The organism is Actinosynnema sp. NPDC049800 (assembly GCF_040656635.1).
Taxonomy (GTDB): domain Bacteria; phylum Actinomycetota; class Actinomycetes; order Mycobacteriales; family Pseudonocardiaceae; genus Actinosynnema.
This window is the reverse complement of sequence record NZ_JBFAMT010000013.1, coordinates 111839-169012: the sequence shown is the minus strand read 5'-3', so window position 1 is coordinate 169012 and position 57174 is coordinate 111839. Positions and strand designations below refer to the sequence as shown.

The 57174-nt window shown below is 71.2% G+C and carries 51 protein-coding genes and 1 tRNA gene (2 of these 52 only partly in view); 19 read left to right on the top strand and 33 right to left on the bottom strand.

Annotation, left to right across the window (positions count from 1 at the left end):
• The 3 genes in view from AB0I91_RS18535 to AB0I91_RS18525 are tightly spaced (each overlapping or abutting the next) and all read left to right on the top strand, a layout consistent with a single transcriptional unit that may run on beyond the window.
• Positions 1 to 882 carry the 3' portion of a FecCD family ABC transporter permease gene (locus AB0I91_RS18535; RefSeq protein ID WP_499637681.1) on the top strand. Its footprint begins 108 nt before the window's first position, so the window shows 882 of its 990 coding nt (coding positions 109–990); its start codon lies beyond the left edge, outside the window; the stop codon is at positions 880 to 882.
• Complete coding sequence (locus tag AB0I91_RS18530) at positions 879 to 1952, top strand: FecCD family ABC transporter permease (RefSeq protein WP_499637678.1); 1074 nt, start codon at positions 879 to 881, stop codon at positions 1950 to 1952. The genes AB0I91_RS18535 and AB0I91_RS18530 overlap by 4 nt, the downstream gene beginning before the upstream one ends.
• A complete protein-coding gene (locus tag AB0I91_RS18525) occupies positions 1949 to 2740 on the top strand; it encodes an ABC transporter ATP-binding protein (RefSeq protein WP_498779338.1) in 792 nt (263 codons plus the stop codon). Before AB0I91_RS18530 ends, AB0I91_RS18525 begins: the two co-directional genes overlap by 4 nt.
• Before the next feature lie 45 nt (positions 2741 to 2785).
• Here AB0I91_RS18525 and AB0I91_RS18520 read toward each other — a convergent pair whose 3' ends face one another.
• Positions 2786 to 3586, bottom strand: coding sequence for a (2Fe-2S)-binding protein (locus AB0I91_RS18520; RefSeq protein ID WP_499637675.1), 801 nt, complete (start codon positions 3584 to 3586; stop codon positions 2786 to 2788).
• Between the two features lie 351 nt (positions 3587 to 3937).
• On the opposite strand from AB0I91_RS18520, the gene AB0I91_RS18515 reads away from it, so the two are divergent.
• On the top strand, positions 3938 to 6496 hold the full coding sequence (locus AB0I91_RS18515; protein ID WP_498779341.1) for an ATP-dependent Clp protease ATP-binding subunit: 2559 nt from the start codon (positions 3938 to 3940) through the stop codon (positions 6494 to 6496).
• A 382-nt stretch (positions 6497 to 6878) separates the two neighbouring features.
• Here the strand turns inward: AB0I91_RS18515 and pcp are convergent, their stop codons facing one another.
• Positions 6879 to 7511: a pyroglutamyl-peptidase I gene (pcp, locus tag AB0I91_RS18510; RefSeq protein ID WP_498779343.1), complete on the bottom strand. Its 633-nt coding sequence runs from the start codon at positions 7509 to 7511 to the stop codon at positions 6879 to 6881.
• Positions 7512 to 7529: 18 nt separating this feature from the next.
• Between pcp and AB0I91_RS18505 the strand changes: the two genes are divergently transcribed.
• Positions 7530 to 8501, top strand: a complete 972-nt coding sequence (locus AB0I91_RS18505; protein WP_499615141.1) for an endonuclease/exonuclease/phosphatase family protein — start codon at positions 7530 to 7532, stop codon at positions 8499 to 8501.
• Here AB0I91_RS18505 and AB0I91_RS18500 read toward each other — a convergent pair.
• Genes AB0I91_RS18500 through AB0I91_RS18485 form a run of 4 tightly spaced genes read right to left on the bottom strand, consistent with a single transcriptional unit; the run spans position 8473 to position 11737 of the window.
• On the bottom strand, positions 8473 to 9270 hold the full coding sequence (locus AB0I91_RS18500) for an SIR2 family NAD-dependent protein deacylase (protein WP_498779346.1): 798 nt from the start codon (positions 9268 to 9270) through the stop codon (positions 8473 to 8475). The two genes, AB0I91_RS18505 and AB0I91_RS18500, sit on opposite strands and share 29 nt — an antisense overlap.
• A gap of 25 nt (positions 9271 to 9295) precedes the next feature.
• On the bottom strand, positions 9296 to 9604 hold the full coding sequence (locus tag AB0I91_RS18495; protein ID WP_123744476.1) for an antibiotic biosynthesis monooxygenase family protein: 309 nt from the start codon (positions 9602 to 9604) through the stop codon (positions 9296 to 9298).
• A gap of 9 nt (positions 9605 to 9613) precedes the next feature.
• The gene (locus tag AB0I91_RS18490) at positions 9614 to 10225 is read right to left on the bottom strand and encodes a CGNR zinc finger domain-containing protein (RefSeq protein ID WP_499637671.1); all 612 of its coding nucleotides are present in this window, start codon (positions 10223 to 10225) and stop codon (positions 9614 to 9616) included.
• Positions 10226 to 10264: 39 nt separating this feature from the next.
• Positions 10265 to 11737, bottom strand: coding sequence for a M1 family metallopeptidase (locus tag AB0I91_RS18485; protein WP_498779349.1), 1473 nt, complete (start codon positions 11735 to 11737; stop codon positions 10265 to 10267).
• A 17-nt stretch (positions 11738 to 11754) separates the two neighbouring features.
• Between AB0I91_RS18485 and AB0I91_RS18480 the strand changes: the two genes are divergently transcribed.
• Entirely contained in the window at positions 11755 to 12501 is a 747-nt protein-coding gene (locus AB0I91_RS18480) for an alpha/beta fold hydrolase (RefSeq protein WP_499637667.1), read from the top strand.
• Here the strand turns inward: AB0I91_RS18480 and AB0I91_RS18475 are convergent.
• Genes AB0I91_RS18475 through AB0I91_RS18465 form a run of 3 tightly spaced genes read right to left on the bottom strand, consistent with a single transcriptional unit; the run spans position 12450 to position 14355 of the window.
• Positions 12450 to 12947, bottom strand: coding sequence for a 2'-5' RNA ligase family protein (locus tag AB0I91_RS18475; protein ID WP_498779352.1), 498 nt, complete (start codon positions 12945 to 12947; stop codon positions 12450 to 12452). The genes AB0I91_RS18480 and AB0I91_RS18475 overlap by 52 nt on opposite strands.
• 2 nt (positions 12948 to 12949) lie before the next feature.
• Positions 12950 to 13825 (bottom strand): HhH-GPD family protein, encoded by an 876-nt coding sequence (locus AB0I91_RS18470; protein ID WP_498779353.1) that lies wholly within the window; start codon positions 13823 to 13825, stop codon positions 12950 to 12952.
• A gap of 38 nt (positions 13826 to 13863) precedes the next feature.
• Positions 13864 to 14355 (bottom strand): beta-class carbonic anhydrase, encoded by a 492-nt coding sequence (locus tag AB0I91_RS18465; protein WP_498779355.1) that lies wholly within the window; start codon positions 14353 to 14355, stop codon positions 13864 to 13866.
• 140 nt (positions 14356 to 14495) lie between these two features.
• Between AB0I91_RS18465 and AB0I91_RS18460 the strand changes: the two genes are divergently transcribed.
• A complete protein-coding gene (locus AB0I91_RS18460; RefSeq protein WP_499637664.1) occupies positions 14496 to 15149 on the top strand; it encodes a hypothetical protein in 654 nt (217 codons plus the stop codon).
• Between the two features lie 33 nt (positions 15150 to 15182).
• On the opposite strand, the gene AB0I91_RS18455 is transcribed toward AB0I91_RS18460, so the two are convergent.
• The 4 genes from AB0I91_RS18455 to AB0I91_RS18440 form a co-directional block, all read right to left on the bottom strand.
• A complete protein-coding gene (locus AB0I91_RS18455) occupies positions 15183 to 15605 on the bottom strand; it encodes a hypothetical protein (RefSeq protein ID WP_498779359.1) in 423 nt (140 codons plus the stop codon).
• Positions 15602 to 17419, bottom strand: a complete 1818-nt coding sequence (locus AB0I91_RS18450; protein ID WP_499637661.1) for a hypothetical protein — start codon at positions 17417 to 17419, stop codon at positions 15602 to 15604. Before AB0I91_RS18450 ends, AB0I91_RS18455 begins: the two co-directional genes overlap by 4 nt.
• A gap of 363 nt (positions 17420 to 17782) precedes the next feature.
• Complete coding sequence (locus AB0I91_RS18445) at positions 17783 to 18886, bottom strand: LacI family DNA-binding transcriptional regulator (protein ID WP_498786914.1); 1104 nt, start codon at positions 18884 to 18886, stop codon at positions 17783 to 17785.
• 107 nt (positions 18887 to 18993) lie between these two features.
• Positions 18994 to 20043, bottom strand: coding sequence for a LacI family DNA-binding transcriptional regulator (locus AB0I91_RS18440; protein ID WP_230569940.1), 1050 nt, complete (start codon positions 20041 to 20043; stop codon positions 18994 to 18996).
• A gap of 226 nt (positions 20044 to 20269) precedes the next feature.
• Between AB0I91_RS18440 and AB0I91_RS18435 the strand changes: the two genes are divergently transcribed.
• The 3 genes from AB0I91_RS18435 to AB0I91_RS18425 all read left to right on the top strand — a co-directional run bounded on the left by AB0I91_RS18435 (position 20270) and on the right by AB0I91_RS18425 (position 23405).
• On the top strand, positions 20270 to 21526 hold the full coding sequence (locus tag AB0I91_RS18435) for an extracellular solute-binding protein (RefSeq protein WP_499637658.1): 1257 nt from the start codon (positions 20270 to 20272) through the stop codon (positions 21524 to 21526).
• 65 nt (positions 21527 to 21591) lie between these two features.
• Entirely contained in the window at positions 21592 to 22512 is a 921-nt protein-coding gene (locus AB0I91_RS18430; protein WP_498777868.1) for a carbohydrate ABC transporter permease, read from the top strand.
• Positions 22512 to 23405 (top strand): sugar ABC transporter permease, encoded by an 894-nt coding sequence (locus tag AB0I91_RS18425; RefSeq protein WP_499615158.1) that lies wholly within the window; start codon positions 22512 to 22514, stop codon positions 23403 to 23405. The genes AB0I91_RS18430 and AB0I91_RS18425 overlap by 1 nt, the downstream gene beginning before the upstream one ends.
• Before the next feature lie 40 nt (positions 23406 to 23445).
• Here the strand turns inward: AB0I91_RS18425 and AB0I91_RS18420 are convergent, their stop codons facing one another.
• The 3 genes from AB0I91_RS18420 to AB0I91_RS18410 are packed head-to-tail and all read right to left on the bottom strand — an operon-like array spanning position 23446 to position 24740.
• Positions 23446 to 23850, bottom strand: a complete 405-nt coding sequence (locus AB0I91_RS18420; protein WP_499637655.1) for a type II toxin-antitoxin system VapC family toxin — start codon at positions 23848 to 23850, stop codon at positions 23446 to 23448.
• The gene (locus tag AB0I91_RS18415) at positions 23843 to 24121 is read right to left on the bottom strand and encodes a type II toxin-antitoxin system Phd/YefM family antitoxin (protein ID WP_230569936.1); all 279 of its coding nucleotides are present in this window, start codon (positions 24119 to 24121) and stop codon (positions 23843 to 23845) included. Before AB0I91_RS18415 ends, AB0I91_RS18420 begins: the two co-directional genes overlap by 8 nt.
• A gap of 52 nt (positions 24122 to 24173) precedes the next feature.
• On the bottom strand, positions 24174 to 24740 hold the full coding sequence (locus tag AB0I91_RS18410; RefSeq protein WP_499637652.1) for a histidine phosphatase family protein: 567 nt from the start codon (positions 24738 to 24740) through the stop codon (positions 24174 to 24176).
• A gap of 115 nt (positions 24741 to 24855) precedes the next feature.
• Here AB0I91_RS18410 and AB0I91_RS18405 point away from each other — a divergent pair, with 115 nt between their 5' ends.
• The 4 genes from AB0I91_RS18405 to AB0I91_RS18390 all read left to right on the top strand — a co-directional run bounded on the left by AB0I91_RS18405 (position 24856) and on the right by AB0I91_RS18390 (position 28708).
• A complete protein-coding gene (locus AB0I91_RS18405; RefSeq protein ID WP_230569934.1) occupies positions 24856 to 25956 on the top strand; it encodes an ABC transporter ATP-binding protein in 1101 nt (366 codons plus the stop codon).
• A gap of 160 nt (positions 25957 to 26116) precedes the next feature.
• Positions 26117 to 27061: a metal ABC transporter solute-binding protein, Zn/Mn family gene (locus AB0I91_RS18400; protein ID WP_499637650.1), complete on the top strand. Its 945-nt coding sequence runs from the start codon at positions 26117 to 26119 to the stop codon at positions 27059 to 27061.
• On the top strand, positions 27058 to 27870 hold the full coding sequence (locus AB0I91_RS18395) for a metal ABC transporter ATP-binding protein (RefSeq protein WP_498777855.1): 813 nt from the start codon (positions 27058 to 27060) through the stop codon (positions 27868 to 27870). Before AB0I91_RS18400 ends, AB0I91_RS18395 begins: the two co-directional genes overlap by 4 nt.
• A 7-nt stretch (positions 27871 to 27877) precedes the next feature.
• Complete coding sequence (locus AB0I91_RS18390) at positions 27878 to 28708, top strand: metal ABC transporter permease (protein ID WP_498777853.1); 831 nt, start codon at positions 27878 to 27880, stop codon at positions 28706 to 28708.
• 230 nt (positions 28709 to 28938) lie between these two features.
• Here the strand turns inward: AB0I91_RS18390 and AB0I91_RS18385 are convergent, their stop codons facing one another.
• From AB0I91_RS18385 to AB0I91_RS18340, 10 genes are all read right to left on the bottom strand, one after another.
• A complete protein-coding gene (locus AB0I91_RS18385) occupies positions 28939 to 30345 on the bottom strand; it encodes a GGDEF domain-containing protein (protein WP_498777851.1) in 1407 nt (468 codons plus the stop codon).
• Between the two features lie 302 nt (positions 30346 to 30647).
• Positions 30648 to 31871: an MFS transporter gene (locus AB0I91_RS18380; protein ID WP_498777849.1), complete on the bottom strand. Its 1224-nt coding sequence runs from the start codon at positions 31869 to 31871 to the stop codon at positions 30648 to 30650.
• A 383-nt stretch (positions 31872 to 32254) separates the two neighbouring features.
• A complete protein-coding gene (locus AB0I91_RS18375; RefSeq protein WP_499615172.1) occupies positions 32255 to 33676 on the bottom strand; it encodes an MBOAT family O-acyltransferase in 1422 nt (473 codons plus the stop codon).
• A gap of 279 nt (positions 33677 to 33955) precedes the next feature.
• Positions 33956 to 34924, bottom strand: a complete 969-nt coding sequence (rlmB, locus tag AB0I91_RS18370) for a 23S rRNA (guanosine(2251)-2'-O)-methyltransferase RlmB (protein ID WP_499615174.1) — start codon at positions 34922 to 34924, stop codon at positions 33956 to 33958.
• A 4-nt stretch (positions 34925 to 34928) separates the two neighbouring features.
• A complete protein-coding gene (cysS, locus tag AB0I91_RS18365) occupies positions 34929 to 36320 on the bottom strand; it encodes a cysteine--tRNA ligase (RefSeq protein ID WP_499637646.1) in 1392 nt (463 codons plus the stop codon).
• Between the two features lie 45 nt (positions 36321 to 36365).
• Positions 36366 to 36977 (bottom strand): HAD family hydrolase, encoded by a 612-nt coding sequence (locus AB0I91_RS18360; RefSeq protein WP_498777840.1) that lies wholly within the window; start codon positions 36975 to 36977, stop codon positions 36366 to 36368.
• Positions 36978 to 37051: 74 nt separating this feature from the next.
• Positions 37052 to 37447, bottom strand: a complete 396-nt coding sequence (locus AB0I91_RS18355) for a PPOX class F420-dependent oxidoreductase (RefSeq protein WP_499637643.1) — start codon at positions 37445 to 37447, stop codon at positions 37052 to 37054.
• 5 nt (positions 37448 to 37452) lie between these two features.
• Positions 37453 to 37926: a 2-C-methyl-D-erythritol 2,4-cyclodiphosphate synthase gene (ispF, locus tag AB0I91_RS18350; RefSeq protein ID WP_498777836.1), complete on the bottom strand. Its 474-nt coding sequence runs from the start codon at positions 37924 to 37926 to the stop codon at positions 37453 to 37455.
• A complete protein-coding gene (gene ispD, locus AB0I91_RS18345; RefSeq protein ID WP_498777834.1) occupies positions 37923 to 38621 on the bottom strand; it encodes a 2-C-methyl-D-erythritol 4-phosphate cytidylyltransferase in 699 nt (232 codons plus the stop codon). Before ispD ends, ispF begins: the two co-directional genes overlap by 4 nt.
• Positions 38622 to 38653: 32 nt before the next feature.
• Complete coding sequence (locus tag AB0I91_RS18340) at positions 38654 to 39142, bottom strand: CarD family transcriptional regulator (RefSeq protein WP_012782996.1); 489 nt, start codon at positions 39140 to 39142, stop codon at positions 38654 to 38656.
• A gap of 303 nt (positions 39143 to 39445) precedes the next feature.
• Between AB0I91_RS18340 and AB0I91_RS18335 the strand changes: the two genes are divergently transcribed.
• The gene (locus tag AB0I91_RS18335; RefSeq protein WP_499615179.1) at positions 39446 to 40237 is read left to right on the top strand and encodes a copper chaperone PCu(A)C domain-containing protein; all 792 of its coding nucleotides are present in this window, start codon (positions 39446 to 39448) and stop codon (positions 40235 to 40237) included.
• A 385-nt stretch (positions 40238 to 40622) separates the two neighbouring features.
• Positions 40623 to 41987, top strand: coding sequence for a DNA repair protein RadA (radA, locus tag AB0I91_RS18330; protein WP_499615182.1), 1365 nt, complete (start codon positions 40623 to 40625; stop codon positions 41985 to 41987).
• Positions 41988 to 42035: 48 nt separating this feature from the next.
• Here the strand turns inward: radA and otsB are convergent, their stop codons facing one another.
• From otsB to AB0I91_RS18315, 3 genes are all read right to left on the bottom strand, one after another.
• Complete coding sequence (gene otsB, locus AB0I91_RS18325; protein ID WP_498777828.1) at positions 42036 to 44570, bottom strand: trehalose-phosphatase; 2535 nt, start codon at positions 44568 to 44570, stop codon at positions 42036 to 42038.
• Between the two features lie 61 nt (positions 44571 to 44631).
• Positions 44632 to 46068 (bottom strand): alpha,alpha-trehalose-phosphate synthase (UDP-forming), encoded by a 1437-nt coding sequence (locus tag AB0I91_RS18320; protein WP_230573188.1) that lies wholly within the window; start codon positions 46066 to 46068, stop codon positions 44632 to 44634.
• A gap of 155 nt (positions 46069 to 46223) precedes the next feature.
• Positions 46224 to 47561, bottom strand: a complete 1338-nt coding sequence (locus AB0I91_RS18315; RefSeq protein WP_498777825.1) for a threonine/serine exporter family protein — start codon at positions 47559 to 47561, stop codon at positions 46224 to 46226.
• 281 nt (positions 47562 to 47842) lie between these two features.
• Here AB0I91_RS18315 and AB0I91_RS18310 point away from each other — a divergent pair.
• Positions 47843 to 47915, top strand: a tRNA-Thr gene (locus AB0I91_RS18310).
• 161 nt (positions 47916 to 48076) lie between these two features.
• On the opposite strand, the gene AB0I91_RS18305 is transcribed toward AB0I91_RS18310, so the two are convergent.
• The gene (locus AB0I91_RS18305) at positions 48077 to 49672 is read right to left on the bottom strand and encodes a vWA domain-containing protein (RefSeq protein WP_499637640.1); all 1596 of its coding nucleotides are present in this window, start codon (positions 49670 to 49672) and stop codon (positions 48077 to 48079) included.
• A gap of 169 nt (positions 49673 to 49841) precedes the next feature.
• Between AB0I91_RS18305 and mgrA the strand changes: the two genes are divergently transcribed.
• A complete protein-coding gene (mgrA, locus tag AB0I91_RS18300) occupies positions 49842 to 50870 on the top strand; it encodes an L-glyceraldehyde 3-phosphate reductase (protein WP_498777821.1) in 1029 nt (342 codons plus the stop codon).
• Here the strand turns inward: mgrA and AB0I91_RS18295 are convergent.
• The 3 genes from AB0I91_RS18295 to AB0I91_RS18285 all read right to left on the bottom strand — a co-directional run bounded on the left by AB0I91_RS18295 (position 50867) and on the right by AB0I91_RS18285 (position 54300).
• On the bottom strand, positions 50867 to 52264 hold the full coding sequence (locus AB0I91_RS18295) for a sensor histidine kinase (protein ID WP_498777819.1): 1398 nt from the start codon (positions 52262 to 52264) through the stop codon (positions 50867 to 50869). The two genes, mgrA and AB0I91_RS18295, sit on opposite strands and share 4 nt — an antisense overlap.
• The gene (locus tag AB0I91_RS18290) at positions 52261 to 52959 is read right to left on the bottom strand and encodes a response regulator transcription factor (RefSeq protein ID WP_498777817.1); all 699 of its coding nucleotides are present in this window, start codon (positions 52957 to 52959) and stop codon (positions 52261 to 52263) included. The genes AB0I91_RS18295 and AB0I91_RS18290 overlap by 4 nt, the downstream gene beginning before the upstream one ends.
• 300 nt (positions 52960 to 53259) lie before the next feature.
• A complete protein-coding gene (locus AB0I91_RS18285; RefSeq protein ID WP_498777815.1) occupies positions 53260 to 54300 on the bottom strand; it encodes an ADP-ribosylglycohydrolase family protein in 1041 nt (346 codons plus the stop codon).
• A gap of 187 nt (positions 54301 to 54487) precedes the next feature.
• Here AB0I91_RS18285 and AB0I91_RS18280 point away from each other — a divergent pair, with 187 nt between their 5' ends.
• A protein-coding gene (locus tag AB0I91_RS18280; RefSeq protein WP_498777813.1) for an AfsR/SARP family transcriptional regulator crosses the window boundary here: on the top strand, positions 54488 to 57174 show its 5' portion. The gene runs 106 nt beyond the window's last position; only the first 2687 of its 2793 coding nucleotides appear in the window; it begins with the start codon at positions 54488 to 54490; the stop codon falls past the right edge of the window.

The window sequence follows — 57174 nt, the reverse complement described above, 5'->3', positions numbered from 1 at the left end:
CACGCGTTGACCGCGCCGACGGGGCTGGAGAACGACCTCGTCGTCCGTGAGCTGAGGGTGCCGCGCACGCTGCTCGGCATCGCGGTCGGGGTCGCGCTGGGCGTCGGCGGCGCGCTGATGCAGGGCCACACCCGCAACCCGCTGGCCGACCCGGGCATCCTCGGCGTCACGCAGGGCGCGGCGTTCGCGGTGGTGCTGTCGATCTTCACGCTGGGGGTGACCAGCCTCCACGGGTACGTGTGGTTCGCGTTCGGCGGCGCGCTCGTGGCCAGCGTCGTGGTGTTCCTGCTGGGGTCGGGGCGCAGCGGGCCGACGCCGGTCACGTTGGCGCTGGCGGGCGCGGCGGTGAGCGCGCTCATGCACGGCCTGGTGTCCGCGATCGTGCTGCTGGACCGGCAGAGCCTGGACGCGTTCCGGTTCTGGCAGGTCGGGGGCATCGCCGGGCGCGACCTCGTCGTGCTGGGTCAGGTGCTGCCGTTCCTGGTGCTCGGGCTCGTGCTGGCGGCGGCCAACGCGCCGGGGCTCAACGCGCTGGCGCTGGGTGACGACGTGGCCCGGTCGCTGGGGCAGCGGGTGGCGGCGACCCGGGTCGTCGGCGTGGTCGCGACGACGTTGCTGGTGGGCGGCGCGGTGGCGGTGTGCGGGCCGATCGGGTTCCTCGGGCTCGTCGTGCCGCACGCGGCGCGGGCGCTGACCGGGCCGGACTACCGGTGGCTGCTGCCGTTCTCGGCGGTGATCGGCGCGATCGTGCTGCTGGTCGCGGACGTCGTGGGACGGGTCGTGACGAGGCCGGGCGAGCTGGAGGTCGGCGTGGTGATGGCGCTGGTCGGCGCGCCGTTCTTCATCGCCCTCGTGCGGCGGCGGAAGCTGGTGAAGCTGTGAGCGGTGTGGTGGCCAAGGCGCCCCCGGGTTTCCGGGTCGGACCCGTGTCGGGGCCGCTGCGGTGGCGGCCGCTCGCCGTGGTGGTCGTCGGGCTGGCGCTGGTGGTGCTCGCGGGTGCGGTGAGCGTTGCCCGCGGCGACTTCCCGATCCCGCTGGGGCAGGTGTTCGACGTGCTGCTGGGCGGCGGGCAGCGGGGGCAGCGGTTCATCGTGCTCGACCTGCGGCTGCCGCGGGCGTTGACCGCGGTGTTCGTCGGCGCGGCCCTGGGGGTGGCGGGCGCGGTGTTCCAGTCGATCGCGCGCAACCCGCTGGCGAGCCCGGACATCCTCGGCGTGACGTGGGGCGCGGGGGCCGGTGCGGTCACCGTGATCACGTTCGCCGGGTCGATGGGCGCGGTCGGCGGGACCACGGCGACGGTCGGCGTGCCGCTGGCGGCGCTGGGCGGCGGTCTGCTGGCCGGGCTGCTGGTCTACGGGCTGGCCTGGCGGCGGGGGATCGAGGGGTTCCGGCTGGTGCTGGTCGGCATCGGCGTGTCGGCCGTGACCGGCAACTTCACCCACTACCTGCTGACCGTCGGCGACGTGACCGACGCGGCGCGGGTGATGGTGTGGATCACCGGGAGCCTGAACGGGCGCGGGTGGGAGCACGTCGTGCCGGTCGGGCTGGCGCTGGCGGTGCTGATCCCGGCGGCCCTGGTCGGCTCCCGGCTGCTGGGCGCGCTGCAGTTCGACGACGACACCGTGCGCGGGCTCGGCGTGCGGCTCAACGGCGCGCGCAGCGTGATGCTGCTGATCGCGGTCGTGCTGGCGGCCGTGGCCACGGCGTCGGCCGGTCCGGTGGCGTTCGTGGCGCTGGCGTCGCCGCAGATCGCGCTGCGGGTGGCCGGGACCGCCACGCCGCCGCTGCTGGGGTCGGCCGTGGTCGGCGGGCTGCTGGTGGTGGTGTCGGACCTGGTCGCGCGGCTCGCGTTCGGCGGGTTCGAGCTGCCGGTCGGCGTGGTGACGGCGGTGCTCGGCGCCCCCTATCTGATGTACCTGCTCGTCCGCAGTCGCCGGGAGGCACGGGTATGACCGCTGTTCGGCTGCAGGCGCAGTCGCTGTCCGTGGGGTACGGGGAGCGGCTGGTGGTGTCCGGGCTGGACCTGGACGTGCTGTCCGGTTCGGTGACGGCGGTGATCGGGCCCAACGGGTGCGGCAAGTCGACGTTGCTGCGCGCCCTGGGGCGGCTGCTGCCCGCGCGTTCGGGCGCGGTGGTGCTGGACGGCAAGCGGATCGACCGGACGCCGACCCGCGAGGTGGCGAAGGTGCTGGCGATGCTGCCGCAGTCGCCGCAGGCGCCCGAGGGGCTGACCGTGGCCGAGCTGGTCGCGCGCGGGCGGCACCCGCACCAGGCGTGGTACCGGCAGTGGTCGCCGGAGGACGAGGCGGCGGTGGCCTCGGCCCTGGAGATGACCGCCATGGCCGCGCTGGCCGACCGGACCGTGGACGAGCTGTCCGGCGGGCAGCGGCAGCGGGCGTGGATCTCGATGGCGCTGGCGCAGGGCACGGACCTGCTGCTGCTCGACGAGCCGACGACCTACCTGGACCTGGCGCACCAGATCGACGTGCTGGACCTCGTGCGCCGGCTGCACCGGGACTTCGGCCGGACCGTGGTGATGGTCCTGCACGACCTGAACCTGGCCGCCCGTTACGCGGACCGCCTGGTCGCGATGAAGGACGGCCGGATCGTGGTGGCCGGCACGCCGTCCGACGTGCTGACCGAGCCGAACCTGCTGGACGTCTTCGGCCTGTCCGCCCGCGTCATCCCCGATCCCGTCTCCCACACCCCACTGGTCATCCCCATCGGCCACCACCACTGACCCGCGTGTCCGCACGCGCGTTCCGGGCGTAGGGCACGCGCGGGGTCAGCAGGTGCGGGGGCAGGTGGCGCAGGCGGTGGCGTCGGGCAGCACGAAGTGGAAGCAGCAGCTCTCGCGGCGGCGGGTCCAGCCCGTGTCCGTGGCCTTCAGGGTGGACGCCGAGGTGAACGGGTCGAGCTTGGCCGGCAGCAGCAGCGCCGAGTCCATCACGCCGGCCGTCTCGTCGCCGCACAGCTGGCCCGCCGTCCACGCCGCGCTGTCCAGGGCGTCCGTGGCCGCCGCCCACAGCATCCGCCGCCCCAGCCGCACGGTCGGCCCGAAGGCGCCCACGAACTGCGCGCTGTGCGCCGCGAACCGGGCCCTCAGCAACGCCGCCAGCGCCGTCTCGTCGGCCACCACGGTCGCCGCCGGGTGGTCGGCCTCCGGGTCGTCCGGCAGGCACGCGAACTCGTCGTTCAGCAACGCCACCCCGACCACGTGCGGCCGACCACCGGCCGCCACCTTGATCGCCACGTCGGCCGGCCGCAGCGACGGCACCCGCCGCGCGGTGTGGAACAGCAGCCCGCCCAGCACGCCGACGACGTTGAGGTACCAGCTCATGACGTACCCGGCGGTAGTGCGCTCGGGCGCCTCGCCGTGCTGCTCCCGCAGCCACTCCGCCAGCGCCTTGCGCCACGCGTCGAACCGCTCCGGCTCGCCGGTGAACTCCGAGCACAGGACCCAGTCGCCACGCTCGGCCGGCAGCCCGAACCGCGCCTCGAAGCCCTCGTACAGCGAGACCTGCGCGAGCGACCGCGCGACGGGGGTCGTCACGTCGCACACCGTGGTCCGCGCCGGTACGGTCATGTCCAGAAGGTCCTCGTCGGTTCGAGACGGTCGCGTGGGTTGAGGCTTGCCTAACCTTACCGAGGTTCGCCTAACTTGCACCGCCTCGGTGACCCCGGTCACCCCGGATGTCGCCGAACGGCTGAATGTTCGCGCTCAGCGGACAACGCCCGTTCCGTGGAATCTCGCTGGCAGATCACGCGTTGATACCGATGTCAGAGATCCCCGAAGACGGCTGCCTGCGATCGGGAACTGAGAGTGTCGGGGCTGACGACTACAGTGGTCCCACGGTGCCGCGCTCTCCAACGGTCAGCCAGACGGTCGGCCAGGGGTGAGCCCGAGGACCGCCGGCGCAGCAGTCAGGGAGTGCGAATGTTCGAAAGGTTCACCGACCGCGCGAGGCGGGTGGTTGTCCTGGCCCAAGAAGAGGCCCGGATGCTCAACCACAACTACATCGGCACCGAGCACATCCTCCTGGGGTTGATCCACGAGGGTGAAGGTGTCGCCGCCAAGGCGCTGGAGTCGTTGGGGATCGCGCTGGAGGGCGTCCGCCAGCAGGTCGAAGAGATCATCGGCCAGGGTCAGCAGGCCCCATCCGGCCACATCCCCTTCACCCCGCGCGCCAAGAAGGTGCTCGAGCTGTCACTGCGCGAAGCGCTGCAGCTCGGACACAACTACATCGGCACGGAGCACATCCTGCTCGGCCTGATCCGCGAGGGCGAGGGCGTCGCCGCGCAGGTGCTGGTCAAGCTCGGCGCGGACCTCAACCGGGTGCGCCAGCAGGTCCTCCAGCTCCTGTCCGGCTACTCCGGCGGCAAGGAGCCGGCCGAGTCCGGCGGCCGCGGTGAGGGCACCCCGTCCTCGTCCCTGGTCCTCGACCAGTTCGGGCGCAACCTGACCGCCAGCGCGCGGGAGGGCAAGCTCGACCCGGTGATCGGGCGCACCAAGGAGATCGAGCGGGTCATGCAGGTGCTGTCCCGCCGCACCAAGAACAACCCGGTCCTGATCGGCGAGCCCGGCGTGGGCAAGACCGCCGTCGTCGAGGGCCTGGCCCAGATGGTGGTCAAGGGCGAGGTGCCCGAGACGCTGAAGGACAAGCAGCTCTACACGCTGGACCTGGGTTCGCTGGTCGCGGGCTCGCGCTACCGCGGTGACTTCGAAGAGCGCCTGAAGAAGGTGCTCAAGGAGATCCGCACGCGCGGCGACATCATCCTGTTCATCGACGAGATCCACACCCTGGTGGGCGCCGGCGCCGCCGAGGGCGCGATCGACGCCGCGTCGATCCTCAAGCCCATGCTGGCCCGCGGCGAGCTCCAGACCATCGGCGCGACCACCCTCGACGAGTACCGCAAGTACGTCGAGAAGGACCCCGCCCTCGAGCGCCGGTTCCAGCCGATCCAGGTCGGCGAGCCGTCGCTGGAGCACACGATCGAGATCCTCAAGGGTCTGCGGGACCGGTACGAGGCGCACCACCGCGTCTCGATCACCGACTCCGCGCTGGTCGCCGCCGCCACGCTGGCCGACCGGTACATCAACGACCGGTTCCTGCCGGACAAGGCGATCGACCTCATCGACGAGGCGGGCGCGCGGATGCGCATCCGCCGGATGACCGCGCCGCCGGACCTGCGCGAGTTCGACGAGAAGATCGCCGACGTGCGCCGGGACAAGGAGTCCGCGATCGACGCGCAGGACTTCGAGCGCGCCGCGAAGCTCCGCGACCAGGAGAAGACGCTGCTGGGCCAGAAGGCCGAGCGGGAGAAGCAGTGGAAGGACGGCGACCTCGACGTCGTCGCCGAGGTGGACGACGAGCAGATCGCCGAGGTGCTGGCGAACTGGACCGGCATCCCCGTGTTCAAGCTCACCGAGGAGGAGACCACGCGTCTGCTCCGCATGGAGGACGAGCTGCACAAGCGGATCATCGGCCAGGTCGACGCCGTCAAGGCGGTCAGCCAGGCGATCCGCCGCACGCGGGCGGGTCTGAAGGACCCGAAGCGCCCGTCGGGCTCGTTCATCTTCGCCGGCCCGTCCGGTGTGGGTAAGACCGAGCTGTCGAAGGCGCTGGCGAACTTCCTGTTCGGCGAGGACGACGCCCTCATCCAGATCGACATGGGCGAGTTCCACGACCGCTACACGGCGTCGCGCCTGTTCGGTGCCCCTCCCGGCTACGTCGGCTACGAAGAGGGCGGCCAGCTCACCGAGAAGGTGCGCCGCAAGCCGTTCTCCGTGGTGCTGTTCGACGAGATCGAGAAGGCTCACCAGGAGGTCTACAACACGCTGCTCCAGGTGTTGGAGGACGGCCGCCTGACCGACGGTCAGGGCCGGACGGTGGACTTCAAGAACACCGTCATCATCTTCACGTCCAACCTGGGCACGTCGGACATCAGCAAGGCCGTCGGCTTGGGCTTCACCTCGGGTCAGGACACCGCGTCCAACTACGAGCGCATGAAGAACAAGGTCAACGACGAGCTGAAGAAGCACTTCCGGCCCGAGTTCCTCAACCGCATCGACGACATCATCGTCTTCCACCAGCTCACGCAGGACGAGATCATCAAGATGGTGGACCTGATGATCGCCCGCGTCGAGCAGCAGTTGAAGAACAAGGACATGGCGATCGAGCTCACGGATCGCGCGAAGAGGCTGCTGGCCAAGCGCGGGTTCGACCCCGTGCTGGGCGCCCGGCCGCTGCGCCGCACGATCCAGCGCGAGATCGAGGACCAGCTGTCGGAGAAGATCCTGTTCGGAGAGATCCAGGCCGGCCAGATCATCATCACCGACGTCGAGGGCTGGGACGGCGAGTCCGAGGCCGACGACAAGGCGCACTTCACCTTCCGCGGCGAGACCAAGCCGCTGCAGGTGCCGGACGCCCCGCCGGTCGACCTGGCCGCCTCCGGTGGCGACTCGGGCGGCGACTCGGACTCCGAGTCCGCCTGATGTGACGATCGACCGAAACGCCCCCCGGGTTCGCCCGGGGGGCGTTTCGCTTTCCGGACGGCCAGCGGACGGCTGGTGGACGGCTGGCGGAAGGGTTCGGTGGGGTCCGTCGGGGGCCGTGGGACGGGGCAGGGATCGGCGCAGAGATCGGTGCCAGGATCCGCGCAGGTCCGCCGGTCGATGCAAACCCCCGGCCGTCAGTGCAGGTCCGCCGGGGCGGGTGCAGATCCACGGCCGTCAATGCAATTTTGCAGTTGTTGGTGCAGGTCAGTGCCAGGTCAATGCGGGTTGGTGCAGGGTTCGGTGCCGGTCTGCGGCCGTTAATGCAGGTTTGCAGATCCAGGTGCAGATCGGTGCGGGGTTGGTGCAGGTCTGCGGCGGGTCAGTGCAGGGTGCCGGCGGTGACGTGCAGGTCGGTGGACGTGGCCAGCGACGTGCGGACGATCAGCTCCAGCGCCCGCGCCGTGGTGGCGACGGGCAGGCTGGGGTGGCCGCCCGCCTCGGCCTGCTCCGGCGAGAACGGCACGTGCACGAACCCGCCGCGCACGTGCGGGTGCTCGGTCGCGATCAGGTGCATGAGGCCGTAGAACACGTGGTTGCACACGAACGTGCCGGCCGAGTGCGACACCGACGCCGGGATGCCCTCGGCCGCCACCGCCGCCACGCACGCCTTCACCGGCAGCCCGGTGAAGTACGCCGCCGGCCCTCCTCGCACCACGGGCTCGTCGATGGGCTGTGCACCCGCGTTGTCCGGGATCCGGGCGTCGTCCAGGTTCACCGCGACGCGCTCCGGCGTGATCCCGACCCGCCCACCCGCCTGGCCGACGCACACGACCAGGTCGGGGCGATGCGCGGCGAGCGCGTCCCGCAGCACGGCGATCGACTCGTCGAACACGCACGGCAGGCGCAACTTCGTCAGACGGTAACCGTCCGGTCGCACGGCGTCGACCGCGTCCCACGACGGGTTGGTGACCTCCCCGCCGAACGGCTCGAACCCCGTCAGCAAAACTTCCACTCAGGCAGACTAGATCGCGTGGTCGACATCGAGGAACGCCGCACCAGGCGCAAGGGGACGACGTTCTTGCTGGTGGTGGCGGCCATCGCCTTCCTGCTCGCGGCGCTCACCCGGCTGCTCGGCATCGACGGCACGCGGTACATGGTCGCGACGACCGCCCTGACGCCCTACTTCACCGCCGCAGGCGTGGTCCTGGGCGCGCTGGCGCTGCTGCTGCGGCGCTGGGCGGTCGGCACGGTGACGTTGCTGGTCGCGGTGGTGCTGGTGGCGGCGGTCGCGCCGCGGGCGTTCCCCGACTCACGGCCGGTCGGCGTCGGCCAGGAGGTCACCGTGATGGCGGCGAACCTGCTGGTCGGCATGGCCGACGCGGAGGCGGTCGTGGCGGCGGTGCGGGCGCACGACGTCGACGTGCTCACGCTGCAGGAGCTGACCCCGGAGATGGTGCGCGACTTCGAGCGCGCGGGCCTGGACGAGGTGCTGCCCTACCGGCACTTCCTCGACGAGCCGGGCGGCTCCGGGTCCGGCATCGCGTCGCGCTACCCGGTGTTCCCCCGCACGCTCACGCCGCCCAGCACGTTGCGCCAGGCGGGCGCGCTGGTCGACGTGCCCGGCGAGGACATCGAGGTGCTGTCCGTGCACCCGCTGCCGCCGGTGGTCGACGCCGGGCCGGAGAGCTGGCAGCGCGACATGGCGGGCCTGCCGGAACGGGAGCTGGACGGGCCGGTGCGCGTGCTCGCGGGCGACTTCAACGCCACCCTGGACCACGTGGGCCTGCGCCGGCTGCTCAACACCGGTTACGCGGACGCCGCCGACCAGGTCGGCGCGGGCATGAACCCGACCTGGCCGGCCGGCGCGCTGTGGCCGCCGCCGGTGGCCATCGACCACGTGCTGGTCGACGAGCGGTGCCCGGTGGAGGAGTTCACCGTGGTCGACATCCCCGGCTCGGACCACCGGGCCGTCCTCACCCGATTCGTCGTGCCAACTCGGTGATCGCCGCCAGCGCGCCCATCGGCAACGACACACCACGCCCGTGCCGCACCTCCGGCTCGCGCGGGTTGATCCTGATCAACGCGCCCGACGCGGCACTGGCCAGCTCCGCCTGACGCCGCACGGTCGGCACCGCGACACCCGCGCCTAGTTCCAGCACGGCGAGGTTCCGGTGCGCGCGCCGCCACTGGGCGAGCCCGTCCAACGCCTTCTGCGACGGCCCGCCGAGCCACGACCAGTCGCCGAACATGAGGATGTTCGGCCTCGCCAGCCCGCCGCAGTTGCGGCACGACGGCAGCGGCCCGGTCGCGCGCATCGACTCGGGGTCCACGTCCACCACGACGTCGTCGGCGGGCCACACGTCGTCCGTGCACGGCTCCACGCACTGCAGGTGGTGGATCGACCCGTGCACCTCGGCCACGTCGGCGAACCCGGCCCGCTGGAACTGGCCGTCCACGTTCGACGTGAACACCCGCGCGCCCCACTCGCGCAGCACGCGGAACCCGTCGTGCGGCATCGTGCGCCGGTACAGGTCGAGCCGGTGCCCGTAGAAGCCCCAGGCGAGCGTCGGGTCCTCCACGAAGTGCACCGGGTCGGCCAGTTCCTCGAACCGCAGCCCCAGCCGCTCGTAGGGCGGGTACGCCTGCCAGAAGCCGGCCGCGCCGCGGAAGTCGGGCAGGCCGGAGTCGACGCCCATCCCCGCGCCCGCGCACACCAGCACCGCGTCGGCGGAGGAGATCAGCTCCGCCGCGCGGTCGAGCGCCTCGTTCACCGCCGGGATGCCACTTCCGGGGGAGTCACTTCTTCGCTTGGGAGCTGAGCACGACCTCGAACTCCAGCAGGTCGGACCCGGTGCCGACCGGCTTGGCGCGCTCGCCCGAGTGCGCCTCCTTGGCCCGGCCGCCCATCCAGTTCTGGAAGTCCTCTTCGGTCTCCCACTGCGTGACCACGAAGTACCGCTCGTCGCCCTTGACCGGCCGCAGGAGCTGGAAGCCGAGGAAACCGGGCTCGGAGTCCACCGCGCCCAGCCGCGCGGCGAACCGCTTCTCCAGCTCCGGGCCCGAGCCGTCGGGCACGTGGATCGCATTGATCTTCACAACAGCCATGCCCCGACGTTACTGCGCCGCGGCCGGTTCCGTCTCGTGGCGGGCGCGGTGCGCGCGGACCTTGTGCCTGTTGCCGCACCGCTCCATCGAGCACCAGCGGCGGTTGCCCGCCCGGGACGCGTCCACGAACAGCAGTCCGCAGTCGGCCGCCGAGCACGCCCGCACGCCGCCGTGCGCGACGAGCTCGACCGCGTCACGGGCCGCCGCGCCGAGCACCTGCGTGCCGGTGATCGGCCGGGCCCAGGTGAGCGCCCGCGTGCGGGGGTCGACGACCGGCCGGGGCGTCTCGGCGGTGGCCGCGTTCAGCACCTCCAGGCCCTCCGCCGGCAGGTCGGCGCCCTCGGCCAACGCCCGCGCCACTCCCCAGAACGCGTCACGCAGCCGCTTCACCGCGACCAGCTCGGCTTCGGTGACGCGCACGTCGGCCGCGGTGAACGGCGCGGTCGCGGCCAGGCGCGAGTCGACCAGCCACGCGGCCAGGTCGTCCGGCCGGTGCAGCGCCTCGAACACGCGCAGTTCGCCTGGACCGCCGCTGACCAGGAGTTCCATCGCGAAGCTGCCGGGGTCGAAGCGGAAGCTCTGCCCGTCCGGGCGGGTCAGCGTCCTCGTCCAGGTGGCCATGTAACCACTGTAGCCAGTTTCACCGGCCGGTCCGGCGAGTCACCGGCGCAGCGGACCCGGGTACAGGAACTCGTCGGCGGGCGCCTCGTCGCCGCGGAACCACGCGGTGAAGAACGCGTCCAGGTCCTGCCCCGACACCTGCTCCGCGTGCGCCTCGAACTCCGGCCACGACGCGTTGCCGCCCCGGTTCGCGGCCGTCCAGTCCTTGACCACGCGGTCGAAGGCGGGGTCGCCGATCTGGCGGCGCAACGCGTGCAGGGCGAGCTGCCCCTTGTCGTAGACGCCGCGGAACTCGTTGCCGCGGCCCATGTCGTAGAGCTTGCGGCCCCAGTACGTCTCGCGGTCGGCGACCCGCTCGACCTCGGCGAGGTAGCGGTCGTCCAGGTCGACGCCCTGCTTGGCCTCCGCCCACAGCCACTGGGCGTAGGAGGCGAAGCACTCGTTCAGGCAGATGTCGGCCCAGTTCTCCAGGCTCACCGAGTCGCCGAACCACTGGTGCGCCTGCTCGTGCACCACGGTGTCGAGGTCGGCCCAGCCCGCGTAGATGGGCCGGGTCTGGGTCTCCAGCGAGAAGCCGATGTCGTCGGCCAGGAAGATCCCGCCCGCCGAGGAGAACGGGTAGGGCCCGAACTTCTCCGACAGGAACGCGAGCACCTCCGGCAGCCGCTCCTGGTGCTGCCTGCCGCCCTCCGCGCCCGGCGCGTAGGCGTCCACCACGGGCGTGCCGTCGGGCAGCGTGGACCGCTCGACGGTCCACCGGTCGATCGCGATCGTGGTCAGGTAGGTGGCCATCGGCTGCTCGGCGACCCAGCGGAACGACGTCCAGCCGTCGGCGGTGGTGGAGCCGCCCTCGACGCCATTGGAGATCACCGACCAGCCCTCCGGCACGCGGGCGGTCAGCGCGAACGACGCCTTGTCGCGCGGGGTGTCGTTGGCGGGGAACCAGGTGGTCGCCGAGTGCGGCTCGCCCGCCGCGAACGCGCCGCCGGACGCGGAGACCTGCCAGCCGCTGCGGCCCAGCGCGCGGTCCTCGAACAGGGTCGGCACGCCGCCGTACCGGACGGTGGTGGTGAACTCCTCGCCGTCGGCCAGGGGCGCTCCGGGAGTGACGACCAGCTCGTGGTCGCCCTCCTGGCGGTAGTCGGCCGCCTGATCGCGCACGTCGACGCCGGAGACCTCCAGCGCGTACAGGTCGAGGTTGAACCGGGACAGGTCGGCGGTCGCCCTGGCGGTGATCCTCGCGACCCCGTCCAGCCGCTTCGTCGCCGGGTCGTAGGTGACCGACACGTCGTACGCGCTGACGTCGTAGCCGGTGTTGCCGTCCTGCGGGTAGTACGCGTCACCCGCGCCGTCGCCGCCCTCGGCGTTCACCACGGAGGGGGTGGTCGCGGGCGGCGGCGTCGGCGTCGCGCCCGGCTGGTCCCTCGGCAGCCTGGCCACCACGATCCCGGCCACCACCAGCACCACGATGACGACGATCAGGTACGGGCGCGCCTTGGGACTGATGGCCATGCCGACATGATGCACGCATGAGCGTTGCGGAGTTCGGGGGATCGGGGCAGGGCATCCTGCTGCTCCACGGCCTGATGAGCCGGGCGAGCACGTGGTGGACGGTCGCGCAGTGGCTCAAGCCGTACGGGCGGGTGGTCGCCCCGGACGCGCGGGGGCACGGCCGCAACCCGGTGCGGGGGCCGTACCGGACGGAGGACTTCGTCGCCGACGCCGCCGAGGTGATCGAGCGGCACGACCTCGCGCCCGCCGTGGTGATCGGGCACTCGATGGGCGGGCTGCACGCGTGGGCGCTCGCCGCGACCCGGCCCGACCTGGTGCGCGCGGTCGTGGCCGAGGACGTGGTGCCGGACAACCGCGGCCGCACGGTCGACGAGTGGAAGTGGTACTTCGACTCGTGGCCGCCCGCGTTCGAGTCCCTGGCGCACGTCCGGACGGTCGTGGACGTGCCGCGGGTGGAGGAGATGTTCGAGGAGCGCGAGGACGGCTGGCACCTCATCGCGCACCTGCCCGACCTGTACGAGATCGCCTCCGAGTGGGGCGAGCGGGCGTACTGGGATCACGTGGACGCGATCCGGTGCCCGACGCTCGTGGTCGAGGCGGGTCGCGGCGGGCTGCGGGCCGGGCAGATGGCCGAGGTGGCGCGGCGGACCGGGGGGACGCACCTGGTGGTGCCGGAGTCCGGGCACGTCGTGCACGACGAGGCGCCGGAGGTCTACCGGGGCGCGGTGGAGGCGTTCCTGAGCGGGTCGATCGACCCCGTCTGAGTGTCCACGATCGCCATCTCGCGGGTCTTGGCGCGGATCGGCGTGATCGGGTGCAGCTCGGCGAACGCGGCCTTCACCTCGGCGTCCTCGCCGTCGACCAGCGTGCAGTGCGGCACCCAGCTGCCCGGCAGGTGCCGGCTGTTCGGGTGCTTCACGCGGCCCGCGAGGACGTCGTGCACGGCCGAGTGCACGGCCAGCAGCTCGGCGTCGACGACCGCGCCGAGCTGCAGCGTGTTCTCCGTGGCGCTGAGGGTGTGCAGCCAGACGTCGGGCAGCCACAGCCGGGACAGGTCCTCGCGCAGCTCGGCGCGCACCTTCGGCCCGATCGTGCCCGCCGCCGCGTACGTCAGGTGCGGCGGCAGCTGCGACCTCGCGCCGATCCGCCGCCACAGGGACCGCACGGCCTGGTCGGCCTCGGCGTCGAAGAACACCACGAGCACGTGCACGGTCAGTGCTCCCCGGGCAGCGCGAACAGGCCCTCGTCGGTCTGCTCGACCAGGCCGTCGACGAGCAGCGAGTGCAGGCACCGGTCCCGCTGGCCCGCGTCCGACCAGACCACGTCGAGCCGGGTCTTCGCCACGGGTTCGCTGGTGCCGCGCAGCACGTCCAGCAGCAGGCCGCGCACCTGCCGGTCGGTGCCCGCGAACTTCTGCACGACCTTCGCCGGGCCGTCGTACGCGGGACGGCCGTTGAGCTGCCACGCGCACGCGGCGAACACGGGGCAGTCGGCGCACTTGGGCGCGCGGGCCGTGCAGACGAGCGCGCCCAGCTCCATCAGGGCGGCGGAGTAGACCGCGGCGCGCGCCTTTTCTTCGGGGAGGAGGGCTTCGACGTCCTTCATGTCCTTGGTGGTGGACGGCGGACCGGCGTCGCCCGCGCCGTGCACGGCCCGTGCCACGACGCGGCGGACGTTCGTGTCGACCACCGGGCACCGCTGCCCGTAGGCGAACGCCGCGACGGCCCGTGCCGTGTACGCGCCGATGCCCGGCAGGGCCAGGAGGGTGTCCACGTCGCTCGGGACGACGTCGTCGTGCAGCTCGGCGATGGCCTGCGCGGCGGCGTGCAGCCGGAGGGCGCGGCGCGGGTAGCCCAGCTTGCCCCAGGCCCGCAGCACCTCGCCCTGGGTCGCCGCGGCCATCGCCGACGGCGTCGGCCAGCGGGCCAGCCACTCGTGCCAGATCGGTTCGACCCGCGCGACGGGGGTCTGCTGCAACATGATCTCGCTGACCAGCACGCCCCACGCCGTGCACTCCGGCCGTCGCCAGGGCAGGTCGCGGGCGGTGTCGGCGAACCAGTCGAGGAGGAGCTCGGCGTCCAGGCTCATAGCGACGCACAGTCTTCCACGACCGGTTCGCCGCCCGGTCACACGACTTCGGTCAGCTCTCCGGTGTGCACGTCGTAGACGAAGCCGCGCACCTGGTCGCGGTGCGGGAGGAAGGCGCTGTGCCGGACCCGGTTCATCGAGCCGCGCACGCTGTCCTTCACCTCGCGGAACGCCTCCACCGACCACGTGGGGCGCAGGCCGGAGTCCTGCTCCAGCTCGTCCTTGAACTCGTCCTCGGTGACCAGTTGCAGGCCGCAGTTCGTGTGGTGCACCAGCAGCACCTCGCGGGTGCCGAGCTTGCGCTGGCTCAGCGCCAGCGAGCGGATCATGTCGTCGGTCACCACACCGCCGGCGTTGCGCAGCACGTGCGCCTCACCCTGCTGGAGGCCGAAGATCTCGAACACCCGGATGCGGGAGTCCATGCAGGTCAGGATGGCCACGTTCATCGAAGGTCGCGGCGAGGAACGGTCGCCGGGAACGATGTTGCCCAATTCGGCGTTGCGGCGCAGCAGCTCGTCGATCGCGGTCATCGCACACCTCCCGTGTTCCCTCGGATTGGAACCCGGCTCCCGCATGGCGGGCAAGTGGATCGGGGCGAACCTCACGTTCACCTCATCGGAGGACCGATGCCTCCCGGGCAATTCCAGGTGACCCGGCTACCTTCGACGGCGTGACCGAGCACACAGGCCCGCACCCGCGGTCGGTGTACTGGCGGCGCCGCGCGCTGGCGGTCGCCGGGTCGGTGGTCGCGCTGGTGCTCGTGGTCTGGCTGGTCGGCGTGCTGGTCGGGCGCGGTGACCCGGCGCCGGTGGCCGCCCAGCCGTCGTCCCGCCCGCCGGAGCCGCCCGCGACGCCCGTGGTCGCCTCGTCGTCCTCGACGACACCCCCTCCGCCGCCCGCGTCCCCTCCTCCCACCCTGCCGCCGGGTCCGCCACCGCCGTGCGACGACGCGCAGGTGGCCGTGGTGGCCGAGGTGGACCAGCCCTCCGCTCCCGCCGGGCAGCCCGTGGGGTTCACGATCGCCATCTCCAACACCGGCCCGCTGCCGTGCGCGAAGGAGATCGGGCGGCAGGTGCGCGAGCTGGTCGTGACGAGCGTGGACGGCGCGACGCGGCTGTGGTCGAGCAACGACTGCTTCGCCACCCGGGGGTCCGAGGTGCGCGTGATGCAGCCGGGGGAGCGGTTCAGCTACGGCCTGCGGTGGACGGGCGGCACGTCGGAGCCGGGGTGCCGCAAGCACTCCAGGCTGGGCGCGGGCGACTACCTGCTCACCGCGGTGGTGGCGGGCAAGGCGAGCAACCCGGTGATCTTCCGCGTGACGTGAGGTCGGGGCCGCGGCTGAATCCGGTGACGACGGTCAGGTGGACGGGCGGTTGGCCCGCTCTTCGTCCTGGATGCGGCGCAACTGCCGTCGGTACTCCTCCAGCAGTGCGGCCTCGCCTGCCTCGCCGGTGGCTTCACGTTTGTTGTTGATCACTACGGTCGCGGCGAACGCCGCTCGGGCGACCGGCCGGCGGAGCAATCTTTCCACGTCGATGTTCTGAATCCACTCGTTGCCCGCGGCGGTGGCCCGTCCTTCACCTGTGTACACCGACCACTTCGATTCCGAATCGGAGTGCGCGGCTCGCGCGGAAAGCCTTTCGAGGAGACGCAGGAGTTTGCCGAGCAGGCCCGTGCCGAGGTCGTATCCCGACCTGTCGCGTAACCCGTCGCCCGGCATGGACGGAGTATGGGGTAAGTCCGGGTCCGGGTCAATGCGCTGGTCGCTGGTCAAACTCATCGGTGACCGTCCCATCCGGTGTTTTCGCCCGTGTCCCGCGAGGCGAGCCAGTAGTAGCTGTACGTCCGTGTCACCCAGACGAATGAAGAAACTGTGAAGTTCAGCAATGCCAAGGATGCGAGCAGTTGCCACCAGGTGCTGTCGATCAGCATCAGTTCGAACGTCGACTTCCTGGTCATCTCGTCCGCCGTCTGCGCCATGTACAGACCGCTCGCCAGCAGCGAGATGATGATCGTGGTCAGCGACGATGCGCGTGAGGCCAAGGTGCCGCCGAGCAGTTGGCCCGCGCCTTTGTCGAAGCCCACGAAGGCCGCGGCCAGCGCGGGGAACGCGAGGACGAGCGCCGGGAAGTCGCTGTCGAACGTCTTGTTGGCCGCCGAGATCACCACGCCCGCGATGTAGATCAACGCGAAGCTCGCGAGTGCCGCCATCATCGTCGGGGCCATGGATCCGGGCGGGGTCTCGTGGAAGCGCATCCGCACCCGCAGGTTGTCGGCGAGGTCGGCCGGGATGGACCGGAGGTACAGGTGCAGGTACCCCTGGCCGAGGCGCTTGCGGAAGCGCTTGTAGGGATCGGAGGGCTTGCGCGCCTCGTTGCGAGAGCTGAACCGGCCGTTGCCGTTGATCAACTCCTGTTCGCCGAGGTGCATGCCGTCCGGGGCGAACACGTTGAGGTGGTAGGAGCGGGCCAGCGCGGCGTTGTTCAGCTGGATCTCGAGGCTGATGGGTCGGGTGCCCAGCAGCATCCGGGCGCGGTCGCGGAGGTATCGGGCGAGCTGCCTGACCGGGGCGCGGACGAGGTGCGGGATGATGTACCGCTGGTAGGTCACGATGGCCCGGCCGCCTTGGAACACGTCGTGCGGCAGCACTACGACAATGGCGTAGTTGCCGGCCATCTTCGTGATCAGGCCGACGGTCAGCCTGAGCAGCTCCACTTCGTCGTCGGCCTGTCCGGGCTGGTCGTCCTTCAGTCTCGTCGCGATCCGCTCGATGTCGGAAACGCACTGCGCGAGATCCTTCGCCTGGGCGGATTCGATCCGGCCACGCCGGGCGATGTGGCCGAACGCCGTGGAGGTGATGGCGTCCAGCCGGTCGCGGTCGGCCGGGCTCACCTTGAGCTTGGGCGCCGCGAGCAGTGCCCGGAGCATGCTGGCCATGAGGACGAGGTACTCGTGATAGGTCAACGTGGCCGCCGTGTCGTCCCCGTTGATCCGCAGCACGAGGTGGTCCTGCAGCGATCCCTTCGGAGGGGTCATCAGTGGGTAGATGACGTCGACGTCCTCGTTGCCCTTGCCCCTATTGCCCTCATCCTCGTCGTCCTTGTCGTCGTCCTTGACGGCGGTGGACTTCACCGTCGTGGAGACGGACTGGTGGAGGACCCGCCGGATCGGCCGGATCTCCTCGATGATGCGGCTCCGGGTCGCTTTCGGGTTGATCAGCGAGTCGACGAACATCGGCAGCTGCGCTTCGGAGAGGGAGCTGCTGAACTCGCTCTTCTCATCCCGGAACCGCTCGTAGTCGGCGTCCACGACCTGGATGTCGGACTTGAACCGCTTGCGAGTGGGCAGGAATTGGAAGATGTAGACGTGGCACGCGGTCGAGGAGATGAGCATGAATAACGAGAAACCGAGGTATGCGTGCCAATGCGACTCCGCGTACTGCCATGACCCGCTGGCCGTCACGACAACCGAGGAAAAGGACAGGACCATGGTGACGACGAACGCGAAGCGGAGGGCACCGCGTTCGTGCAAGCGCTTCTTCTCGCCCGGGTCGAGGACGTCTTCGGCGGCATCCGTGTCGATCGCGGCGCTCATCGCCCGCCCCCGCCGTCCGTGTCACGATGATCGCGACTCATGCTGCCTCCCGGCCCGACACCATTGTCCTTGCGCTCGCTCCGACGACCTAGCTCCGCTCGGTGGAACCTCGCCGGTACTATCGGTGACATACCCGCGGTGTTACTCGTATGCACGGTGGTGACCGGAACGGCCCATTCCGCATTTCTCGGATAGGTGACTAATGCTATTCCGTCGCCATTCGGAATCATGCCGATTCGGTGAGTGGCGCTCACGTCCCACGTCCGGTCCCCGACGGACGTTCCTCGTCGCAAACGGAAGCAGGGGTCCCCGTGCGGGGACCCCTGCGTGGTGTTCGAGGGCGGTGTCAGGCCGGACGTGCGGTCACGGGCCGAACCAGCGTTCCTCCGCCGTCCCGCGCGGTGGGGCGGCGGTGGTGCCGTGGATCAGTTCGGTGGACAGGGTGACGGCTCGGGGGCGCGTGCGCTCGGCCGAGTCGAGCAGCAGCTTGCCCGCCGCGCGGCCCTTTTCCAGGACCGGCTGGCGCACCGTGGTCAGCCCGGCCTGCTCCGCCTCGCGGATGCCGTCGAAACCGGTGACGGTGATGTCGACCGGCACGCGCAGGCCGCGCCGCTGGACCTCCGCCATCGCGCCCAGGGCCAGTATGTCCGACGTGCAGATCAACGCGGTGATCTGCGGGTCGCGCTCCAGCACCTGCGCCGCCGCCGAGGCGCCCGACGCCATGGTGTGGTCGAACCGCTCCGCCACCGGCACGGTCGCCCAGTCCACGCCGACCGACGCGAACGCCTGCGCCAATCCGGCCAACCGGGCCCGCTGCACGTGGAAGTGCGCCGCCTGCTGCCGCTCCGGCACGACGAAGTCGTCGTTGCGGTCACGGGCCAGCCGCATGCACACCACGCCGACCCGCCGATGCCCCAACGAGATCAGGTGCTGCGCCAGCGCGTGCATGGCCGCCTGGTCGTCGATCCCGACGCGGTCGACGTTGCCGAGATCGGGCTGGTCGCACACGACCGTCGGCACGGGCCGCTCGAGCACCGCCGCCAGGTGCGGGTCGTCGTCGGGCACGGAGTACACCACGAAACCGTCCACCCCGGCCCGGTGCACGGCCGCCACGTCCTCGCGCTCGGGGTTCGCCGGCACGAGCAGCAGCCCGGTGCCGGCGTCCTCGCACGCGAGCGCCAATCCCTCCAGGAACCCGATCGCCGCCGGGTCGCGGAACGCGTAGGACAGGTTCTCGGTGAGCAGCAGGCCCACCGCACCGGCCTTCCTCGTCCGCAGTGAACGGGCCACGGGGTCGGGCCCCGGGTACCCGAGTCGTCTCGCTGTCTCCAACACCCGGCGTCGCAGCTCTGGCGAGAGCTGGTCGGGACGGTTGTACGCGTTGGACACCGTTGTCCGGGAAACACCCAGCTCCGCCGCCAGTGAGGCGAGCGTCGCGGGGCGTCGCACATGCATCGACCGCGCCATGAAGTGACCGTAACGGTTCAGAACCATTTGCAGAAGTGGGGGTGACCGGCGTCCCTCTAAATCGTCATCAGTGCAGCTGGGGGTGGGTTACCTCAGGGTACAGTGGTCTAAACCAATAGGGGCTCAGCGGACGACTCGCGCACGACCAACCGCGGTCGGAAAACACGCGTGTAATTGCCCGCCGGACGTCGTCGCCGATCGGGGTCGAGCCGGTGCACCAGCTCGTCGACGGCCGCCGCCGCCATCTCCTCGATCGGCTGCGCCAGCGTGGTCAACGACGGCGAGCAGTACGACGCCAGCGGGATGTCGTCGAACCCCACCACGGACAGGTCCCGCGGCACGGTCAGCCCGCGCCGGTGCGCCTCCCGCAGCACGCCGATCGCCATGTGGTCGGACGAGCAGATCACCGCCGTCGGCCGCACGGTGTCCAGCAGCGTCGCCACCGCCTCCGCCCCGCCCTCCGGCCCGAACGGCGCGTGCGCCACGAAGTCGGACGTCGCGGGCAGCCCGTCCTCCTCCAGCGCCGCCGCCCACCCGGCCCGCTTGAGCCGCGACGGCAGCGCCCGCGCCGGCCCCGACACGAACCCGATCCGCCGGTGGCCCAGCTCGACCAGGTGCCGGGTCGCCGCGTACCCCGCGTGCTGCTCGTCCACGGTCACGTCCGGCACGTCCAGCGACGGCGTCGCCCCGTTGAGGAACACCATGTGCACGCCGTCGGCCAGCAGCTTCGCGTAGTACGACGGCCGCGGCGCCTGGCCGAGCGGCACCTCGACGTTGGTGATCTCCGGCGACACGAACACCATGCCCTCGACGCCGCGCGCGAGGAGCATCCGCACGTACTCCTCCTCGCCCATCGCACCCGCGCCGGTGGCCCGCGTGTTGCACAGCAGCGACGAGTACCCCAGCCGCGCGGCCCGCACCTCCAGCGCCTCGGCGAACGCCGGGAACACGGGGTTCGACAGCTCGGGCACGAGCAGGCCGATCACGCCGGTGCGCTGCAGCGCGCCCAGCCCGCGCGGGGTGTAAGGCATTTCCGCAAGCACCGCGAGCACCCGCTGGCGCGTCTCGTCGTTCACGCCCGCCCGGCGGTTGAGCACCCGGCTGACCGTGGAGATGCTCACCCCGGCTGCCCTGGCGATCTCGGACAGACCGGACACCGTGCCTCCTCGCAGACTTGTGGGTGACGTGCAGCCTGCCGTCAGCGGCAAATTTTTGCAACGCCCACCTTGGTTTCCGTCGGCCGGACCGGGCCGTTACGGCTTGGTTACGTCAAGACCCTTGACCCGGCCCTGGTCGGCGGGATGAAATCCGCGTCAACAATTTCGCAAGTTCTTGCAAGAGCCTTCATCACGGTGGAGGCCCGCAGGAGGGACGACAGCAACGATGCGACGTACCACCCTCGTGACCGCAGTGGCGGCCGTTTCCGCCCTCGTCCTCACCGCGTGCGGTGGTGGCGACGGCGGATCGGCGTCCGGCGACTCCGGCGAGATCACCTTCTGGGACACCAGCGGCCCGAACGAGGGCCCGGCGTTCGCCGCGATCGCGCAGGAGTGCGCGACCAAGGGCGGCTACAAGGTCAAGACCGAGACCGTGCCCTTCGACGCGGCCCTGAACAACTACAAGACCGCCGCGCAGGGCGGCCAGGGCCCGGACGTCTTCCGCGCCGAGGTCGCGTGGGTGTCGCAGCTGGCCAAGCTCGGCTACGTCGCCGACCTGGCCGGCACGGACCTGGTCAAGGACACGTCCGACTTCCTGGACACGCCGCTGGGCTCCACCAAGTACGACGGCAAGACCTACGGCGTCCCCCAGGTCACCGACTCGCTGGCGCTGTTCTACAACAAGAAGCTGCTGGCCGACGCCGGTGTCGAGCCGCCGAAGACGTGGGACGAGGTCAAGGCCGCCGCGGCCAAGCTGGGCGGCGAGAAGACCATCTTCGTCAACAACGACGCCTACTACGCGCTGCCGTTCATCTACGGCGAGGGCGGCGACCTGGTCGACGCCGACGCGAAGAAGATCGTGGTCAACTCCGCGGACAACGTGAAGGCGCTGGAGACCGCGAAGGGCCTGCTGGACGCCAAGGCCGCGTCCACCGCGCTCGACCCGACCAACTCCTACAACAACATGCAGGCCGCGTTCACCTCGGGCGAGGTCGCCATGGTGGTCAACGGCCCGTGGTCGGTCGCCGACTACCTCAAGGGCGCCGCGTTCGCCGACCCCGCCAACCTGGGCATCGCGCCCGTCCCCGGCGCCACCGCCGGCAAGGGCTCCGCGCCGGTCGGCGGCCACGACTACGTGATCCGCCAGGGCACCAAGGCCAAGGACTCCTCGGTCAAGTTCATCGCCTGCATGAGCAGCACCGAGTCGCAGGCGCGCATCGCCAAGGAACTGGGCCTGCTGCCCACCCGCAAGTCGGCCTACGAGAACGCCGACGTGAAGGCCAACGCGGTCGTGTCCTCGTTCGAGCCGGTCGTCACCGCCGCCCACCCGCGGGCGTGGATCCCCGAGGGCGGCGAGCTGTTCGACCCGCTGAAGATCGCCTACGCCGACGTGCTGGCGGGCAAGAAGGACGCCAAGACGGCGCTGGACGAGGTGGCCAAGAAGTACAAGGACACCGTCCTGCCCGAGTACACCGTCGGCTGACCATCCCTCGCGGCGCCCGGCCCGAACGCGGGCCGGGCGCCGCGGGGCAGCGAAGGGAGACTTCGGTGCGCAGGTTCCTGGACCGGCACTGGTACGCGTACGCGATGGTGCTGCCGGTCGTGGTGGTCATCGCGGTGTTGGTGCTGTTCCCGCTCGCCCAGGGCGTGTTCTTCACCTTCACCGACATCAACGAGGGCAACATCGCCAACCCGATCCTCGACCGGCCGGCGACCTACGTCTCCGTTGGCCTCGACAACTACCTGAACGTCCTGTCCGGCGACGCCAGCTACGGCGCGTTCTGGTCGACGCTGGTGCGCACGCTGGTGTGGACGTTCGGCTGCGTGTTCTTCCACTACACGATCGGCCTCGGCCTCGCGCTGCTGCTCAACCGGGAGGTGCGCGGCCGGGCGGCGTACCGGGTGCTGCTGATCCTGCCGTGGGCCGTGCCCGCGTTCATCAGCGCGTTCGCGTGGAAGTACATGTTCAACGCGCAGTACGGGATCATCAACCAGTTCCTGCGCTTCCTCGGCCTGGACGACCCGCCGGTGTGGCTCGGCCAGTCCGACTGGGCGCTGGTCGCGGTGATCATCGTCAACGTGTGGCTCGGCGTGCCGTTCATGATGGTGGCGCTGCTGGGCGGGCTCCAGTCGATCCCCGGCGACCTCTACGAGGCAGCCGAGGTGGACGGGGCGACGGCGTGGCAGCGGTTCCGCAACGTGACGCTGCCCGGCCTGCGGTCGGTGTCCAGCACGGTGGTGCTGCTGGGCATCATCTGGACGTTCAACATGTTCGCGATCATCTACCTGATCACCGGGCCGAACCCGAACACCCGGATCCTGGTGACCTACGCGTTCGAGCGGTTCTTCTCCGGCGCGTCCCGCGACTTCGCGGTGGCGTCGACCTACGGCGTGCTGATCCTGTCCGTGCTGCTCGTGTTCGCGGGCGTGTACCGGCGTGCGCTGCGCAAGCAAGGCGAGGTGTGGTGATGACGGTCGAAGCCGCTTCGTTGAAGGCGGTCCCGCGGGCCCGGGCGCCCAAGCGCTCGCAGCGGTCGCCCCTGGCCAGCGTCGGGCTGCACGCCGCGCTGGTGGTGGCGTCGCTCATCGCGGTGTTCCCGGTGTTCTGGGTGCTGGTGACGTCGTTCAAGCCGGACGCCAAGGCCGTGGAGACCACGCCGAAGCTGGTCAACGACTCCAGCCTGGACAACTACGGGCGCATCCTGGCGGGGGAGAAGGGCGACTTCCTCGCGTGGTTCGGCAACTCGGTGCTGATCGCGCTGATGACCACGGTGCTGGCGGTGTTCCTGTCGGCGACGACGGGCTACGCGGCGTCGCGGTTCCGGTTCCCGGGCAAGCGGTCGCTGATGCTGTCGTTCCTGGTCGTGCAGATGTTCCCGTTCGCGGTGCTGATCGTGCCGCTGTACAACATCCTGCTGGCGCTCGGGCTGCAGGGGACGTCGCTCGGCCTGGTGCTCGTCTACTGCACGACCGCCGTGCCGTTCTGCACGTACATGCTGAAGGGCTACTTCGACACCATCCCGACCGACATCGACGAGGCGGGGCGGGTGGACGGCCTGTCGCCGTTCGGCGTGTTCTGGCGGCTGGTGCTGCCCCTGGCCCGGCCGGGGCTGGCCGTGACGGCGTTCTACGCGTTCCTGACGGCGTGGGGCGAGGTGGCGTTCGCGTCGGCGTTCCTGTCGGCGGCGGACGAGTCGAAGACGCTGGCCGTGGGGCTGCAGGTGTTCGTCCAGCAGAACCGGACCGAGTGGGGCCACCTGGCGGCCGCCTCGATCCTGGTCGCGATCCCCGCGATCGTGGTGTTCTACCTGGTGCAGAAGTTCCTGGTGACGGGCCTGTCGTCGGGCGCGGTGAAGGGCTGATGCCGACGGGGGCCTCCGCCTCGTCGCGGAGGCCCTCCCATCACACCTCGATGACCTCGACCAACTCCTCCAGGCCGACGAAGTCCTTCGGGTTGCGGGTGTAGAGCGGCAGGTCGTTGGACGAGGCGATGGCGGCGATCATCAGGTCGAACTTGCGCGACCGGGGGTCGCGGCCGGCTGCGATCGTCAGGCCGACCAGGCTGCCGAACCGAGCGGACGCCCGTCGGTCGAAGGGCAGCGGGTAGTAACCCGCGATCGCGGCACGCAACCGCTTGCCGCGATCGTCGCGGGCTGTCGCCTCCTTCGCCAGCGCGACGCCCTGCTGCAGTTCCGCCAAGGTGATGGTGGTCAGTTCGAAGCGCTCCGGGAGTTCCATCCGGTCGACCTTCGCCAGGTCGATGTAAACCTTGGTGTCGAGGACACCGGCCGGTCGACGTTCAGCCACGCCGACGCTCCCACGGGTCGTCGTCGCCGAGGCGGTCCTCGTTGCCCCAGAACTCGTCCGCCTCCGCGCGCATCTCCGCGTAGTCGACCGGCGGCAGGTCCTTGACCACGGCGATGACCTCGTCGGTGTTCAAGGGCTGCCGGTACGTCGGGGGGCGCAGTTCGGCGACCTCGGTGCCGTCGCGGGTGACGTGATAGGTCTCGCCAGCCTCGACTGCTTCCATGATTTGAGCGGGGTTCTGGTCGAACTCCCGTTGATCGATGACCTTCATGGCGGAGAGGTTAGGGAGCCGGCGCACCCCGCGCCAGCGGCAATACCGCTGGTCAAAGGCCTGGTCCGGACGCCTCGATCGGGTGATCGCCGGCCCACCGGACCCGGTAGACGGCGGGCATCGGCATGGTCTTCAGGAAGGCCCAGTCGACGGCGTGACCGGCTGCCAGCAGGGTACGTGCGGCGAACGTGCCGTGCGTCCCGATGAGCACCACGCCACCGTCGTGCTCCTCGACCACCGCGGTCAACGCCCGCCGCACCCGGTCGCCGAGCGCGGTCAGGCTCTCGCCACCCGGTCGAGCGAAGTCCGGGTGCTCCCAGCTGTGCGCGTAGTGTCGCGCGTAGTCGGGCGTCGGTGGGATGCCCGAGTCCCACTCCCGCAGGTCCCACCTGGTCTCGACGGTCATGCCCAGGGCGTCGGCGGTCGGCTGCACGGTCTGAACGGCCCGCGGGTAAGGGCTCGACAGGACTGCCGTCGGACGCAGCGCCAGCAGCTCTTCCACCAGCTCACGCGCCTGGACCAGCCCCGACTCGCGCAACGGCCGGGCCAGCTCGTCCGGTCCGCCTGGGGTGGGTGCGACGGAGGTCGCGTGACGGACGAGCACCAGGGAAGCGGCCATGTTCCACCAGTACCAGGCGCTGAACCGATGCGGAACTAGACCAATTCACCCGTTCCCGTAAGCGCTTGCAATCCCTAGCGTTGCGGCAAAGCTCGGGTAGTGAAAGGTGCGTGGCATGGCTGAGGTCGCCTACGTCAAGGCTTCGCGGATCTTCTCCGGCAACCCGCCGGTCCGCGCGGTCGACGAGTTGTCGTTGGACGTCACCGACGGCGAGTTCCTGGTCCTGGTCGGTCCGTCCGGCTCCGGCAAGTCGACCGCGCTGCGGATGCTCGCGGGTCTGGAGGACGTGGACGAGGGCGCCATCCACATCGGCGGCAAGGACGTCACCAACGTCCCGCCCAAGGGCCGTGACATCGCGATGGTGTTCCAGTCCTACGCGCTGTACCCGCACATGACGGTCGCGGAGAACATGGGCTTCGCGCTCAAGCTGCGCGGCGTCAACAAGACCGAGATCCGGGAGAAGGTCGCCGAGGCGGCCAAGATGCTGGACCTCGAGAAGTACCTGGACCGCAAGCCGAAGGCGCTCTCCGGCGGCCAGCGGCAGCGCGTCGCGATGGGCCGCGCGATCGTCCGCGAGCCCTCCGTGTTCCTCATGGACGAGCCGCTGTCCAACCTGGACGCGAAGCTCCGCGTGGAGACCCGCGCGAACATCGCCGCCCTCCAGGCCCGCCTGGACACCACCACGATCTACGTCACGCACGACCAGGTCGAGGCCATGACCATGGGCCACCGGGTCGCCGTGCTCAAGGACGGCCTGCTCCAGCAGTGCGACACCCCGCGCGCGCTGTACGACAAGCCGGCCAACGCGTTCGTCGCCGGCTTCATGGGCTCGCCCGCGATGAACCTCAAGACCGTGCCGCTGACGTCGGAGGGCGCGAAGCTCGACGGCATCGTGGTGCCGCTGGAGCGCCGCGCGCTGGACAAGGCGGCGGGCGAGGGCCTGTCCGAGGTCACGTTCGGCATCCGGCCCGAGTCGCTGGCCCTGGTCAGCTCCTCGGAGCAGGGCATGGACATGACCGTCGAGCTGGTCGAGGAGCTGGGCGCGGACGCGCTCATGCACGGCTCGGTCCGCATCGGCGACGTGCCCGAGCGGTTCGTGGTCCGCGTCGACGGCCGCACGCCGCCCACCCTGGGCCAGACCGTCAAGGTCGCGGTGCGTGACGCCGGTGAGGTCCACCTGTTCCACCCGGAGTCCGGCCACCGCCTGACCGACTGACGATCTTCGAGCCCCAGGGGCCACCTCCCGTGCCGCGGTGAGGTGGCCCCTGTGGTGCGTAAAACACCCGGTCGGTGGGCGTGTCGGTAGCGGAGCGTTCTAAACTGAACTCGACAACGGTTTCCATTGCCTATGTGTCCGCCTGTCGAGGAGTGCTCTGATGACTGTCCGCAACGTGTTGCTCGGCGCGGTGGCCGCCGCGACCGCCGTCGCCCTCACCGCTTGCGGTGCCCAGGACACCCCCGCCGCGAACGACGGCACGATCAAGGTCGTCGCCTCCACCAACGTGTGGGGCAGCGTGGTCAAGGCCGTCGGCGGCGACGCCGTGCAGGTCAGCGCCATCATCGACGACCCGTCCGGCGACCCGCACTCCTACGAGAGCAAGCCGTCCGACCTGGCCGCGGTCCGCGACGCCAAGCTCGTCATCTTCAACGGCGGCGGCTACGACGACTTCTTCGCCACCCTGCTCGGCCCCGAGATCGAGGGCGCGAAGAAGATCGAGGCGTTCCCGGTGTCCGGCAAGGCCTCCGGGCACGAGGAGCCGGAGCCCTCGGGCGAGCCGGAGGGCGAGGAGCACCACGACCACGCCGTCAACGAGCACGTCTGGTACGACTTCGAGACCGTCCGCAAGGTCGCCGACCAGGCCGCGGCCGACCTCGGCGCGATCGCGCCGGACAAGAAGTCGACCTTCGAGGCCAACGCGAAGGACTTCACCGCCAAGCTGACCGAGCTGGAGCAGCGCGTCGAGGGCAAGGGCGCGGGCAAGAAGGTGGTGGCGACCGAGCCGGTGGCGCACTACCTGCTCGACACCGCGGGCGTCGAGGACGTCACGCCGGAGTCCTTCAGCGAGGCCGTGGAGAACGAGACCGACATCCCCGCCGCCGCGCTCGCCGACGTCACCCGGCTGATCGAGCAGAAGCAGGTCGCCGCGCTGGTCAACAACGCGCAGACGGAGAACGCGGGCACCCGGCAGGTCGTCGACCAGGCCAAGACCGCGGGCGTGCCGATCGCCGAGGTGACCGAGACGCTGCCGGAAGGCGTCACGGGTTACCTTGATTGGATGACGAAGCAGGTCGACTCGCTGGTGGGAGCGCTCGCGGCATGACGGCTCAGGTGGCGGACAGGTCCACGCGCGCGGCGGTCGCGCTGCGCGGCGCGCGGCTGTCCTACGGCGACCGCGTGCTGTGGGACGGGTTGGACCTGGACGTCGCCCCCGGCGAGTTCGTGGCCGTGCTCGGGCCCAACGGCTCGGGCAAGACCAGCCTCATCCGGGTGCTGCTCGGCCTGCAACCGCTGTCCGCGGGCACGGTCCACGTCGCGGGCGGCAACCGGCGCATCGGTTACATCCCGCAGCAGCGGGCGATCGACTCGAGCCTCGCGCTGCGCGGCCGCGACCTGGTCGGGTTCGGCCTGGACGGGCACGGCTGGGGCATCGGCTGGCGCACCCGCCGCGAACGCCGGGCCAGGGTGGACGCGGCGCTGGAGTCCGTCGGCGCGACGAGGTACGCCGACGAGCCCGTCGGCCTGCTCTCCGGTGGCGAGCAGCAGCGGCTGCGGGTGGCGCAGGCCCTGGTCGGCGACCCCGAGGTGCTGCTGTGCGACGAGCCGCTGCTCTCGCTCGACCTCGCGCACCAGCGCGTGGTCAGCGACCTGATCGACGCCCGGCGCCGGTCCGCGGGCACGGCCGTGCTGTTCGTGACCCACGAGATCAACCCGATCCTGCCGCTGGTCGACCGGGTGCTGTACCTGGTCGAGGGCCGGTTCCGGATCGGCGCGCCCGCCGAGGTGATGACCTCGCGGACGCTGACCGAGCTGTACCGCACGAACGTCGAGGTGGTCCGCGTGCGCGACCAGATCCACGTGGTCGGCGCGCAGCACGTGTGCGAGGACGAGCCGCACCACGTGGCGGGGTGAAGGGCTGATGGAGAACTTCTTCGACGTCGCGCAGACGCTGGACCTGCTGCGGTACGTCCAGCCGATGCTCGTCGCGGGCGCCGTGCTCGGGCTGGTGGCGGGGCTGCTCGGCCCGCTCGTGGTGACCCGCAAGATGGCGTTCGCCGTGCACGGCACGAGCGAGCTCGCGTTCACCGGCGGCGCGGCGGCCCTGCTGCTCGGCATCGGCGTCGGGTACGGCGCGCTGGCCGGGTCGGTCGTCGCCGCGCTGCTGCTGGGGCTGCTCAGCACGCGCGACTCGGACCGCGACTCGGTGATCGGCGCGATCCTGGCGTTCGGCCTCGGCCTGGGCGTGCTGTTCCTGGCCCTCTACAACGGGCGTGCGGCGAACAAGTTCGGCCTGCTGACCGGTCAGGTGGTCAGCGTCGGCTCGACCGACCTGTGGCTGCTCATCGGCGCGTCGGTGGCCGTGCTGGCGGTGCTGGCGGTCATCTACCGGCCGCTGCACTTCGCCAGCGTGGACGCCGCCGTGGCCGTGGCGCGCGGCGTGCCCGTGCGGGCCCTGTCGGTGGTGTTCGCGGTGCTGGTGGGCGTGGCGACGGCGTTGAGCGTGCAGCTGGTGGGCGCGCTGCTCGTGCTGTCGCTGATGATCACGCCCGCGGCGGCGGCGACCAGGGTCACCGCGAGCCCGCTGCGGGCCACCGTGCTGGCCGTGGTGTTCGCCGAGGTGTCCGTGCTGGGCGGGATGATCCTGTCGCTCGCGCCCGGCATGCCGGTGAGCGCGTTCGTCACCGCGGTCTCGTTCCTGATCTACCTGGTCTGCCGGCTGATGAGCGGCAAGCGGGAAAGGGTCCAGTAGCACGTTTGGAACGCGCCGCGAGTGGGTAAGCCCGGGTGGAGGGGGCACCGGAGGCCCGATCGCGGGGCGCGGGCCGCGCGGAGACGACGGGTGCCATGCGAAGCACGACGACCACGTCGGCCGACCACCGCGGTCGCGGTGGCGGGCACGGCTGTGCCCTCGGGCAGGCCCTGCGCCGTCACGCCCGCCACGCCCGCGTGCCGAACGGTCGGGCCCGAGAGGTGGGGGACTTACGCGGTCCGGGTGACCTCGGCGGCCCCCGCCTGGTCCCCGGCGTCCTCCGCCACGGGCTGGTCGCCCCGCGGCGCGGGCAGCAGCCGGATCTCGCCACCGGCGACCCGCACCTGGTTGCGCCCGTTCTCCTTGGCCGCGTAGAGCGCCGCGTCGGCGAAGTGCTGGGCGTCCTGGAGGCAGTCGCCGTTGTCCGGCAGCACGGCCACGCCGATGGACGCCGAGATGGCCCGCACGTCCGGCCCGTCCGCCGTCAACGGCAGGTTCCGGCCGCGCAGGGTGACGGTGTTGCGGTGCTTGTCGGTGGTCATCACGGACATCTCGCCGATCGCCTCGCGCACCCGTTCGGCGATGGCCGTGCCCTGGGCCAGGCCCGTGTCGGCGAGCACGACGACGAACTCCTCGCCGCCGTCGCGCCCGGCCACGTCGCCCGGCCGCAGCTTCTCCCGCAGGATCCGGCCCACCTCGGCCAGCACCGCGTTGCCCGCCGGGTGGCCCCAGGTGTCGTTGATCCGCTTGAAGTGGTCCAGGTCGATGGCCAGCACGGTCACCGGCTGGTTGTCGTGGCGGCACCGGTCGGTGAGCCTGCTCCCGTACTCGGCGAGGCCGTTGGTGTTGAGCAGCCCGGTCCGGTAGTCGGTGTGCGCGTCCTCGGCCAGCCGCGCCTGCAGCTGCTCCTGCTCGCGCAGCAGCCGCTCGAGGTGCGCCCGCCGCTGCGCGGCGTGGTAGAGCAGCGAGTTCACCAGGATCACCGGGAAGACCAGCAGCAGCGGACCCACCCAGTGGGTGGTCATCAGCATGCCGAGCATCGCGCCCGCGCCGAGCGTGCTCAGCTCCAGCATGTTGTCCGCGCGCGAGCCCAGGAACTCCTGGATGCGGGTGTGCGGGGTGACGATCTTCAACGCGACGGCGATGTTCATGCCCTGCGCGCCCCAGTTGACCACCCCGGCCACGATGAGCACGAGCACGAGGCCCAGGTCGGTCGGGATGCTGCCGGTGGCCAGCAGCGACGTCCCGGACAGGTGCACCACGGCCCAGGCCAGCATGGTGCCGCCGAGGATGCTCGCGGAGCTGAACACGAACCGGTACGGCTGGCGCCGCGCGATCGGCTGGATCAGGATCCGCATCCAGACCGTGGCCAGCACGGCCAGCGCGCCGGGCAGCGCGATGGCGGCGGCGAACGTCCAGACCGACGTCAGGTCGATGTGCGGACCGGCCGACTCGTTGCGCCGCGACTCTTCGGCCCGCCGAACGATCATCAGGTGCACGGTGATGGCGAACATCACCGCGCAGAATCTGAGCCAGTCGGCGTTCGAGACCGAGTCGAGGCCGGTGAGCAGCCAAATGGCGGCAGCCGCTACCGCCGATTCGATGAAGAAGAAGTACGCCAGCGCGGCCGGTCGCAAGCTCCACAGATCCCAGTTGCGAATCGAGGGCCGGCCGACTGCCCCAGAGGGCTTCTGGTCAGTCAAACTGTTCTTCACCACGACCCCCTACCCTCTGCCCGGCGCCGCGTGGCGAACGCCGTTCGCAGCGGCACGTCCGTGCCCGAGATGCGCACTGAGGAGGTGTTCGCCATGCGCAACCGCGACATGTGAGCCGCTCCCTCCATCCCGGACCGAATGTTCACCGTACGTGCCCGCGGGCTAGCGGGCCGCAGCCGAGGGGTCCTTCATGTTTGACAATCGCGATATGTGATGAGTCCGTTTCAGATCGCCACCGCTTTCGGATCGTTCCGGGTGCGGGCCCGTCGCCAGGCTACGGTCGCCTGCGTGGCGAGCAACAGCCCGATGCCGCCTGCACCCGCGATCGTCGCGGTCACCGAGCCGATCGAGTGCGCCACGACACCGGCCAACGCCATCCCGCCGCCCTGCGACGAGCGCAGAGCGGCACGGCCGATGCCGTACGCGCGACCGCGGTAGGCGTCGGGCAGGATGCGCATCCACGCCGAGCGAGCGGGCGTGTGGTACGCGCCGGCCATACCGGCGATCACCAGTAGTGCGATGGTCCAGGTCAGGTTCGGGTGCAACGCGAACATGACCAGAGGGGCCAAGGACAGTATGGCGAGCGGGCCGATCAGCCGCTCGCGCTTCGCCGGATCGCGCACCAACCGGAACAGCACGGCCACGCCGAGGACGTTGGCGGCGGGCTCGATGGCCAGGATCAGGCCCACGGCCCACACCGCGTCCAGACTCGCCGCCAGGGGCACGGCGAGTCCCTCCGGGACCATGGCGAGGCCGGCGAGCAGGCGCATGCCCATCAGGCTGCGCAGCCGCGGTTCCGTGACCAGGAGCGTGAACGCTCCCTTCGGGCCTTCGGGATCCCGTTTCGCGCCGCGCGGGTCGGCGGCCGGCCGGTGCTTGACCGACAGCTGCACCAGGATCGCCACCCACACGAACGAGGCCGCGTCGATCGCGAGCGCGACGCCCGCGCCGGCGTTCGTGACGAGGAAGCCCGCGGCGGCCAGGCCGACCATCTGGGCGACGTCCACCGACGTGCCGAACAGCGCCACGCCGTCGTCGTAGCGCTTGTCCGGCAGCACGTGGGGCAGGCTCGCCTCCTGCGCCGCCAGGAACGGCGAAGAGATCATCAGCACGAGGACCAGCAGCACGATCATCAGCCACAGCGGCGCGCCGGGAATGGCCATCAGGCCGACCAGGGCGGCTTGCAGCCACGCGCACCACACCATCACCGTGCGGCGGGGGAACCGGTCCGCGACCCAGCCGAGCAGCGGTCCGGAGACCAGCGGCGGGAACAGCGTCAACGACCACGTGAGGGCGGTCCACGCGGCGGACTGGGTGCGCTCGAACACCAACAGGGAGAGCGCGACCGCCGCGAGTTGATCGCCCACGGTGGACACCGTCGAGCCGATCCACATGCCGCGGAACTCGCGGTTGCCCACGAGCGCGCGGATGGTCCCCCCGGAAGTCACAACTCCCCCAGGTTGGTCGGCCCCGATGAGTGAGTCACGTTACCCCCACCCGAAGTAACAATTCCCTCGGTTAGCACGGTAGAAGCTGCCGGATGTGCAATCTCTGTCCTACCACACTGTGTACCCGAACGGAGCAGGTCGGTTACATAAAGTAGTTACAACGGCGAAAAATCGCCCACTTATTCTTGACAGTTGACGGTAGGTGACACGGCGTGAGCAATCCTCGCCTACCCTACGTCGACCGCGACCTCCATTGGGCACGGAGGGCTGGTCCGACCGGGCCAGCGCGTTCCTGCGGTCGCCGACGGCGCCGGGCCGGTTGGTGAGTCAATTGTTGAACATCGCCCGCTTGTCGATCTTCGCAACCGGTGGTGGGGCGATCTTCAGAACTGGTAGTAGAGGAACGGGCTGAACGTGCCGCTGGCGACGAGGATCGCCGCGTAGCCGACGCCGACCGTCATCAGCGAGACCCTGGCCGCGGTGGCGATCTTGTCCCGGGAAGACTCCAGGTAAGGCCCGCTCACCGGGTGATCGGGCATTGCGACAATCGCCAGCGCGAGCACCAGCAGCACAATGCGCTGATTGGTCGCCGCGGCCGCGACGGCGTCGGTCAACCCGCCGAAATCCGGCAACAACATGTGGCCGATGATTGTGAACGCCGTACCGAGATCGGCGGATCGGAAGAACACCCAGCCGATTACCACCAGCAGCATGGTCAGGACCCGTCGGGCAATTCGGGTGCGGGTGGCGGCCGGCGCCGAATCCCAGCCGAATCGGCGCTCCAGCACGAGCAGCGCGCCGTGGAACAAACCCCACACCAGGAACGTCCAGTTGGCGCCGTGCCAGAAACCGGTCAGCACGAAAACGATCGACAGGTTCCGGTAGGTCTGCACCACGCCGCCGCGGTTGCCGCCGAGCGGGATGTAGACGTAGTCGCGGAACCAGCGCGACAGCGACATGTGCCAGCGGCGCCAGAAGTCGGTGATCGTGACCGACGAGTACGGGCGGGCGAAGTTCTCCGGCAGCCGGAAGCCCAGCATCCGGCCGAGGCCGATGGCCATGTCGGAGTAGCCGGAGAAGTCGAAGTACAGCTGGAGCGTGTAGCCGATCGCGCCGAGCCAGGCGATGGACGTGGTCATCTCGTCGGCCGGGGTGGCGAAGCAGGCGTCGACCATCGGCGCGAGCGAGTCGGCGATGATCACCTTCTTGCACAGGCCGAGGGCGAACCGGGGGAAGCCGGCGGCGACGTCGTCCCAGCGGTGCAGGCGGGGCTGCGGCAGCTGGTCGGCGATCTCGCGGAACCGCACGATCGGACCGGCGACCAGTTGCGGGAACATCGCGATGTAGGTGACGAAGGCGACCGGCTCGCGCAGGGCCGGCCGTTCGCCGCGGTACACGTCGACCACGTACGAGATGTGGTGGAACGTGTAGAAGGAGATGCCGATCGGGAGCGCGAGCTCGACCACCGGCAGGTCGGCGCCCACGACGGCGGCGATGTCGTGCAGCTGCCCGGTGGCGAACCCGGCGTACTTCCAGATCAGCAGCACGCCGAGGTTGAGCGCGATCGAGCCGACCAGGACCAGGCGGCGATCGCCCGGCGCGCCCGGCTCCAGCCGCCGCCCGGCCAGGTAGTTGACCACCATGCAGGCGAGCAGCAGCAGCGTCGTGCCGCCCGCGCCGGAGACGTAGAACAGCAGGCTCGCCACGGCGACCACGCCGTTGCGCCAGTTCCTGGGCGTGACGAGGACGGTCGCGAGCACGACCGGGAGGAAGAACCACAGGAACAGCGGGCTGGCGAAGGACATCGCCGCAGACCCTATCCGCCGGTCACGCCCCGGCGGTCCGGATCACCCAACAAACGGTGCACCTCACACCGCGCCCGTGGGTCGAGGTTCAAGAAGAGCAAAAGAGAAGAGAGTCCTCGCCGGACGGGCAGATCAGCAGGATGACGTCCGGGTGGGTGGGTATGCGCCGGGCTCGTCGTGGGTCGGGTTTCGTGTCATCCCGCCGACCTCCACAAGGGCGGGATGACACGAAGCCCTTCTGTTGGGAAGGGCGTGGGTGCAGGTGAGGGGGTGTGGGTGCTAGGCGCGGGTGTCGAGGCGGCGGCGGCGGGCGACTTCGGCCAGGACGACGCCGGCGGCGACGGAGGCGTTCAGCGATTCCACGCCGGCCGACATGGGGATGGAGACCGTTTGGTCGCACGTCTCCTTGACGAGGCGGGAGAGGCCGCGGCCCTCGGAGCCGACGACGACGACCAGTGGGCCGGTGGCCAGGTCGAGGCCGTCCACGTCGACGTCGCCGTCCGCGTCGAGGCCGATGATCATCAGCCCGGCGTCCGCCCACTCCTTGAGCTGGCGGGTCAGGTTCGTCGCCACGGCGATCGGCATCTTGGCCGCGGTGCCCGCGCTGGTCCGCCACGCGACGGCGGTGATGCCCGCCGAACGGCGTTGCGGCAGGACGACGCCGTGGGCGCCGAAGGCCGCTGCCGAGCGCACGACCGCGCCCAGGTTGCGGGGGTCGGTCACGCCGTCCAGCGCCACCAGCAACGGCGGCACGCCGGACTCGTTCGCGATCTTGAGCAGCTCACGGGGCTCGGCGTACTCGTAGGGCGGCACCTGGAGGCCGAGGCCCTGGTGCATCGCGCCGCCGGTGATCCGGTCCAGCTCTCCGCGCTGCACCTCCAGCACGGAGATGCCGCGCGTGGCCGCCAGCTGCACGGCCTCGGCGACCCGGTCGTCCGCGTCGATGCCCAGCGCCACGTACAGCGCCGTCGCCGGGATGTCGGCGCGCAGGCACTCGACCACCGGGTTGCGACCGGCCACGGTCTCGGGGCCGTTCTCGGCGGCCTTGCGCCGCTGCGAGCGCACCTGCTCGGCCTTCGCCGCCGCGGTCGCCCGCTTGTAGGCGGGGTGGTTCGGTCGTTCGGTCGCCTTCGGCGTGGGGCCCTTGCCCTGCAGGCCCTTCGACTTCTGCCCGCCGGAACCGACGACCGCGCCCTTCTTGGAGCCGGGGTTGCGCATGGCGCCCCGGCGCTTGGAGTTACCAGCCACGAGCTCAGTCGTCCTTCAACGTCCACAACGGACCGTCGGGGGTGTCCTCGACGGCGATACCGGCCAGCAGCAGGTGATCGCGCAGCGCGTCCGCGCGCGCGAAGTCCCTGTCCTTGCGGGCCTGCGACCGCTCTTCGAGCAGCCGTTCCACCAGCACGCCCAACGCGCGCCCGCCCGTGCCGCCGGCCGCGGCGTCGTGCCACAGCGGCGACAACGGGTCCAACCCGAGCACGCCGGTCATCGCCCGCACCGACTCGGCGGCGGCACGCGCGCCCAGGTCGTCACCCGACTCCAGGGCCGTGTTGCCCTCGCGCACCCGCTTGTGGATGGCGGCCAACGCGCCCGGCGTGCCCATGTCGTCGTCCATCGACGCCACGAACGCGGGCGACAGCTCGCCGTCCGCGCCCACGGCGCCCGTGCGCTCGACCACGCGCCGCAGGAACGACTCGACGCGGCGGTAGGCCGACACCGACTCGTCCAACGCCTCGGGCGAGTACTCGATCGTCGACCGGTAGTGCGGGCCGACCAGGTAGTAGCGGAGTTCGGGGGCGCGGACGCGCTCCAGCATCGCCGGGATCGACACCGTGTTGCCCAGCGACTTCGACATCTTCTCGCCGCTGAGCGTCACCCAGGCGTTGTGCATCCAGTACCGGGAGAAGCCGTCGCCGGCCGCGCGCGACTGCGCCTGCTCGTTCTCGTGGTGCGGGAAGATCAGGTCGATGCCGCCGCCGTGGATGTCGAACGTCCCGCCGAGGTACGCGGTCGCCATCGCCGAGCACTCCAGGTGCCAGCCCGGCCGGCCCGGGCCCCACGGCGTCGGCCACGACGGCTCGCCCGGCTTCGCCGCCTTCCACAGCGTGAAGTCGCGCGCGTCGCGCTTGCCCGTCGCGGCGGACTCGCCCTGGTGCACCTCGTCGAGCTTCTGCCCCGACAGCGCCCCGTACTCGGGGAACGACGTCACGGAGAAGTACACGTCGCCGTCGGAGGCGTACGCGTGGCCCTTCTCGATCAGCCGCTCCATCAGCTCGACCATCTGCGTGACGTGGCCCGTCGCGCGAGGGGAGTAGGACGCGGGCAGGCAGCCCAGCGCGTCGTAGGCGTCGTCGAAGGCCCGTTCGTGCTGGTAGGCCCACTCCCACCACTCGGCGTCGTGCTCGGCGGCCTTGGCGAGGATCTTGTCGTCGATGTCGGTGACGTTGCGCACCAGCCGCACGGTCGAGCCGTCACGGGCCAGCCAGCGCCGCAGCACGTCGAAGTTGAGGCCGCTGCGCACGTGCCCGATGTGCGGAACGCCCTGCACCGTGGCCCCGCACACGTAGATCGACGCCGTTCCGCTGACCTGCGGGACGAACTCCCGCATGGACCGGGTCGCGGTGTCGAAGAGGTGGAGGCTCACGTGAAGATGGTACGGGCGGTGACCAGTCGGGGTTGGATCGCCCGGTCAAAGGTGCTTGCGGAGGACCTGCAGCAGGGCGTCCGGACGGCTGCCGGTCGGGAGCGGGTCGACGATCTCGACCTGGCACCCGATCGCCGCCGCGCCGCCGTCGGCCTCGGGGCTGTCGCCGATCATGAGCGCCTCGGTGGGGTGCACGCCCAGGCGGTCGCAGGCGATGCGGAACAGCTTGGGGTCCGGTTTGACGAAGCCCTCCTGGTAGGAGAGCACGAACTCGTCCACCCGGTTCTCGACGCCGTGCCGGGCGAAGACCGCGGCGATGTCCCACGCGATGTTGCTGACGACCGCGGTCGGCAGCTCGGTGCCCAGCGCCTGCGCGGTGTCCGGGTACGGCTGCCAGAACGGCGGGCTGCACAGGTCGGCGTAGAACTGGGCCGGGTCCTTCGCACCCGCCTTCGCCAGCACGGCGAGGTGCATCTCGCGGTGCGAGTCGGGGTCGAGGTCACGCCGTTCCCACTGCGCGGGGTCGATGTCCAGCCCCTCCGCCAGGCCGACGGGCGCGGTGAGCGCCCGCATCAGCTCGGCGTGGGCGGCCAGCGAGTCGTGCTCCAAGCGGAACAGGGTGCCGGAGAAGTCGAAGAGCACGGCGCGGATCGTCACGGAAAACACGCTACGTGGTCGGGACATCGGAGGTCTCGGGAGCGCGACGAAGCGAGACCAGCCTCACTGCCGGCTCAGGCGGCGTTGCCGGTGACCTTCGTCGGGGTCAGGCGGAGCACCACGCGGACCTTGCCGGGCGCGTCGGCGGGGTAGTCCTGGCCCACGTACTTGTGCGACAAGTCGTTGGCCAGGGTGCGGCCGGCATCCACGACGATCGTCACGGTGCCGCGCACCTCCGCGTAAACCTCCGGGTCGGCGTGGCTCCACACGCTCACGCTGGCCCGCGCGTCACGGCGGAGGTTGCGCTCCTTCACCCGGTCGCGCAACGTCGAGAACAGCAGGTCGTCGCCGTCCCGGGTGACCCACACCACCGATGTCTGCGGGCTGCCGTCCGGGTTGATCGTGGCGAGGACGGCGTAGTTCCGCTCGTCGACCAGGGCACGCGTCGCCGCGCTGAGGGTGATCGGCACGCGGGTCAGGCTAGTGGGACGAGCAGCGCGGTGGCCACGGCGGCGATGCCCTCGCCGCGCCCGGTCAGGCCGAGGCCGTCGGTGGTCGTGCCGCTGACCGACACCGGGCCGCCGACCGCTTCCGACAGCACCTTCTGTGCCTCGTCACGGCGCTTGCCGATCTTGGGCGCGTTGCCGATGACCTGCACGGCGGCGTTGCCGACGCGGAAGCCCGCCTCCTCGACCAGGCGACGTGCCTCGGCCAGGAACTCCACGCCGTGCCGCCCGGACCAGCGCGGGTCGCTCGTGCCGAACACCGCGCCGAGGTCGCCGAGGCCGGCGGCGGACAGCAGCGCGTCGCACAGCGCGTGCGCGGCCACGTCGCCGTCCGAGTGGCCGGCGCAGCCGTCCGCGTCGTCCCAGCGCAGGCCGGCCAGCCAGCACTCGCGGCCGCGTTCCACTTGGTGGACGTCCGTGCCGATGCCCACTCTGGGGATCACGGTGCTCCTCGGGTGCCGACCAGCAGCGCCTCGGCCACGGCCAGGTCGAACTTGGTGGTGATCTTCATGGCGTCGGGGTGGCCGGGCACGGTGACGACCGGCACGCCGAGCCGTTCGACCAGGCCCGCGTCGTCCGTGGCGTCCGAGCCTGCCTCGTGCGCGCGCAGCAGCACGGCCGCGTCGAAGCCCTGCGGGGTCTGCACGACGCGCAGCGCGGCGCGGTCCGGTGTGGCGAGCACCACGCCGTCGGCGTCGACCTGCTTGACCGTGTCCACGACCGGCAGCACGGGGATGACGGCCGGGTGACCTGCGGCGACGGCGTCCACCACGGCGCTGACGACGGCGGGCGGCGTGAAGGCGCGGGCCGCGTCGTGAACGAGCACGATAGAAGTGTCGGGGATCTCACGCAGGGCGTAAGTTAGGGCCAGGCGCACCGAGTCCGACCTCTCGGCGCCACCGGCCACGACGTGCACCGCCCCGTCGGCTGGGGCCAACGGGGCGGTGACGGTACTCACAACGTCCACATCGGACGGCGGTGCGGCGATCACGACGTGCCGCACGCGACCGGAGTCGAACAGGCCGCGCACCGCACGCACGAGCAGCGGAACGCCGTCGACCGGCACGAGCGCCTTGGGCATGCCATAGCCCAGCCGCTCACCCCGGCCCGCCGCGGGCACGAGCGCGACCACACCCATGTTCGCGGTTTCCGAGATGGTGGGTGGAACGATCAGGACGCGGTAGCCAGGACCTCGTCGAGGAGGACCTCAGCCTTGTCCTCGTCGGTGCCCTCGGCCAGCGCCAGTTCGCTAACCAGTATCTGTCGAGCCTTCGCCAGCATCCGCTTCTCACCAGCGGACAGTCCGCGATCCTTCTCGCGCCGCCAGAGGTCGCGCACCACTTCGGCCACCTTGTTCACGTCACCGGACGCGAGCTTCTCGAGGTTGGCCTTGTACCGCCGGGACCAGTTGGTCGGCTCCTCCGTGTGGGGAGCACGCAAGACCTCGAAGACCTTGTCAAGACCCTCCTGGCCGACGACGTCACGAACGCCCACGATCTCGGCGTTGTCGGCGGGGACGCGAACCGTGAGGTCGCCCTGGGCAACCTTGAGGACGAGGTACTTCTTCTCCTCGCCCTTGATCACACGGGTCTCGATTGCTTCGATGAGAGCGGCACCGTGGTGCGGGTAGACGACGGTCTCTCCGACCTTGAAAACCATGTGTCCTCTGCCCCTTTCGCTAACCCCATCCTAACACGCCGAGCAATCCCCTCATCGGCCTGTTGAGATCAGTTAGCGCTGGTCAGGGCCGCGTGGGGGGTTGACAAATCACCCGGTCGCATGCAACGCCCGTGGTCGATCTTGCTCCACTGTGGACGTGCGGGCGGGGGCCGCGGCCCGCTGTGGGGCACCACATGCCGCAGGTCCGGGGGCACCCGGTTAGGCTCCTGGACTGGTGGTCGGGCCCGCTACTACCGGGTACGACCCGCCTCGTCAGCACACCGGGAAGGGATCCGAGCAGCCGTGGGTCGCGCACTCCAGAAGTCACCAGCGCCGCGCCGCCTGGCCGTCGTGGCCGCCCTGGCGACCGGCCTCGGCTTGGTCGCCGCAGGTTGCAGCGCAGGTCAGGTCACGCAGACGGACACCCAGGTGGCCGTCGTCAACGGGGCCAACGGGCAGGTGGGAGACATCGCCGTCCGTGACGCGCAGTTCCTGTTCCCGGCGGCGCACGGGGCGTACGAGGAAGGCGACGACGCGCCGATCACCGTCGTGATCGTCAACAACGGCACCGGTGTGGACAAGCTGCTGGGCGTGACCAGCGAGTTCTCCGCGCCGGCCGAGATCACCGGCGACGCGCGGCTGGAGCCGGGGTCGGCCATCCTCGCCGAGGCCGACCAGGACGACGCGGGCGGCCACGCCACGACGACGACCAAGGCGGCGTCCTCGTCCGCGCCTTCGTCCGACTCGCACGAGCCGTCGGACTCGCACGAGCCTTCCGACTCGCACGCGTCGACCACCACGACCACCACGCCGTCCGGCACGGGTTCGGTGACGACGACCACGACGGGCACGCCGACGTCCGGCAGCGGCACGTCCGTGTCGAGCCCGCCGACGACGGGCACCAAGCTGCCGTCCTCCGCCGACCCGACGGAGCCGGGTGTGGTGAAGATCGTGCTGAAGGGGCTGAAGAAGCCGCTGCGGCCGGGCGAGACGATCCGGGTCACGTTCCTGTTCGAGCAGGCCGGTGAGGTGACCTTGGAGCTGCCGATCGGCGCCACCACCGAACCGCGGGTGGACGCTCCCTCGGAGCACTGAGCCGCGCTGACACGCCGCGAGCTGCGCAGGGGTCCCCGGTCAGGGGACCCCTGTTGTTGTTTCGAAGAACAAAAGAGTCCTCGCCGGACGGGCAGATCAGCAGGATGACCCCTCGTTCAGCGGTCAAGCGCCGGGTCCGTTGTCGGTCCGGGTTTCGTGTCATCCCACCGACCTCCCTCCGGGCTACCACACGTATCAAGGGGGCAGCCATCAGTGGACGGGCAGGCAGAGGACGCACAGCCCCCTTGACACGCGCGGTAGGGCAAAGCCAGGTCGGCGGGATGACACGAAGCCCTCCTTGAGGGAAGCCGCCAGTACGAAGCCCTCCTTGAGGGAAAGCTGCCAGTGACGGTGGGTGTCGGAGGGGGCGGATAGCCTCCCGGTCGTGGCGAAGACAGCACGGGTGGCCAAGGCGACGTACCGGTGCGCCGAGTGCGGGCACGAGGTGGCCAAGTGGGTCGGGCGGTGCCCGGAGTGCCAGGCCTGGGGCACGGTGGAGGAGCGGGGGGTCTCCGCGGCTCCCCGGTTCCTCGCGGGCACGCCGAGCAGTGAGGCGCGGCCCATCGCGCAGGTCGACATCGAGTCCGCGCGGGCCGTCTCGACCGGTGTCCTGGAGTTGGACCGGGTGCTCGGCGGCGGGCTCGTGCCGGGCGCGGTGGTGCTGTTGGCCGGTGAGCCCGGGGTCGGGAAGTCGACCCTGCTGCTGGAGGTCGCGCACCAGTGGGCGCTGTCGGTCGGCCGCTGCCTCTACGTCACCGGCGAGGAGTCGGCCGGGCAGGTGCGGTTGCGGGCGGACCGGACCGGCAACCTGCACGACGAGATCTACCTGGCCGCCGAGAGCGACATCTCCGCCGTCCTCGGCCAGGTGGACGTCGTCAAGCCGAGCATGCTCATCGTGGACTCCGTGCAGACCATGTCCTCACCGGCGGTGGACGGGGCGCCCGGCGGGGTCAGCCAGGTCCGCGCCGTCACGGCCGGCCTGATCGCGGTCGCCAAGGAACGCGGGCTGCCCGTCGTGCTGGTCGGCCACGTGACCAAGGACGGCTCGGTCGCCGGGCCGCGCGTGCTGGAGCACCTGGTGGACGTGGTGCTGCAGTTCGAGGGTGACCGGCACTCGACGTTGCGGCTGCTCAGGGGCGTGAAGAACCGGTTCGGGCCGGCCGACGAGGTCGGCTGCTTCGAGCTGCGCGACGACGGCATCGCGGGCGTGCCCGACCCGTCCGGCCTGTTCCTGCACCGCCGCGACCAGGCCGTCTCCGGCACCGCCGTCACGGTTGTCGTGGAGGGCAAGCGACCGATGCTGGGCGAGGTGCAGGCGCTGGTCACGCCGACCGCCCTGCCCGCCCCGCGGCGCGCGGTCAGCGGTCTCGACTCGGCCCGCCTCGCCATGGTCCTCGCGGTGCTGGAGAAGCGCGGCCGGGTCGGGCTGGGCAACAAGGACGTCTTCACGGCCACCGTCGGCGGCATGCGGCTCGTCGAGCCCGCCGTGGACCTCGCGGTCGCCCTGGCGGTCGCCTCGGCGGCCACCGACCTGCCCCTGCCGCACGACCTCGTCGTGGTCGGCGAGGTCGGCCTGTCGGGCGAGCTGCGCCGCGTCAACGGCGTCGGCCGCCGCCTCACCGAGGCCGCCCGGCTCGGCTTCACCAAGGCCCTCGTGCCACCGGACGCGGGCCCCCTGCCACAGGGCACGCGCGCGCTCGTCGCCAACGACCTGCACGAGGCGCTGAACCTGCTCAAGCTCCTGAAATAGCGGAACGGCGCCCCCGACGTGCAGGGGGCGCCGTTCTCGCGCGAGCTGTTACTTCGTGGCCGCCAGCAGCTGGGCGCAGCGGATCAGGCCCAGGTGGCTGTACGCCTGCGGGTGGTTGCCCAGGGAGCGCTCCGCGATCGGGTCGTACTCCTCGGGCAGCAGGCCGGTGGGGCCGGCCGCGTCGACCATCTGCGCGAACAGCTCCTCGGCCTCCGTGCGCCGCCCGGTGAGCAGGTAGGACTCGATCATCCACGCCGCGCACAGGTGGAAGCCGCCCTCGTCGCCGGGCAGGCCGTCGTCACGCCGGTACCGGTACACCGTGGAACCGGACCGGAGCTCGGCCTCGATCGCGGTCACGGTGGCCTGGAACCGGTCGTCGGTCGGGTCGATCAACCCCGACAGCCCGACGTGCAGCGACGCCGCGTCCAGGTCGTCGCCGTCGTAGGCGGTGGTGAACGACTGCGCTTCCTCGCTCCACCCGTGCTTGAGCACGTCGTTGGAGATGGTGTCGCGCAGCACCGGCCACGACGGGTCGATCTCGCGCCCGTACGCCTCTGCCAGCTTCACCGCCCGGTCCAGCGTCACCCAGCACATGACCTTGGAGTACACGTGGTGGCGCGGCGCGTGCCGCTCCTCCCAGATGCCGTGGTCGGGCTCGTGCCAGCGGCGGGCGACCGCCTCGGCCATCGCCTGCACCATCAGCCAGTCCTTGTCGGTCAACGAGCCGCGCGCGGCGGCCAGCTGCACGACCAGGTCCACCACGGGGCCGAACACGTCCAGCTGCACCTGCTGGTTGGCGAGGTTGCCGACGCGCACCGGCCGCGACCCGGCGTACCCGGGCAGCGTGTCGATGACGGCCTCCGCGCCGAGCATGGTGCCCTGCAGCGTGTACAGCGGGTGCAGCCGCTCCGGGCCGGGCAGGGTCGACAGCACCCCGTGCACCCAGCCCAGGAACGCCTCCGCCTCGCCGAGCGACCCGACCGACACCAGGGCCTGCGCGGTCAGCGCCGCGTCGCGCAGCCAGCAGTACCGGTAGTCCCAGTTGCGGATGCCGCCCAGCTCCTCGGGCAGCGAGGTGGTGGCGGCGGCCATGATCGCGCCGGTGTCGTGGTGCACCAGGCCCTTCAACGTCAACGCCGACCGCAGCACCAGCTCCGACTCGACCTGGGGCAGCTTGAGCGTCGCGGCCCAGTCCGACCAGAACGCGCCGGCCCGTGCCCGCCGCTCCGGCTCGCCGAGCGTGGCCTCGGACAGGTCGTCCGTGCCGCAGCGCAGCTCGAGCAGGATCGGCGCACCCTCTCGGGGGCGCACGACGGCCGTCGCGGTCTCCTGGATGCCGTCGGAGGTGATCTGCCAGTCCACGCCGGGCGAGCGCAGCACCATCGGGTCCGAGGTGCCGACGACCCGCAGGCCGTCGCGCTCGCGCAGCAGCCGCACCGGCACCTGGCCGAACTCCGGCCGCGGCGCGAACGTGATCACCGCGTTGGTCGAGCCGGAGACGCGCCGCACCAGGTCGGTGCGGTGCGAGGCCAGGTCGTGGTCGAGGTAGTCGGTGACGAGCAGCCGCGACCAGCGGGTCTCCACGATCATCGTGCCCGGCACGTACCGCTGGCCCAGGGGCAGCGAGCCGTGCTCCGGTTTGATCGAGAAGTGGCCCGCGGCGGGCCCGCCGAGCAGGTCGGCGAACACCGCCGCCGAGTCCGGCTCCGGGTGGCACAGCCAGTTCAGCCGCGCGTCCGGGGTCAGCAGCGCGACCGACCGCTCGTTGGCGAGCATGGTCAGCCGCTCGATCGGCACGGCCTGGTCGCCGTGCAGCCACGCCCGCCGTTCCTCCAGCAGGAACGCCAGCACCGTGGCCACGTCGACGCTGTCGCCGACGTAGTACTCGGCCAGCGACTCGCCGTCGCCGACCTTGATGCCGACGTCGGGCCCGCTCAGCCGGGCAAACGCTTTCTCGTCGGTCACGTCGTCACCGACGAACACGGCCGCGGTCGCCGACGCGCGGTGCCGCAGGACGTCCAGGGCGTGGCCCTTGTCCGTCTGCACCACGGCCAGCTCGATCACGGCCTTGCCCTCGGTGACCTGCACACCGTCCCAAGTGGCCGGTCCGGTGCGCACGGCGTGGAGAACCCGCTCCCCCACGGCGGGGTCGGCACGGCGGACGTGCACCGCGATGCTCGCGGGCTTCACTTCGAGGCCGACGCCTTCGTGGCCGGCGACGACTCCTTCCAACTCTGTTTCCAGGCGACGGTGCAGTTGTTTCGCGTCAGCGTCCAGCGCGTGCACGAAACCGACGTCGAACTCGGAACCGTGCGAACCCACCAGGTGCACCTCGGACGGCAGGCGCGACAGCGTCGCCAGGTCGCGCAGCGCGCGCCCGGAGATCACCGCGGCCGTCGTCTCGTGCAGACCGGCCAGGGAGCGCAACGCGCCCACCGACTCGGGCAGCGGGCGGGCGTCCTCTGGGTTGGCCACGATCGGAGCCAATGTCCCGTCGTAGTCGCAGGCGACCAGCAGGCGCGGTGTGCGTGCCAACTGCACGATCGCACGACGAAGTTCGGCGGGGAGGGCCTCGGCGGTCAACGCCCCTCCTCAATGCTCGGTGGGACAAGGTCGGTGATATTCGGTCTGAACTGATTCAGATTCAGATCGTGGACTGCGTGCCCAAGGCATCAAGGAACGATCGAGCCCAGCGGTCGACGTCATGCGTGAGGACTTGGCGGCGCAGCGCGCGCATCCTACGGCGGCCTTCGGCCGGATCCAGCGTGAGGGCGGCTTCCAACGCGTTCTTCACACCGTCCAGGTCGTGGGGGTTGACGAGGAACGCGCTCGTGAGTTCGGCCGCCGCGCCCGCGAATTCGGAGAGCACCAGCGCGCCGCCGAGGTCGTAGCGCGTGGCGACGTACTCCTTGCAGACGAGGTTCATCCCGTCGCGCACCGGGGTCACGACCATGACGTCCGCGGCGGTCATGAACGCCGTCAGCTCGCGCCGGTTGACCGATTGGTGCAGGTAGTGGACCACGGGGTGGCCCACGGTCGAGAACTCGCCGTTGATCCGGCCGACGGCCTGCTCGATCTCGCCCCGCATCTGCTTGTAGTGCTCGACGCGCTCGCGGCTGGGCGTGGCGAGCTGCACCATGGTCACCTCGCCGGGGTCGACGCGGCCGTCGGCGAGGAGTTCGTGCAACGCGCGCAGCCGCACGTCGATGCCCTTGGTGTAGTCGAGGCGGTCCACACCGAGCAGGATCTTCTTCGGATTCCCGAGGTCTTCGCGAATTTGTTTCGCATGTTTTTGGACTTCTTTGTCGCGCGCGAGCGCGTCGAGTCCCGCCGAGTCGATGGAGATCGGAAATGCCCCGACCCGCACGGTGCGGTCCCCGACCTGCACGACACCGGGCCTGGTGCGCACGCCGACCGCGCCGCGGCTCGGCTCCAGGCCGACCAGGCGGCGGGCCAGCCAGAGGAAGTTCTGCGCGCCGCCGGGCCGGTGGAAGCCGACCAGGTCCGCGCCCAGCAGGCCGCGGATGATCTCCGTGCGCCACGGCAGCTGCATGAACAGCTCCACCGGCGGGAACGGGATGTGCAGGAAGAAGCCGATCCGCAGGTCCGGGCGCAGCTCGCGCAGCATGGCGGGCACCAGCTGCAGCTGGTAGTCCTGCACCCAGACCGTCGCGCCCTGGGCGGCGACCTTCGCGGTCACGTCGGCGAACCGCTGGTTGACCCGCACGTAGGCGTTCCACCAGCGCCGGTGGAAGGCGGGCGGCGCGACCACGTCGTGGTAGAGCGGCCACAGCGTGCCGTTGGAGAAGCCCTCGTAGTAGTCGGCGACCTCGGTCGCGCTCAACGCCACGGGGTGCAGTTGGAGGCCGTCCTCCTCGAACGCGTCCACCTCGGCGTCGGCGATGCCGGGCCAGCCGACCCAGGCCCCGCTGTGCGTGCGCAGGAACGGCTCCAGGGCGGTGACCAGGCCACCGGGGCTGTGCTTCCAGCGTTGCGTGCCATCGGGCAGGCGCTCCAGGTCAACCGGTAGGCGGTTGGCCACGACCAGGAAATCCGCGCCGTTCTCGCCAATGCTGCTCACCGGGTAGCGCCTCCTAAGGGATTCGTCTCGCCCACCGTCGAGGTTAGTGGGAACGCGCAGGTTGGATGCCCTGTCGTCACCCCCGTCACACTGTGTTGACTTGACGAAAGCCCGTCAGGTGGGCGATCTCACGTGGAAACGCCGTGTTCAGCCGCTCAGCGACGGGAACGGGCGGCCAACCGGCCGAGGCCGGTGCGCACGGGTCGCCCCAGATGTTCACCCAGGACGACGCCGCTCGCGAGCGCGAGGGCGGTGCCGGCGGCCAGCACGAGCGTCGACAGGCCGGCCGCGTCACCCTCGGCGGTGAGCTGGTAGAGGCCCCGGTAGGTGGTCCAGCCGGGCAGCAGCGGCACCACGCCCGCCACCGCGACGAGCAGCGGCGGCGTGCCCAGCCGGCGGTAGATGATCTTGCCGATGAAGCCGACCGCGGTGGCCGCGACGACCGCGGACGTGATGGCGTTCGTGCCGGTGAGGACGAGCAGCCCGTAACCGGCCGTGCCCACCGCGCCGGCGACGGCGGCCATCGGCAGCGCCCGGACCGGCGCGTAGCTGGCCAGGGCGAAGAACGCGGAGGTGGCCGCGCCGGCCGCGAACTGCGTCGGCACCTCGGAGATCAGCGGCGGCAGCGGGTCGGCGATGCTCGTCTGGACGCCGAGCTGCACGCCGGCGCGCAGGGTCAGCGTGATGCCCGCGACGAGGCCCGCGGTGAGCAGCGTGATCTCCACCGTGCGGCCGGCGGCGGTGACGTGGTAGCCGGTGATGGCGTCCTGCACCGTGCCGACCAGCGACAACCCGGACAGCAGCACCACGATCCCGGTGGCGATCAACAATGACGGCCGCGCCGTGGGCAGCAGGTCCGTCGCGTACATCGCCACCGCCACCGAGGTGGCCAGGGCGCCGCCGACCACCTGCTGGAAGAAGAACGGCAGCCCGCGCCGGTTGAGGACCCGGCCGACCCGGTCGATCAGCGCGGTGACGACGGCCGCCGTCGCCGCCAGCAACGGCCCGCCCCCGACCAGGAACGCCACCGCCGCCGCCATGCCCGCCCACGCCACCGTGGCCACCCAACGGGGGTACGGGTGATCGGCCCGGCTGATCCGCTCGATCTCGGCGGACGCGTCCGGCGCCGTGATGCCGTCGGAGGTGATCCGCCGGATCAGGTCCTCGACGGCGGCGAGCCGGGTGTAGTCGACGCTGCGGCCGCGCACCACGCGCATGGTCGTCACGGGCGCGGCTTCCGTGCCCCGGTGGCACGAGACGGTGATCGAGGTGTAGATCACGTCGACCTCGGTGTTCGGCAGGCCGTACGCGGTGGTGACCGCCAGGATGGTGGCCGTCACGTCGGCCACGCCCGCCCCGCCGGCCATCTGCGCCTCGCCGACGCGCAGCGCCAGGTCGAGTACCAGGTGGACGGTCGAATCGTCCGGAGGGGACGGACCCTCGACCGGTCGTGCCTGCTCCGCGTGCTGGAACCGCCGGCGCCACAGCCGCACCCGGCGTCACCTCCTCGCTCGTCCGATCGCCACGCCCGACCGTGTCACATTCGAGGCTGTGTCATGCGCCACCCCTGGAAGGGGTACCTGGACCAGGTGAGTCGATCACTGTGCGTTCAATACTGTTGATACCGCTGGCCAGCGGTTTTGCGGGTCGCCAGGGCCACCCGGACGGTACCCGCGACCTCCGGACGGACCAACGCGGGGCCACCGTGAGCAGACCGTTCGCCGCAGGTGGCACCCCCTGCGGGCGCTTACGATGTTCCAGGCCTCCGGGCCGCGCCGGTGTAGCTCAACTGGCAGAGCACTCGCCTTGTAAGCGAAAGGTTGCGGGTTCAAGTCCCGCCACCGGCTCAGCACCGACTGCCCCCCCTGACCGGGAAAGCCCTGGTCAGGGGGGCAGTTTCATGATCATAGCGGGTCCGGGTCGTGCTCCGGCCCGCGGCTGGACCGCACCGCTGGAACGCGGTCGCGGCCCGCGCCCGGCAGGCACGGGCCGCGACCGCGTGCGCGGGTTACTCGCGGTCGGTGATGACCTGGTAGGCCACGCCGCCGTGGTCCTCGCCCTCGACGAACTGGACGAGGTTCGTCAGGTACTCGCCAGGGGCCTCGGGGGTGAAGGTCAGTTCCGCGGTGAACCGCTCACCGGGCTGCAGCGGCACGCCGAGCAGCGCCGCCCGCTTCGGGTCGAGCTGGAACGCGGTCTCGCCGACCTGCTTCACGCCCTCGGCCTGGCCGCCGCCGGCGCGCCAGCGCTCGAACAGGCGCGGGCCGAGGTCGATCACCACGGCGCCCGCCACCGGCTTCTCGCCGGTCAGCACGAGGTCGGTCTTGACCTCCCGCTCGGTCGCGTTGCCCAGGGTGAACCAGGACCTCACCGGCTGGAACACCTTGCCCCGCACGGTCTGGAAGTTCTTCCACGCGATGTTGTTGTTGTTCTTGGTGTTCAGCGCGGTGTTCGGGCCCTCGGCGAACGTCATCGGGTCCGTCGCCGACACCCAGCGCGCGAGGAGGCAGAAGTGGCCCGGCCCCGGGACGTTCGTCCACGGGATCTTCGCCACGGTCCCGCCCGCGGGCACGGACAGCGACTGCTGGCCGATGGCGATCCAGTCGCCGTTGGTGACGTTGTTCCACGTCGTGCCGCCGCCGGCGGGCGTGCGGTAGACCTTGAGCGTGCCGGTGCTCGTGCCGAGGCCGGAGTTGTTGTTCAGCCGCACGTGGACGAAGTTCGTCGCGCCGACGACCGGCTGGATGCCCGCGCAGTCCGCGGTGGTCGGGCAGACCTTGATGTCCGGGCTGTTCCACACCGTGCCGTTCGGGTTCGGCTCGGCGCCGGTGTCGGTCACCTGGTCGCGGATCACCACGTCGGTCTGCCGGCAGTCCGACAGGAGCTTGCGGATCGCGTCCGCCGTGCCCACGCCCGTGGACGTCGCCTGCGTGAACACGCCACCGGTCGTGGAGGCGTAGTTCTGCATGATCGGCGTGATCACGGGGGTGTAGGTGGCCGACGTCGGCACGTACACCGGCGAGATCTTGATGCCCTTGCCGAGCGCGTCGTTCGCCCGCTGCGCGGCGTTGGCGACGTCCACGGCCGCGTGCACGTTGTCGAACCCGCCGGGGCGGGCGTCGGTCACCAGCACGACGAACTTCATCGCGTTCGACCGCCACGTGCCGCCGAAGTCGACGTTCTGCGGACGGCCGGCCGCAGGCAGGTTGTTCACGACCGTGTTCAAGGCCTCGTCGGACGCCTCGGGCTCGCTGGCGCCCGCGCCGGCGGCGAGCGTGTTGGTGACGTAGCTGGTCACCGCCGCCGCGTTGCCGGGCGCGAGGGTGTTGTGGACGGTGATGTTGTCCTTGAACGTGACCAGGCCGAGCCGGTAGTCGCCGCCGGACGCCGCGACGACGTCGTTCACGATGGCGTTGATGCCGGTCTTCAGGTTGGCGATGGCCCCGCCCATGCTGCCGGTGTCGTCGAGGACGAACGCGACGTCGAGGGGGCCGCACGGTGCGGCCGCGGCGGGTGCGGCCGCGGCCGGTGAGGTGAACTGGACCGCCGAGGCGATCAGGGCGGCGACGGCTGACAGCGTGCCGCGTCTGAGTGAGCGACGCATGGGATCTCTTTCCGCTCGCGCGTCCGGGCGCGGGGCCCGGGAGCCCGGACGCCGATGTCCGGGCACATGAGGCGGATGATCGGGCGATCGGCGGAATACGGGCCGAGCAGAGCAACTTCGTCCGGTTTTCCGACCGGCAAACGGAAGCCGGGCGTGCCAAGGTGGGGAGGTGGCCCACCTTCCAGCCGCCTCGCGGTACGACCGGATGACCTACCGGCGGTGCGGGCGCAGCGGGCTCAAACTGCCCGCCGTGTCGCTCGGCCTCTGGCACAACTTCGGCGACGACCGGCCCTACGAGACGGGCCGGGCGATCGTGCGGCGGGCGTTCGACCTCGGCGTGACGCACTTCGACCTGGCCAACAACTACGGCCCGCCGTACGGCTCGGCCGAGGTCAACTTCGGCCGGATGCTCGCCGACGACCTGCGGCCCCACCGCGACGAGCTGGTGATCTCCACCAAGGCGGGCTACGACATGTGGCCCGGCCCCTACGGCGAGTGGGGCTCGCGCAAGTACCTGCTGTCGTCGTTGGACCAGTCGCTGTCCCGGCTCGGCCTCGACTACGTGGACATCTTCTACTCGCACCGGTTCGACCCGGACACCCCACTGGAGGAGACGGTCGGCGCGCTGGTCAGCGCGGTGCAGCAGGGCAAGGCTCTCTACGTCGGCATCTCGTCCTACTCGGCGACGAAGACCCGTGAGGCGGCCGAACTGCTGCGCGCGGCGGGCGTGCCGCTGCTGATCCACCAGCCCTCGTACTCGATGCTCAACCGGTGGATCGAGAACGACCTGCTGGACGCGCTGGGCGAGCTGGGCGTCGGCTGCATCGCGTTCTCGCCGCTGGCGCAGGGGATGTTGACCGACAAGTACCTGGACGGCGTGCCGGAGGGCTCGCGGGCCACGCAGGGCAAGTCGTTGAGCGCGGAGTGGTTGAGCGAGGCCACCCTGGCGCACGTGCGGGCGCTGAACGAGGTCGCGGCGTCGCGCGGCCAGACGTTGGCCCAGCTCGCGCTCACCTGGGCGCTGCGCGACGAGCGGGTCACGTCGGTGCTGGTCGGGGCGAGCAGCGTCGGTCAGCTGGAGTCGAACGTGGCGGCGCTGGACGGCCCGCCGCTCACCGACGACGAGATCGAGCGGATCGACGTGCACGCGGTCGACTCGGGCATCGACCTGTGGGCGGAGTCGTCCAACGCCGGTTAGCGGGGCAGGGTCACGGTGAAGGCGGTGGCGCCCGGTCGGCTGGTCAGCTCCACCGTGCCGCCGTGCGCGGCGACCAGGGAGTGCACCACCGCCAGCCCCAGGCCGCTGCCGCCGCGATCACGCGTGCGCGAGTCGTCCACCCGGTAGAACCGGTCGAAGATGCGGGACTGGTCGGCGGGCGGGATGCCGGGGCCGGTGTCGCCGACCCGGAGCACGGCCGATTCGCCCCGCACCTCGACGGAGAGCGAGACCGCCGTGCCGGCCGGGGTGTGCACGGCGGCGTTGGTGAGCAGGTTGTCCACCACCTGCCGCAACCGCAGCGGGTCGAACGCCGAGGGCACCGGCTCGTCCGGCGCCGTCAGCGTCAGCGGGTGGGTCGGCCGGGCCGCGCGGAACGCGTCCGCCGCCTCCCGCGCCAGCGCCGCCAGGTCGCCGTCGGCCACCCGCAACGGCGTCTCCACCTCCGCCGAGTCCAGCCGGGCGAGCAGCAGCAGGTCGTCCAGCAGCACGCTCATCCGCGCCGCCTCCGACCGCAGCTTCTCCAGGTGCGCCTCGCGCTCCTCCGGCGCGTTCGCCGCCGCGTACCGGAACAGGTCGGCGTAACCCCGGATCGACGTCAACGGCGTGCGCAGCTCGTGCGACGCGTCCGCGATGAACCGCCGCAGCCGCTGCTCCGCGGCGGTGCGCGCGGCCAGCGACGTGTCGATGTGCTCCAGCATCGTGTTGAACGCCGTGCGCAGCTCCTCGACCTCCGCGCCGCCGTCGCCGCCCTCCGCGCGCACCGGCAGCCGGGCCGAGTCGGTCAGGTCGTGCGACGTGATGTCGTGCGCGGTCCGGGCCATGTCGCTCAACGGCTGCAACCCGCGCCGCAGCACCGCCCGCCCGATCACCACGAACGCGACCAGCGCGAGCAGGAACGTGGCCACCTCCACGATCACCAGCTGCCGCACGGTCGTGGTGATGTCGTCCATCGGCGCCGCGCTGACCAGCACCACGCCGTCGGACACCGCGCACCCGCGCAGCCGGTACGTGCCGTCGCCGCGCAGGTACTCCGTCCGGTACACCGGTTCGCGCCCGTCGACCTGCAACGCGACCTCGGTGAACTCGGCGTTGTCGGCGGGCAGGTCGTCGCGGTTCTTCGGCGTGGCCGTGCCGTCGCGCACCTCGTAGACGACCGAGTACCAGCCGTAGGCCGCGCCCTTGAGCGTGCCGTTCTTGGCGAAGTCCTTCTTCAGCGAGACCTGGGTCGTCTCCATCTGCGCGTCGAGCCGGCGTTCCAGGTACTCCTGCATGCTCCGCGCCATCACCGTGCCGACGACCGCGAACACCGCCAGCGCCAGCGCGCCGAGGCCCAGCGCCAGGCGCGTGCCCAGGCGCAGGCGCCGACGCGTCACTCCGCGGCTCGCCGCAGCGCGTAACCCACGCCGCGCACGGTGTGGATCAGCGGCTCGCCGCCGTCGTCCAGCTTGCGCCGCAGGTGCGAGACGACCAGCTCGACCACGTTGGACCGGCCGCCGAAGTCGTACTCCCACACGTGGTCGAGGATCTGCGCCTTGGTCAGCACGGCGGGGGAGCGGCGCATCAGGTAGCGCAGCAGCTCGTACTCGGTGGGCGTGAGCGTGACCAGCTTCCCGCCCCGGCGCACCTCGCGGGTGTCCTCGTCCAGGGCCAGGTCGGACACCTTGAGCACGGACCGCTTCCAGGTCGGCCCGGTCGAGCGCCGCAGCACGGCCCGCAGCCGTGCCATCAGCTCCTCGACGGAGAACGGCTTGACCAGGTAGTCGTCCCCGCCGCGGGTCAGGCCCGCGACCCGGTCGGCGGTGCCGTCGCGGGCGGTCAGGAACACCACCGGCACCATCGCGCCGGCCGAGCGGAGGCGGTCCAGCACGGTGAAGCCGTCGAGGTCGGGCAGCATCAGGTCGAGCACCACGATGTCGGGGTGGAAGTCGGCGGCGGTCCGCAACGCGGCCTCACCGCTGCCGGCGGTCACCGCCTGCCACCCCTCGTACCGGGCCACCGTCGCCACGAGGTCGGCGATGTGCGGCTCGTCGTCCACCACGAGCAGTCGAACCGAAGCGCCCTTGTCCACGTGCCCATGGTGCGGCACCGGTCCCGTGGCGGCCGGGGCGTGCTCGCATCGACAGCGACTCGACAGGTTCGCGACAGGTCCGAGGGGCCAGTGGGGTGGTTCACAACGGTAAGGAGGTGGGCCGGCTGTGATGGCTCACACGCTCTCTGCTACGGTTCCGCCACGGGTTTTCCCGCTCCACGGCCAGGTCAGCCGGGTTCCGCGCTCGGGGCGTGTCCCTGCGCAGACCGCGTGGAGAGCCGGCCTCGGTCGCACGCTTTCGGGAACGTGCGTGCCGAGGCCGGCTTCACCCGTCTTCCCTCAGGCGTACCGGGCGTGGTCGAAGTCCTGGCCGGTGACCGAGCGGCCCAGGTCGGAGCCCAGTTGGGTCAGCAGGTCCACCAGTTCCAGGCCCGCGAGCCAGTCGCGCGGCAACGCCGACGTGCCGTGCAGCGCGCCGAGGATGTTGCCCGTGAGCGCCGCCGTGGCGTCGCTGCCGCCCGAGTGGTTGGCCGCCGCGCGCAGGGCGTCCACGAACTGCGACCGCTTCGGGTACACCAGGACCGTGTGCACGGCGATCGCCAGCGCCTCCGGGCCCGTCCAGCCGCTGCCCAGGCGGTCGACCCGGACCGACTCGAAGCCCTGCGCCCGGTGCTCGTCGGCGAAGACGACGGCCCGGTTGAGGGTGTTCGCCGTGTACGGGTCGTCCCGCAGCACCCGGCCGATGACCTGGTCCACGGCCTCCCGCATCGGTCTCCCGCGCACCGCCAGCAGGTGGATGAGCAGCGAGAACGCCCCGCCGGACACCCAGCCGCCGGTGCCGCCGTGCGTCAGCGCGGCGAACCGGCAGCCGAGGTCGTAGGCGATCTCGGCGCTCGGCGCGAACCCCGCCGGCGCGGTGCGGGTGACGCCGTTGCAGCCGGAGGACTCGTTCTGCGGTTCCTCGGGCGTCGGCGGCGTGTCGGCGGCCAGGGCGCGCAGGCACGTCAGGCCCGGCGAACGGCTCGAGTACAGCCGTTCGTCGCCGACGAGGCCGACCGCGCCGGGCTCGGGCGCGGCCACCTGCTGGGTGATCAACCAGCGGCGGTAGCTCTGCCAGACGACCTCGATCGGGTCCCACTCGCCGGTGGTCCGACCGCGCACCCACGCCCGCAGGTAGCCGTCGGCGGTGAACAGGGTGAGCTGGGTGTCGTCGGTGACCAGCGCTGGGCGCGGCGGCGCGAGCACGCCTTCCGGGCCGTGGTCCCGTTGGATGTCCGCCCACCCGAGGTACTGGATGGGCGCGCCGAGGGCGTCGCCCAGCGCGCCGCCCACCAGGCACGCCGCGCCACGGTCGACCACGTCCAACGGCTCGCGCGGCACTTGCCCTCCTGCACTCGCCCAGAACTCGGCCGGGACGTCCGGGGCCAAAACCCTAGCCGCCGACCGCCCGTCCGGTCATGGGAGCACGACTAGTTGAGCAAGCAACATCTACTGACAGGTATCCAACGGCACCTCCGGCGCACCTGATCCAGTGACCGAGCCGTAGCGCACGAGGCGGGGGAGGGGCATGGCTGACCGGAGCAAGAGCGGGCTGGAGTTCGGCGTCCTCGGACCGTTGCAGGTGCTCGCGGACGGCCGACAGCTCGTCATCGGCCGCAAGGGGATGCGCGGCCTGCTCGCGATGCTGGTGCTCGACGCCAACCGGGTCGTCCCGATCGACGAGATCGTGGACAGCCTCTGGGCCGACGAGCCGCCCGCGACGGCCAGGACGATCGTGCACGGCTACGTGTCGCGGCTGCGCAGGATGCTGGAGGAGGCCGACCCGGCGGGCTCGGCGCGGATCCTCACCACGCCGCCCGGCTACCAGCTCTCGGTCGACCCGTGGCGGCTGGACTTCCACCGGGCCAGGCAGCTCGTGTCGAGCGCGCGCGGCAAGCCCGCGCCGATCCGGGCGCAGCTGCTGCGCGAGTCGCTCGGCCTGTGGCGCGGCCAGGTGCTGGCGGACGTGCCGGGCGACCCGGTCACCTCCGACCTGGAGGAGCTTCGGCTTGCCGCAGTGGAAGAGCGCATCGAGGCCGAGCTGGAACTGGGCCGCCACCTCGAACTCGTCGGCGAGCTGCGGCAGCTGGTGAACGAGTACCCGTTCCGGGAGCGGCTGGTCGGCCACATGATGCGCGCCCTGTACCGCTCGGGTCAGCGCGCCGACGCGCTGGAGGCCTACCAGCGCTTCCACCGGCGCGTCGTGGACGAGCTCGGCATAGACCCCGGCCCCGGCCTGCGCGTGCTGCACGAGCAGGTGCTCCGCGACGACCCGGCGCTCAGCTCGCCCGGCCTGGCGGAGCCCGCCCTCGTGCCACCGCGTCCCGGCGTCGTCGTGCCGGCCCAGTTGCCCGCCGCGGCCAGCGGTTTCATCGGTCGCGACGAGGAACTGGCCTGGCTGGACCGCCTGTGCGACTCGCGCGACCTGGCCGCCACGACCATCGCCGTGGTCAACGGGGCGGCCGGCATCGGCAAGAGCGAGCTCGCCGTCACCTGGGGCCACCGCCGGGCCGAGCAGTTCCCCGACGGCCTCCTGTTCGCCTCCCTGAACGGCTTCGCCCCCGGCCGCGACCCGGTCGAGCCGGCCGAGGTCCTGGCCCGCTTCCTGCTCGCGCTGGGCGTGCCCGCCGACGGCGTCCCCCGGGACCTGGACGACCGCGTCGGCCTGTACCGCTCGGTGCTGGCCAAGCGGCGCGTCCTGGTCGTGCTGGACGACGCGTGGGACCCCGAGCACGTCCGCCTGCTCCTGCCGCCCGGCGCCGGGTCGGTCGTCCTGGTGACCAGCCGCCGGCGCCTGGAGTCCCTGGTGGTGAGCAACGGCGCCCGGATGCTCACGCTGGACACGTTGTCCGAGGAGGAGTCCATCCGCCTGGTCGACGAGGTCGTCGGCAAGCCCCTGTCCGACCAGGAGCCCGCGGCCACCCGCATGCTGGTGGAACTGTGCGGCAACCTGCCCCTCGCCCTCCGGATCGCCGCCGCGAAGCTCGTCTTCAGTCCGGAGTGGACGGTCGAGGACCTGGTGGCGCAGCTCTCCGACGACGAAGCGCGGCTGCGCACCCTGGACCTGGCCGACACCGGCGTCGGTGTGGAACGCGCCCTGGCGGTGTCGTACCGCAACCTCCCGCCGGAACTGGCGGAGACCTTCCGCGCCGCGGGCCTCGTGCCAGGCCGCTGGGTGAGCCCGCACGCCATCTCCGCCGTCTGCGACATCGACCTGGGCACCGCCGCCGCCCGCCTGGCCGACCTCGCCGACGCGCACCTCCTCGTGGAGCAGTGGCGCGGCGGCTTCGTCCTGCACGACCTGGTCCGCCTCTACGCCCGCGGCGTCGTCGAACACCGGGAACGCGGCCTGCGTCGCCTGATGGACCACTACCTGTGCGCCTGCGACCACGCGAGACGCCTGATCAGACCGCCGTCGGACGGCCTCGACTTCACCGGCGACTCCGCCGTGCCGAGACCGGCCACCTCCTCGCAGGCCCTGTCCTGGTTCGACAAGGAGTGGTCCAACCTCATCGCGCTCGTGCACGCGGGCTCGGAGGCCGGCCTGCACGTGGAGGTCTGGCAACTCGTCCGACTCGTCCACACCTACTGCGTGACCAGGCTCGTCAGCCGCGAGTGGCAGGCCATCGCCGAGTTCGGCCTCGCCTCGGCGAGGGTCATCGGCGACCGCCGCGGCGAGATGCTCGTGCTCAGCGCCATGCACGACGTCGACAACCGCGCCGGAACCCTGCGCGGCACCCTCGACCAGGCCCGGCTGGCCCACCGGATAGCCGTGGACCTGGCCGAGCCCCGCTACCTGGTCATGACCCTCGGCCAGCTGGCGCTGGCCCTGGTCGCCGAGGACCGGGTGGAAGAAGCCCTGGGGCACTACCGCGAAGCCGTCGACCTGGCCCGCCGGGACGGCGACGCGCTCGGCGAAGCCACCGTGCTCAACAACCTGGCCCAAGTGGAGCAACGACTCGGCCAACGCGAAACGGCGGCCCAACACCAATTCCTGGCAATGGAGATCTACCACCGCAACGGCGACGAGCGGGCGTACGCGGTCGCGATGAACAACCTGGCCGAGCTCTACGCCGAACTGGGCCTGTTACCGGAGGCCGAGGAACACGCTCGGCAAGGGGTGGAACTGACGCGCGGCGGCTCGATGCAGTTCGAGGAGGCGTTCGGCCGGCAAGTGCTCGGATCGGTGCTCGCCAGACGGGGGGAACGGGTTGC

What these genes read in the sequence shown, in the direction of transcription:
- AB0I91_RS18525 (WP_498779338.1), top strand. Translation starts at nt 1,949, where the DNA reads ATGACCGCTGTTCGGCTGCAGGCGCAGTCGCTGTCCGTGGGGTACGGG.
- AB0I91_RS18520 (WP_499637675.1), bottom strand. Translation starts at nt 3,586, where the DNA reads ATGACCGTACCGGCGCGGACCACGGTGTGCGACGTGACGACCCCCGTC.
- AB0I91_RS18515 (WP_498779341.1), top strand. Translation starts at nt 3,938, where the DNA reads ATGTTCGAAAGGTTCACCGACCGCGCGAGGCGGGTGGTTGTCCTGGCC.
- AB0I91_RS18495 (WP_123744476.1), bottom strand. Translation starts at nt 9,604, where the DNA reads ATGGCTGTTGTGAAGATCAATGCGATCCACGTGCCCGACGGCTCGGGC.
- AB0I91_RS18490 (WP_499637671.1), bottom strand. Translation starts at nt 10,225, where the DNA reads ATGGCCACCTGGACGAGGACGCTGACCCGCCCGGACGGGCAGAGCTTC.
- AB0I91_RS18485 (WP_498779349.1), bottom strand. Translation starts at nt 11,737, where the DNA reads ATGGCCATCAGTCCCAAGGCGCGCCCGTACCTGATCGTCGTCATCGTG.
- AB0I91_RS18480 (WP_499637667.1), top strand. Translation starts at nt 11,755, where the DNA reads ATGAGCGTTGCGGAGTTCGGGGGATCGGGGCAGGGCATCCTGCTGCTC.
- AB0I91_RS18470 (WP_498779353.1), bottom strand. Translation starts at nt 13,825, where the DNA reads ATGAGCCTGGACGCCGAGCTCCTCCTCGACTGGTTCGCCGACACCGCC.
- AB0I91_RS18465 (WP_498779355.1), bottom strand. Translation starts at nt 14,355, where the DNA reads ATGACCGCGATCGACGAGCTGCTGCGCCGCAACGCCGAATTGGGCAAC.
- AB0I91_RS18455 (WP_498779359.1), bottom strand. Translation starts at nt 15,605, where the DNA reads ATGAGTTTGACCAGCGACCAGCGCATTGACCCGGACCCGGACTTACCC.
- AB0I91_RS18450 (WP_499637661.1), bottom strand. Translation starts at nt 17,419, where the DNA reads ATGAGCGCCGCGATCGACACGGATGCCGCCGAAGACGTCCTCGACCCG.
- AB0I91_RS18445 (WP_498786914.1), bottom strand. Translation starts at nt 18,886, where the DNA reads ATGGCGCGGTCGATGCATGTGCGACGCCCCGCGACGCTCGCCTCACTG.
- AB0I91_RS18435 (WP_499637658.1), top strand. Translation starts at nt 20,270, where the DNA reads ATGCGACGTACCACCCTCGTGACCGCAGTGGCGGCCGTTTCCGCCCTC.
- AB0I91_RS18425 (WP_499615158.1), top strand. Translation starts at nt 22,512, where the DNA reads ATGACGGTCGAAGCCGCTTCGTTGAAGGCGGTCCCGCGGGCCCGGGCG.
- AB0I91_RS18415 (WP_230569936.1), bottom strand. Translation starts at nt 24,121, where the DNA reads ATGAAGGTCATCGATCAACGGGAGTTCGACCAGAACCCCGCTCAAATC.
- AB0I91_RS18410 (WP_499637652.1), bottom strand. Translation starts at nt 24,740, where the DNA reads ATGGCCGCTTCCCTGGTGCTCGTCCGTCACGCGACCTCCGTCGCACCC.
- AB0I91_RS18405 (WP_230569934.1), top strand. Translation starts at nt 24,856, where the DNA reads ATGGCTGAGGTCGCCTACGTCAAGGCTTCGCGGATCTTCTCCGGCAAC.
- AB0I91_RS18400 (WP_499637650.1), top strand. Translation starts at nt 26,117, where the DNA reads ATGACTGTCCGCAACGTGTTGCTCGGCGCGGTGGCCGCCGCGACCGCC.
- AB0I91_RS18395 (WP_498777855.1), top strand. Translation starts at nt 27,058, where the DNA reads ATGACGGCTCAGGTGGCGGACAGGTCCACGCGCGCGGCGGTCGCGCTG.
- AB0I91_RS18390 (WP_498777853.1), top strand. Translation starts at nt 27,878, where the DNA reads ATGGAGAACTTCTTCGACGTCGCGCAGACGCTGGACCTGCTGCGGTAC.
- AB0I91_RS18375 (WP_499615172.1), bottom strand. Translation starts at nt 33,676, where the DNA reads ATGTCCTTCGCCAGCCCGCTGTTCCTGTGGTTCTTCCTCCCGGTCGTG.
- ispD (WP_498777834.1), bottom strand. Translation starts at nt 38,621, where the DNA reads ATGGGTGTGGTCGCGCTCGTGCCCGCGGCGGGCCGGGGTGAGCGGCTG.
- AB0I91_RS18340 (WP_012782996.1), bottom strand. Translation starts at nt 39,142, where the DNA reads ATGGTTTTCAAGGTCGGAGAGACCGTCGTCTACCCGCACCACGGTGCC.
- AB0I91_RS18305 (WP_499637640.1), bottom strand. Translation starts at nt 49,672, where the DNA reads ATGCGTCGCTCACTCAGACGCGGCACGCTGTCAGCCGTCGCCGCCCTG.